Annotated in this window: 57 protein-coding genes (2 of these 57 running past the window's edge); 16 read left to right on the forward strand and 41 right to left on the reverse strand. The window is 63.9% G+C overall.

Annotated features, from left to right (window positions below; all coding sequences use genetic code 11):
• From AWB79_RS12555 to AWB79_RS12565, 3 genes are all read left to right on the forward strand, one after another.
• Positions 1-482, forward strand: the 3' portion of a protein-coding gene (locus AWB79_RS12555) for a class I SAM-dependent methyltransferase (protein WP_061167746.1). Its footprint begins 310 nt before the window's first position; 482 of the gene's 792 nt are visible here — the last part of the coding sequence; its start codon lies off the left edge, out of view; its stop codon occupies positions 480-482.
• Between the two features lie 104 nt (positions 483-586).
• Complete coding sequence (locus AWB79_RS12560; protein WP_061167747.1) at positions 587-1261, forward strand: H-NS histone family protein; 675 nt, start codon at positions 587-589, stop codon at positions 1259-1261.
• A gap of 223 nt (positions 1262-1484) precedes the next feature.
• Positions 1485-1751, forward strand: a complete 267-nt coding sequence (locus AWB79_RS12565; RefSeq protein ID WP_061167748.1) for a hypothetical protein — start codon at positions 1485-1487, stop codon at positions 1749-1751.
• A 46-nt stretch (positions 1752-1797) separates the two neighbouring features.
• On the opposite strand, the gene AWB79_RS12570 is transcribed toward AWB79_RS12565, so the two are convergent.
• Positions 1798-3213, reverse strand: coding sequence for an aminotransferase-like domain-containing protein (locus AWB79_RS12570; protein WP_061167749.1), 1416 nt, complete (start codon positions 3211-3213; stop codon positions 1798-1800).
• Positions 3214-3361: 148 nt separating this feature from the next.
• Here AWB79_RS12570 and aptA point away from each other — a divergent pair, with 148 nt between their 5' ends.
• The gene (aptA, locus tag AWB79_RS12575; RefSeq protein ID WP_061167750.1) at positions 3362-4690 is read left to right on the forward strand and encodes an omega-aminotransferase AptA; all 1329 of its coding nucleotides are present in this window, start codon (positions 3362-3364) and stop codon (positions 4688-4690) included.
• A 60-nt stretch (positions 4691-4750) separates the two neighbouring features.
• Here the strand turns inward: aptA and AWB79_RS12580 are convergent, their stop codons facing one another.
• The 5 genes from AWB79_RS12580 to AWB79_RS12600 form a co-directional block, all read right to left on the reverse strand.
• The gene (locus AWB79_RS12580; protein WP_061167751.1) at positions 4751-5206 is read right to left on the reverse strand and encodes a PaaI family thioesterase; all 456 of its coding nucleotides are present in this window, start codon (positions 5204-5206) and stop codon (positions 4751-4753) included.
• On the reverse strand, positions 5203-6657 hold the full coding sequence (locus tag AWB79_RS12585) for an efflux transporter outer membrane subunit (RefSeq protein WP_061167752.1): 1455 nt from the start codon (positions 6655-6657) through the stop codon (positions 5203-5205). Before AWB79_RS12585 ends, AWB79_RS12580 begins: the two co-directional genes overlap by 4 nt.
• A 27-nt stretch (positions 6658-6684) precedes the next feature.
• Entirely contained in the window at positions 6685-8259 is a 1575-nt protein-coding gene (locus AWB79_RS12590; RefSeq protein ID WP_061167753.1) for a DHA2 family efflux MFS transporter permease subunit, read from the reverse strand.
• Positions 8260-8269: 10 nt separating this feature from the next.
• Complete coding sequence (locus AWB79_RS12595) at positions 8270-9361, reverse strand: HlyD family secretion protein (protein ID WP_061167754.1); 1092 nt, start codon at positions 9359-9361, stop codon at positions 8270-8272.
• A 173-nt stretch (positions 9362-9534) separates the two neighbouring features.
• Positions 9535-10476, reverse strand: coding sequence for a LysR family transcriptional regulator (locus tag AWB79_RS12600; RefSeq protein WP_061167755.1), 942 nt, complete (start codon positions 10474-10476; stop codon positions 9535-9537).
• A gap of 176 nt (positions 10477-10652) precedes the next feature.
• Here AWB79_RS12600 and AWB79_RS12605 point away from each other — a divergent pair, with 176 nt between their 5' ends.
• On the forward strand, positions 10653-11189 hold the full coding sequence (locus AWB79_RS12605; protein ID WP_061167756.1) for a carboxymuconolactone decarboxylase family protein: 537 nt from the start codon (positions 10653-10655) through the stop codon (positions 11187-11189).
• Here AWB79_RS12605 and AWB79_RS12610 read toward each other — a convergent pair.
• The 4 genes from AWB79_RS12610 to AWB79_RS12620 all read right to left on the reverse strand — a co-directional run bounded on the left by AWB79_RS12610 (position 11186) and on the right by AWB79_RS12620 (position 14037).
• Entirely contained in the window at positions 11186-11959 is a 774-nt protein-coding gene (locus tag AWB79_RS12610) for a slipin family protein (protein ID WP_061167757.1), read from the reverse strand. The genes AWB79_RS12605 and AWB79_RS12610 overlap by 4 nt on opposite strands.
• Before the next feature lie 3 nt (positions 11960-11962).
• Positions 11963-12121, reverse strand: a complete 159-nt coding sequence (locus AWB79_RS39465) for a hypothetical protein (RefSeq protein WP_157695758.1) — start codon at positions 12119-12121, stop codon at positions 11963-11965.
• On the reverse strand, positions 12093-13490 hold the full coding sequence (locus tag AWB79_RS12615) for an NfeD family protein (protein WP_061167758.1): 1398 nt from the start codon (positions 13488-13490) through the stop codon (positions 12093-12095). Before AWB79_RS12615 ends, AWB79_RS39465 begins: the two co-directional genes overlap by 29 nt.
• Before the next feature lie 88 nt (positions 13491-13578).
• Entirely contained in the window at positions 13579-14037 is a 459-nt protein-coding gene (locus tag AWB79_RS12620; protein ID WP_061167759.1) for a hypothetical protein, read from the reverse strand.
• 158 nt (positions 14038-14195) lie between these two features.
• Here AWB79_RS12620 and AWB79_RS12625 point away from each other — a divergent pair, with 158 nt between their 5' ends.
• The 3 genes from AWB79_RS12625 to AWB79_RS12635 all read left to right on the forward strand — a co-directional run bounded on the left by AWB79_RS12625 (position 14196) and on the right by AWB79_RS12635 (position 16365).
• Positions 14196-14615, forward strand: coding sequence for a secondary thiamine-phosphate synthase enzyme YjbQ (locus AWB79_RS12625; RefSeq protein WP_061167760.1), 420 nt, complete (start codon positions 14196-14198; stop codon positions 14613-14615).
• A gap of 81 nt (positions 14616-14696) precedes the next feature.
• Positions 14697-15938 carry an aspartate carbamoyltransferase gene (locus AWB79_RS12630; protein ID WP_061167761.1) on the forward strand — a complete coding sequence of 414 codons (1242 nt, stop codon included), beginning with the start codon at positions 14697-14699 and terminating at the stop codon, positions 15936-15938.
• A gap of 94 nt (positions 15939-16032) precedes the next feature.
• Complete coding sequence (locus AWB79_RS12635; RefSeq protein WP_061167762.1) at positions 16033-16365, forward strand: hypothetical protein; 333 nt, start codon at positions 16033-16035, stop codon at positions 16363-16365.
• A 167-nt stretch (positions 16366-16532) separates the two neighbouring features.
• Here AWB79_RS12635 and AWB79_RS12640 read toward each other — a convergent pair whose 3' ends face one another.
• The 7 genes from AWB79_RS12640 to AWB79_RS12670 form a co-directional block, all read right to left on the reverse strand.
• Positions 16533-16808 (reverse strand): BrnT family toxin, encoded by a 276-nt coding sequence (locus tag AWB79_RS12640; RefSeq protein WP_061167763.1) that lies wholly within the window; start codon positions 16806-16808, stop codon positions 16533-16535.
• Positions 16809-16914: 106 nt separating this feature from the next.
• Positions 16915-17679 (reverse strand): CDP-diacylglycerol diphosphatase, encoded by a 765-nt coding sequence (locus tag AWB79_RS12645; RefSeq protein WP_232470888.1) that lies wholly within the window; start codon positions 17677-17679, stop codon positions 16915-16917.
• Between the two features lie 129 nt (positions 17680-17808).
• On the reverse strand, positions 17809-19272 hold the full coding sequence (gene hydA, locus AWB79_RS12650; RefSeq protein ID WP_061167764.1) for a dihydropyrimidinase: 1464 nt from the start codon (positions 19270-19272) through the stop codon (positions 17809-17811).
• A gap of 20 nt (positions 19273-19292) precedes the next feature.
• Positions 19293-20780, reverse strand: a complete 1488-nt coding sequence (locus AWB79_RS12655; protein ID WP_061167765.1) for an NCS1 family nucleobase:cation symporter-1 — start codon at positions 20778-20780, stop codon at positions 19293-19295.
• A gap of 93 nt (positions 20781-20873) precedes the next feature.
• A complete protein-coding gene (preA, locus tag AWB79_RS12660; protein WP_061167766.1) occupies positions 20874-22160 on the reverse strand; it encodes an NAD-dependent dihydropyrimidine dehydrogenase subunit PreA in 1287 nt (428 codons plus the stop codon).
• Between the two features lie 21 nt (positions 22161-22181).
• Positions 22182-23516: an NAD(P)-dependent oxidoreductase gene (locus AWB79_RS12665; RefSeq protein ID WP_061167767.1), complete on the reverse strand. Its 1335-nt coding sequence runs from the start codon at positions 23514-23516 to the stop codon at positions 22182-22184.
• An 86-nt stretch (positions 23517-23602) separates the two neighbouring features.
• Positions 23603-24883 carry a Zn-dependent hydrolase gene (locus AWB79_RS12670; RefSeq protein WP_061167768.1) on the reverse strand — a complete coding sequence of 427 codons (1281 nt, stop codon included), beginning with the start codon at positions 24881-24883 and terminating at the stop codon, positions 23603-23605.
• A gap of 376 nt (positions 24884-25259) precedes the next feature.
• Between AWB79_RS12670 and AWB79_RS12675 the strand changes: the two genes are divergently transcribed.
• Entirely contained in the window at positions 25260-25952 is a 693-nt protein-coding gene (locus AWB79_RS12675; protein ID WP_061167769.1) for a TetR/AcrR family transcriptional regulator, read from the forward strand.
• Positions 25953-26170: 218 nt separating this feature from the next.
• Here AWB79_RS12675 and AWB79_RS12680 read toward each other — a convergent pair whose 3' ends face one another.
• The 17 genes from AWB79_RS12680 to AWB79_RS12760 form a co-directional block, all read right to left on the reverse strand.
• The gene (locus AWB79_RS12680; RefSeq protein ID WP_061167837.1) at positions 26171-26494 is read right to left on the reverse strand and encodes a DUF4148 domain-containing protein; all 324 of its coding nucleotides are present in this window, start codon (positions 26492-26494) and stop codon (positions 26171-26173) included.
• A gap of 335 nt (positions 26495-26829) precedes the next feature.
• Positions 26830-27633 (reverse strand): N-formylglutamate deformylase, encoded by an 804-nt coding sequence (gene hutG / locus AWB79_RS12685; protein ID WP_061167770.1) that lies wholly within the window; start codon positions 27631-27633, stop codon positions 26830-26832.
• Positions 27634-27642: 9 nt separating this feature from the next.
• Positions 27643-29034: a formimidoylglutamate deiminase gene (locus tag AWB79_RS12690; protein ID WP_061167771.1), complete on the reverse strand. Its 1392-nt coding sequence runs from the start codon at positions 29032-29034 to the stop codon at positions 27643-27645.
• Between the two features lie 61 nt (positions 29035-29095).
• Entirely contained in the window at positions 29096-29665 is a 570-nt protein-coding gene (locus tag AWB79_RS12695; protein ID WP_082862349.1) for a HutD/Ves family protein, read from the reverse strand.
• Positions 29666-29670: 5 nt separating this feature from the next.
• A complete protein-coding gene (gene hutC, locus AWB79_RS12700) occupies positions 29671-30366 on the reverse strand; it encodes a histidine utilization transcriptional repressor HutC (RefSeq protein WP_061167772.1) in 696 nt (231 codons plus the stop codon).
• On the reverse strand, positions 30363-31892 hold the full coding sequence (hutH, locus tag AWB79_RS12705; protein WP_061167773.1) for a histidine ammonia-lyase: 1530 nt from the start codon (positions 31890-31892) through the stop codon (positions 30363-30365). Before hutH ends, hutC begins: the two co-directional genes overlap by 4 nt.
• 128 nt (positions 31893-32020) lie before the next feature.
• Positions 32021-32494 (reverse strand): GNAT family N-acetyltransferase, encoded by a 474-nt coding sequence (locus tag AWB79_RS12710; protein WP_061167774.1) that lies wholly within the window; start codon positions 32492-32494, stop codon positions 32021-32023.
• A gap of 166 nt (positions 32495-32660) precedes the next feature.
• Positions 32661-33038, reverse strand: a complete 378-nt coding sequence (gene crcB / locus AWB79_RS12715; RefSeq protein WP_061167775.1) for a fluoride efflux transporter CrcB — start codon at positions 33036-33038, stop codon at positions 32661-32663.
• 33 nt (positions 33039-33071) lie between these two features.
• Entirely contained in the window at positions 33072-33290 is a 219-nt protein-coding gene (locus AWB79_RS12720; protein WP_232470889.1) for a hypothetical protein, read from the reverse strand.
• Positions 33291-33380: 90 nt separating this feature from the next.
• Positions 33381-34202, reverse strand: a complete 822-nt coding sequence (locus AWB79_RS12725) for a M55 family metallopeptidase (RefSeq protein ID WP_061167777.1) — start codon at positions 34200-34202, stop codon at positions 33381-33383.
• Complete coding sequence (locus tag AWB79_RS12730; protein ID WP_061167778.1) at positions 34199-35221, reverse strand: DmpA family aminopeptidase; 1023 nt, start codon at positions 35219-35221, stop codon at positions 34199-34201. Before AWB79_RS12730 ends, AWB79_RS12725 begins: the two co-directional genes overlap by 4 nt.
• A complete protein-coding gene (gene gsiD, locus AWB79_RS12735; RefSeq protein WP_061167779.1) occupies positions 35218-36117 on the reverse strand; it encodes a glutathione ABC transporter permease GsiD in 900 nt (299 codons plus the stop codon). Before gsiD ends, AWB79_RS12730 begins: the two co-directional genes overlap by 4 nt.
• A gap of 7 nt (positions 36118-36124) precedes the next feature.
• Positions 36125-37045, reverse strand: coding sequence for a glutathione ABC transporter permease GsiC (gsiC, locus tag AWB79_RS12740; protein ID WP_061167780.1), 921 nt, complete (start codon positions 37043-37045; stop codon positions 36125-36127).
• 48 nt (positions 37046-37093) lie between these two features.
• Entirely contained in the window at positions 37094-38644 is a 1551-nt protein-coding gene (gene gsiB, locus AWB79_RS12745; RefSeq protein ID WP_061167781.1) for a glutathione ABC transporter substrate-binding protein GsiB, read from the reverse strand.
• A gap of 36 nt (positions 38645-38680) precedes the next feature.
• The gene (locus AWB79_RS12750; protein ID WP_061167782.1) at positions 38681-40588 is read right to left on the reverse strand and encodes a dipeptide ABC transporter ATP-binding protein; all 1908 of its coding nucleotides are present in this window, start codon (positions 40586-40588) and stop codon (positions 38681-38683) included.
• Positions 40585-41568 carry an isoaspartyl peptidase/L-asparaginase family protein gene (locus AWB79_RS12755; RefSeq protein ID WP_061167783.1) on the reverse strand — a complete coding sequence of 328 codons (984 nt, stop codon included), beginning with the start codon at positions 41566-41568 and terminating at the stop codon, positions 40585-40587. Before AWB79_RS12755 ends, AWB79_RS12750 begins: the two co-directional genes overlap by 4 nt.
• Entirely contained in the window at positions 41565-42539 is a 975-nt protein-coding gene (locus AWB79_RS12760) for a MurR/RpiR family transcriptional regulator (protein WP_061167839.1), read from the reverse strand. Before AWB79_RS12760 ends, AWB79_RS12755 begins: the two co-directional genes overlap by 4 nt.
• A 195-nt stretch (positions 42540-42734) precedes the next feature.
• On the opposite strand from AWB79_RS12760, the gene AWB79_RS12765 reads away from it, so the two are divergent.
• Both AWB79_RS12765 and AWB79_RS12770 read left to right on the forward strand, forming a co-directional pair.
• On the forward strand, positions 42735-44000 hold the full coding sequence (locus tag AWB79_RS12765) for a mechanosensitive ion channel family protein (RefSeq protein WP_061167840.1): 1266 nt from the start codon (positions 42735-42737) through the stop codon (positions 43998-44000).
• A 177-nt stretch (positions 44001-44177) separates the two neighbouring features.
• Entirely contained in the window at positions 44178-45170 is a 993-nt protein-coding gene (locus AWB79_RS12770) for a LysR family transcriptional regulator (protein WP_061167841.1), read from the forward strand.
• Positions 45171-45190: 20 nt separating this feature from the next.
• Here the strand turns inward: AWB79_RS12770 and AWB79_RS12775 are convergent, their stop codons facing one another.
• Positions 45191-45487 carry a YciI-like protein gene (locus AWB79_RS12775; protein WP_061167784.1) on the reverse strand — a complete coding sequence of 99 codons (297 nt, stop codon included), beginning with the start codon at positions 45485-45487 and terminating at the stop codon, positions 45191-45193.
• 149 nt (positions 45488-45636) lie between these two features.
• On the opposite strand from AWB79_RS12775, the gene AWB79_RS12780 reads away from it, so the two are divergent.
• Positions 45637-45873, forward strand: a complete 237-nt coding sequence (locus AWB79_RS12780; RefSeq protein WP_061167785.1) for a hypothetical protein — start codon at positions 45637-45639, stop codon at positions 45871-45873.
• Positions 45874-46012: 139 nt separating this feature from the next.
• Positions 46013-47848 carry an OmpA family protein gene (locus AWB79_RS12785; RefSeq protein WP_061167786.1) on the forward strand — a complete coding sequence of 612 codons (1836 nt, stop codon included), beginning with the start codon at positions 46013-46015 and terminating at the stop codon, positions 47846-47848.
• Positions 47849-47942: 94 nt separating this feature from the next.
• On the opposite strand, the gene AWB79_RS12790 is transcribed toward AWB79_RS12785, so the two are convergent.
• Positions 47943-48431, reverse strand: coding sequence for a hypothetical protein (locus AWB79_RS12790; protein WP_061167787.1), 489 nt, complete (start codon positions 48429-48431; stop codon positions 47943-47945).
• Between the two features lie 231 nt (positions 48432-48662).
• Here AWB79_RS12790 and AWB79_RS12795 point away from each other — a divergent pair, with 231 nt between their 5' ends.
• Positions 48663-48917, forward strand: a complete 255-nt coding sequence (locus tag AWB79_RS12795; protein ID WP_061167788.1) for a GlsB/YeaQ/YmgE family stress response membrane protein — start codon at positions 48663-48665, stop codon at positions 48915-48917.
• Between the two features lie 70 nt (positions 48918-48987).
• Here the strand turns inward: AWB79_RS12795 and hutI are convergent, their stop codons facing one another.
• From hutI to AWB79_RS12810, 3 genes are all read right to left on the reverse strand, one after another.
• The gene (gene hutI, locus AWB79_RS12800; protein WP_061167789.1) at positions 48988-50208 is read right to left on the reverse strand and encodes an imidazolonepropionase; all 1221 of its coding nucleotides are present in this window, start codon (positions 50206-50208) and stop codon (positions 48988-48990) included.
• Positions 50205-51881, reverse strand: coding sequence for a urocanate hydratase (gene hutU / locus AWB79_RS12805; protein ID WP_061167790.1), 1677 nt, complete (start codon positions 51879-51881; stop codon positions 50205-50207). Before hutU ends, hutI begins: the two co-directional genes overlap by 4 nt.
• 159 nt (positions 51882-52040) lie before the next feature.
• Positions 52041-52505 (reverse strand): Lrp/AsnC family transcriptional regulator, encoded by a 465-nt coding sequence (locus AWB79_RS12810; RefSeq protein WP_061167791.1) that lies wholly within the window; start codon positions 52503-52505, stop codon positions 52041-52043.
• A 129-nt stretch (positions 52506-52634) separates the two neighbouring features.
• On the opposite strand from AWB79_RS12810, the gene AWB79_RS12815 reads away from it, so the two are divergent.
• The gene (locus AWB79_RS12815; RefSeq protein WP_061167842.1) at positions 52635-53261 is read left to right on the forward strand and encodes a LysE family translocator; all 627 of its coding nucleotides are present in this window, start codon (positions 52635-52637) and stop codon (positions 53259-53261) included.
• A 2-nt stretch (positions 53262-53263) separates the two neighbouring features.
• On the opposite strand, the gene AWB79_RS12820 is transcribed toward AWB79_RS12815, so the two are convergent.
• Positions 53264-54487, reverse strand: coding sequence for an ROK family transcriptional regulator (locus AWB79_RS12820; RefSeq protein WP_061167792.1), 1224 nt, complete (start codon positions 54485-54487; stop codon positions 53264-53266).
• A 212-nt stretch (positions 54488-54699) separates the two neighbouring features.
• Here AWB79_RS12820 and AWB79_RS12825 point away from each other — a divergent pair, with 212 nt between their 5' ends.
• Positions 54700-54909, forward strand: coding sequence for a hypothetical protein (locus AWB79_RS12825; RefSeq protein ID WP_061167793.1), 210 nt, complete (start codon positions 54700-54702; stop codon positions 54907-54909).
• 25 nt (positions 54910-54934) lie between these two features.
• On the opposite strand, the gene AWB79_RS12830 is transcribed toward AWB79_RS12825, so the two are convergent.
• Positions 54935-56054, reverse strand: the 3' end of a protein-coding gene (locus AWB79_RS12830; protein WP_061167794.1) for a putative bifunctional diguanylate cyclase/phosphodiesterase. It continues 1850 nt past the right edge of the window; only the last 1120 of its 2970 coding nucleotides appear in the window; its start codon lies off the right edge, out of view; its stop codon occupies positions 54935-54937.

Here is a 56054-nt window from a genome sequence, read left to right on the forward strand (position 1 = left end):
CGATACCGCTCGCCGATGCATCGATCGATGCCGTGGTGTGCGCGCAATCGTTTCACTGGTTCGCAAGCCGCGCGGCGCTCGATGAAATCCATCGCGTGCTGAAGCCGGGCGGCAGGCTCGGCCTCGTGTGGAACGTGCGCGATGCGCGCGTGCCGTGGGTCGCGAAGCTGGATGCGATCGTCAATCGATACGAAGGCGATGCCCCGCGCTATTACACCGGCGCGTGGCGCAATGCGTTCCCGCATGAAGGCTTCGGCGCGCTCGTCGAGTCGCATTTTTCGCTGAGCCACACGGGCTCGCCGGAAGACGTCATCGTGCATCGCGTGCGCTCGACCAGCTTCATCGCAGCCTTGCCCGAGGCCACGCGCGCCGAAATCGACGTGGCGGTGCGCGCGCTGATCGAGGCCGAACCCGAGTTGAGCGGCAGGCGCGAGGTCACCGTGCCTTACGAGACCGCGGCGTTCGTCACGATCCGGCAATAAGGGCGCACCGCAAAGTTGCGAAGCAATATAGTGTCATCTGCAATCAAACAGTCCCAGCCAGTCCATCATCGATCACGCGACACAAACGAAACCAGGAGACCGCAATGGCGACACTCAAGCAGATTCAAGCGAAACTCAAGAAGTTGCAGGCGCAGGCCGAAACCCTGATCGCGGATCGCGCGCAGGCCGTGCTCGACGACATCCGCGCCATGATGGAACGGCACGGTTTGACAACCGCGGATATCGACCGTCACGGCAAGGCGGCCAAACGCGCCGCGAAGAAACCGGGCGTCGCGTATCCCGCGCCCGCCGGCCGTCATGAAGCCATGACGAAGCTGGCGAAGAAAGGCAAGCTGCCGGCCAAATATCGCAATCCGAAGACTGGCGAAACGTGGAGCGGCTGGGCGCGGCCGCCTGCATGGATCGCGAACGTGAAGGATCGCAGCAAATTTCTGATCGATGCCGAAGGCGTCGAAAACGCGGCCAAGCCGAAGGCGGCCGCGAAGAAAGCGGCGGCGAAAAAGACTTCGACTGCGAAAACCGCAGTGAAAACCGCGACGAAGACAGCAGCAAAGAAAGCCAAGACGACGCAAACGCGCGCGCCCGCCGCGAAAAAGGCCGCTGCGCCGGCCGCGAAGAAAACCGGCGCCGCGAAACCGGCCGTCAAACGCACGGCGCGCAAACAGGCGGCGACGAACGCGGCCACCACGACTTCGACCGCTCCGGACGATGCCGTCGCACAACCGCAAACCACCGATTCGTCCACGCCTCAGACGTGACTGCATATGGAAAGCGCCGCGTTGATTCGCGGCGTTTTCCCATTGTTTGAGATCGACGAAAACTCAATTGGCATTTGGGCAGATTAAAAGTTTGCCCGGTCCTTCTACACTGCGTTCACAAGTCGGGGCGTTTCGTATTTCACAGCAAACGAAGCGCTTTTCCGATTGCAGTTGCCGTGTCTGGAACAACTGCATCTCCTCAATTTTCCGTTGGAGCATTCTCGTGAACAAGCGATTTGTAGTCGGCCTCGCCATTGCCCTGAGTTCTGTTTTCGCCGCTCCCGCTTTTGCCAGCGGCTATGGCCCCGCGCCGCATTATCGTCCCGATGTCGGCGCTCCGGCTTCGCAGCATGGCGTAAGCGCACAAACCTTCGCCGCCGAAGAATCGGCGCAGGGCGGTGATTTCGATAACTTCAGGAACACGCAGCACGCCGCGCAGAATCAACGCGGACAAGTTTCGGCTTCCGCTTCCTCGCAAGTCGCGCAATAAATCAATATCGAGCGGATATGGCGAATCGATTCGCCGTATCCGTTTTTTAATTTCCCTTTATCGACCGCTCCAGAAAAATCCAGAGGGCGTCGTCGACTGAATAGGGAACGTTGAATCGAAAGCACGCGCTCTCGGCATCGCCCGGACGAAAGTACGAACCCGGCGCGAGCCATATGCCGTGTTGCAATGCGCGCGTCGCGACGGCGCTGCCCTGCGCCGGATCGATCGGCAGTTCGCCCCAGAGAAACAAGCCCGCGCGCGGACGCCGGAACAGCCCGACACCCAGCGCATCCATGCGCTCCTCGACGAGCGCATGCGCGTCTTTCAGCTTCTCAACGACGAATTCGACGTGGCGCGCATAGCGCCCTTCCGTCAGCACTTTCTCGACGATGCGCTCCGTCGCCTCCGACGAAGTCAGCCCCACCGCCATTTTCGTACGCGCGAGTTCGCGCAGCACGTCGCGCTCGCCGACGACATAGCCGCAACGCAGCGCAGGCGTGATGGTTTTCGCGAAGCCACCGACATAGAGCACGCGGCTGAGCCCTTCCATGGCCGCGAGCAGGGGCGCGCCGGGTGGCGCGAGTTCGCGGGTCACATCGTCCTCGACGACCCAAAGTCCGTGGCGTTCCGCGATCTGCATCAGCCGGAAAGCCGATGCCATGCTGAAGGTCGCGCCCGTCGGATTCTGCAGCGTCGTGTTGAGAAACACCGCTTTCGGCCGATGTTCGATGACGATACGTTCGAACACGTCGGTGTCGATGCCCGCGACCGTGCGCGGCACGCCATGCACCGTGAGCCCCGCGAGCTGAAGAATCTGCAGCAGATTGCAGTAGCCAGGATCCTCGACTACGACGGCGTCGCCCGGACGCAAAAGCGTGCGGACAATGAGATCGAGCGCCTGAGTCGCGCCCGCGGTCAGAAGCACGTTCGAAGCGGCGTCGACCGGCAGGCCATGACGATCCAGTTGCTCTGCGATGCGCGCGCGCAGCGGCGCGAAGCCGTATGGATGACCGTAATCGGCAATGCGCGCGGCCGGCACGCGGCTCACCGCGCGCAACGCATGCTGCAGGCCGCTTTCGTTGACCCATTCATTCGGCAGCCAGCCGCAGCCTGATTTGATCGGCACCGAATGGTCCGCGAATACATCCGACAGAAGCCAGGTCGCGGTAAGGCTCGGCGGCTGCCAGACGACTTCGCGCGGACGCTCGCTGTGTCCGCGCACCGCCACGCGATAACCCGAGCCGCGCCGCGCGGTGACGAGACCCATCGACACGAGCCTGCCATACGCCTCCGTCACCGTGAAGGTGCTGAGCCCTTCCGCCTCGGCCAGACGTCGCACCGACGGCAGCAGCGCGCCCGCGCGCAGCGTCTGCTCCTCGATGGCCGAGGAGAACGCGCGCACCAGTTGTTCGACGAGCGTCGGGGTCTGCCGCGAGCCGCGCTCCAGCTTGAGTTCGATCATGGGATCCGAGCATAGCGCGCGATGGGCGCACGAGCCAATACAGTTCACAGCATTTTGCCAGCACAGTTAGCAACGCAGTGAAGCGACTGTCTATGCCGTGCAATTTTGCCGAGGAATACAGTGGGCGTACTTCTTCAGGAGACACGTTATGAATGCTCGCCCGGTCATCGATGACCTCTCGTCGTTCTGGATGCCCTTCACCGCCAATCGCCAGTTCAAGGGCGCGCCGCGCCTGCTCGAGAGCGCGAAAGGCATGTACTACCGCTCGACGGATGGCCGCGAGGTGCTCGACGGTACGGCGGGTCTCTGGTGCGTGAATGCGGGCCATTGCCGGGAAGAGATCGTCGATGCGGTGCAGAAGACGCTCACGACGCTGGACTTCGCGCCGACCTTCCAGATGGGCCACCCGATCGCCTTTGAAGCCGCCACCAAGGTCGCCAATCTGATGCCCGAAGGGCTCGATCGCATCTTCTTCACGAACTCGGGCTCGGAGTCGGTCGATACGGCGCTGAAGATCGCACTCGCCTATCACCGCGCACGCGGCGAAGGCCAGCGCACGCGTCTGATCGGCCGCGAGCGCGGCTATCATGGCGTCGGCTTCGGCGGGATTTCGGTCGGCGGCATCGCGCCGAATCGCAAGACCTTCTCGGGCGCGCTGCTGCCCTCCGTCGATCATCTGCCCCATACGCACGACCTCGCGCACAACGCGTTCACGAAGGGCCAGCCCTCGTGGGGCGATCATCTCGCCGATGACCTGGAGCGCATCGTCGCGCTGCACGATCCGTCCACTATTGCGGCGGTCATCGTCGAGCCGCTCGCGGGCTCCACCGGCGTGCTCGTGCCGCCGAAGGGCTATCTGCAGAAGCTGCGCGAAATCTGCACGAAGTACGGCATCCTGCTGATCTTCGACGAAGTGATCACCGGTTTCGGGCGTCTGGGCAAGGCCACGGCGAGCGAATACTTCGGCGTCACGCCCGATCTCATCACGATGGCCAAGGCCATCAACAACGCGACCATTCCGATGGGCGCCGTCGCCGCGCATCGCAAGGTGCACGACACGGTCGTCAATGCGGGCGCGGAGAACGCCATCGAGCTGTTTCACGGCTACACGTATTCCGCGCATCCGGTCGCGACCGCCGCGGCCATTGCCACGCTCGATCTGTATCAGCGCGACAAGCTGTTCGAGCGCGCGGCGTCGAAGGCGGAGAAGTTCGAAAGCGCGGCCCACGCATTGCGCGATGCGCCGTACGTGAAGGACATCCGCAATCTCGGCCTCGTGGCGGGCATCGAGCTCGAATCGCGCGAAGGTGCGCCGGGCGCGCGTGCGTATGAAGTGTTCGTCAAGTGCTTCGAGGCGGGCGTGCTCGTGCGCTATACGGGCGATATCCTCGCGTTCTCGCCGCCGCTCATCATCGAAGACGATCAGATCGATCAGATCTTCGGCACGGTGCGCCGTGCATTGGAGAGCGTGAAGTAAGTTTCGCTTCAACAGCTCGATGAGCCCGGCTCCTTGTCGCGAGGAGCCGGGCTTTTTTCTTCACCGCTCCATGACGAGCAAGGTCGAGGTCGCCGACGCGAACAATCTGCCGCTCGCGTCCTTGAGCGTGGCTTCGGCAAACGCGGCGCGGCGTCCGATCGACAACACGCGCCCTTCCGCGCGCAGCAAGCCCGAATCGCGCGTCACCGCCTTGTGATATGCGATCTTCAGTTCGAGCGTCGTGTAAGCCTGCGATGCCGTCAGACACGAATGCACCGCGCAACCGCACGCGGAATCGAGCAGGGTCGCGGCATAGCCGCCGTGCACGGTGCCGATCGGGTTATACGCGTGATCGCCGGGCACGCCCGCGAACACCGCCCTGCCCGCCTCCACTTCGATGAACTCGAAGTTCAGCGATTCGAGTATTCCCGGCTTGCGCGCGCACGCCATCAGCATGCGCATTTGCGTGAGGCCGTCGTGGCCGGCGGCCGTTTCTTCGATCAGGCTCGTGCTCATTTCGTCTCCTTGACTTGGGCGTTCGCGGTCTTGATCACGTCGTCGTCGCCGGTTACGCTCCAGCCGCCGCCCAGCGACCGGTACAGCGCCACCGCCGCGAGCGCGTGTTCACGTTTCGATTGATTGAGTGCGTCGGCATCGCGCAGATACGATTCCTGGGCGTCGAGCACATCGAGAAAGCTCGCCGCGCCGCCCTTGTAAAGCTGCGTCGAGAGCGTGAGCGATTGGTCGGATGCGCTGAGCGCTTCGGTCAGGCGCGCGGTCGATTCGGTCGTGCTGACGAGATCGCTGCGCGTATCCTCGACGTCCTTCAGGGCTTCGAGCATCGTCTGCCGCAGATGCAGCTCCGACTCGCGCATCTTGCTCTCGTTCTGCTCGATCTCCGCCGTGATGCGGCCCGCGTTGAAGATCGGGCTGGTCGCGTTGAGCGCGGCGGAGAAGAGGTTGTCGGTGAGCGTCGGCAAGCCGAGATACGACGACGCCAGGAGGCCGTCCGAGAGCCGCAACGAAAACTTCGGATAGCGCTCCGCGCGCGCGACGCCTACTTCCGCCGCGCGCTGCTGCACGCTCGCGTAGGCGACGAGCACATCGGGACGGCGCAACAACGCTTCGGACGGAAGCATTTGCGGCGCGCCGGTTGCGGGCACGGGAATCACAGGGGCGTCGCCGGCATCTGCGAGCATCAGCTTGTCGATGGATTCCGGCGCGCGTCCCGAATACACCGCGATCAGGCTGAGTTGATGCTGGATCGTCGCTTGCGTGCGCGGGATGCGCGACTGCAGGTCGCTCAGCTGATTCTGCGCCCGCGCGACATCGAGCTTCGTCGACAGACCATATTGCAGGCGGCGTTGCGTGAGCCTGAGCCCGCGTTCGCGGATCGCCTGATTGTCCTGCAGGATCTTGAGCTCGGATTGCGCCCAGCGCAGATCGACGTAAGCGGCCGCCGTATCCGCCGCGAGCGCGAGCCGCACCTGATCCGCCGCATGCTCGCGGCCGACGAGCCGCGCCTGCGACGCCAGCAACTCCAGGCGCTCGCCGCCGAACACATCGGGCGTCCAGCTGAGCGTGAGACCGACGCCCGCCTGCTTCACATAGCCGAGCGGCGGCGGCGTGTTCTGGCGCGAGTACGAACCGGTCGCGCCCGCATCGAGTTGCGGCAGCAGCGCGGCGCGGCGTTGCGTCGTGATCGCCTGCGCCTGCTTCACGCGCTCGATTGCCGCTTGCAGATCGAGGTTGTCGTTCAGCACCGACGCGACCAGTTCATGCATCACGGGATCGTTGAACTGATTCCACCATGCAGTGGGATCGATGACCTGTTTCGGCACATCGACGTTCCAGTCGGCGGGCGCAGTCGCGTTGACGGTCGCGGGAAGATCGGCGTGCGTCGCGGGCTGCACGGCGCAGGCGGCCAGTGCAAGACTCGCGATGATTTCAGCGACAAGTTTCTTCATGATCGGAATATCCGGATAAAGCGTGATTCAATGCGCATCGGACGAAGGCGGCGCGCTCGTGATCGGCTTCGAAAACATCACCGACACGATGCCGACGAGAAAGCACAGCGCAAGCACGTAGAAGCAATCGGCGAACGTCAGCACGAGCGCTTCGCGCATGACGAGCGCATGCAATGACGCGAGGCCCGCCTGCGAGGCATCGAGCGCATCGCCGGCCGCGGCGGAAAGATGCGCGGAACTGCGCGAGAGCAAATCGTCGATGACGGGCCGACCGATCGTCACGTTTTCGTTCAGACGCAGGTAGTGCAGATTGAGGCGATCGTTGAGCATCGTCGCGCTCACCGCGATGCCGATCGCGCCGCCGAGATTGCGCATCAGATTGAAGAGACCGCTTGCCGACTTGAGACGCGACGGCGGCAGCGAACCGAGCGCCATCGTCACGATGGGCGGCACCGCGAACTGCTGGCCGATGCCGCGCAACGCCTGCGGCAGCAGGAATTGCTGCCAGCCCCAGTCGTGCGTGAGCGGCGTATAGAAGTAGCACCCCGCGCCGAAGCAGACGAGGCCGAACGCGAGCAGCACGCGCATGTCGATGAAGCGCGACGCGAAGCCATATACGCCGATGCTCAACAACTGAAAGCATCCGACGGAAAGCAGCGCGAGACCCGTATGCAGCGAATCGAACCCGCGCACGCGCGCGAGGAACACCGGCGTCAGAAACACCGACACGAAAATGCCGATGCCCGTCACGAACGACAGCAGACTGCCGATCGCGAAGTTGCGCACCGCGAGCGCCCGCAGATCGACGATCGGGTCTTTCGCGGTGAACGCGTGCACGAGAAAGAGAAAGCCGCAGATCGCGGAAATCCACGCACACGCGACGATCACGTCATCGCCGAACCAGTTCTTGCGCGGCCCTTCCTCCAGCAGATATTCGAGGCAGCCGAGAAAGCCCGACATCAGCAAGATGCCGAGATAATCGCCCTTCCTGAGCAGCGGCAGATTGGGTTCGTCGACATGCACGTACTTCGGCACGAGCAGCGCGACGACCAGTCCCGGCACCACATTCAGATAGAACAGCCAGTGCCACGACCATTGATCCGTGATCCAGCCGCCGATGACCGGTCCGACCGCCGGCGCAAGCGAGGCCAATGCGCCGATCGTCGTCGATGCGATCAGGCGCTGCTTGCCGGGGAACAGCACGAAGGCTGTCGTGAACACGGTCGGGATCATCGCGGCGCCGAGCGCGCCTTGCAGGCCGCGAAACAGGATCATCGAATTGATATCCCACGCCATGCCGCACAGCATGCTCGTGATCGTGAAGCCGACCGCCGACGCGACGAACAGCCAGCGCGTCGAGAACACCTTCGAGAGCCAGCCCGACATGGGGATGACGAGGATTTCCGCGATCAGGTACGAGGTCTGCACCCACGACAACTCGTCCTGACTCGCGGACAGTCCACCGCCGATATCCTTCAGCGATGACGCGACGATCTGGATATCGAGTGTCGCCATGAAGAAGCCGAGGCACATCAGCGCGAAGGCGAACACGCGCTGTCTGATCGGCTGACTCGCGGGATCGTTGGGAATGGTGTGCGTCATGGCGCGCTCCTCAGCCGTTCGCCTGCTTGCGGACATGCACCTTCACGGTCGCGGAAAGACCGGGGCGCAGCACCGCTTCCATGCCCTTCGGCACGTCGAGGCGAATGCGCACGGGCACGCGCTGCACGATCTTCGTGAAGTTGCCGGTCGCGTTCTCGGCGGGCAGCACGCTGAAGGTCGCGCCGGTCGCGGGCGCGAGGCTTTCCACGTGACCCGTGATCGGCGCGCTAGACGCATCGAGCTCGACATCGGCCTCGTCGCCCGCGCGCATCTTCTTCAACTGATCTTCCTTGAAGTTCGCATCGATCCAGAGACCCGCCGACGGCACGATGGTCAGCAGCGATGTGCCGACGTTCGCGAGCACGCCTACGCGCGCCGTGCGATTGCCGACGTAACCATCGACCGGCGAGCGGATCGTCGTGTATTCAACGTTCAGCTCCGCGACGCGCCGCGCTGCTTCCGCCGTCGCGACGCGCGCCTGCGCATCCGCGATCTGCGCTTCGATCACGCTCAACTGGCGCTTCGCCGCGAGCAGCGACGCGCCGCTGCGGTCCACCGCCGCCTGCGCCTTCGTGAAGTCCGCATCCGCGCGCTCGACGATCTGGTTCGACACCGCATCGTCCTTCACCAACTCGCGATAGCGCGAACGGTCCTGACCGCTGCGCGTCAGTTCAGCCGACGACGCGCGCACTTCGGCCTGCTGCTGGTTGATGACGGCCGCCTGCAGCGCGTCCCTCGCCTGCAACTCCGCGACCGCCGCGCGCGCGCTCGATACCTCCGCACTGGCCTGCGCGAGGCGCGCGTCGTAGTCGCGCGCATCGAGCCGGACCAGCACCTGACCCGCCTTCACGGGCTGGTTGTCCTGCACGAGCACATCGGTGACGAAGCCGTTCACCTTCGGCGCGAGCACGGTCACGTCGCCGCCGACATAGGCGTCGTCGGTCGTCTGGATGAAACGCAGCACCAGCGCCCAGTAAGCGGCGGCCGCGATCAGCACGAGGCCGACCAGCCCGAGCGCGAGCAGCATCCAGGGAATCCGCCGCGCCGGCCGCGCCAGAGCGGGCGCCGCGACCGAAGCGATATTCGTCGTAGGAGTCGTCATTTGTGATTAATGTGCATATGCACAACTGGATTGGGAAAATGGGCCCGTCAGCGGCCCGTCTTAGCCCGGAAGACTAATTGTGCATATGCACGCAGTCAAGCGTCATCGCGCACACGAGTCAATAACGCTGGCGGAAAGAATCGCGCGGAGGCTTTGCTGGCAAGGCGTCGCGGTTAGCGCTGCGGCGCTGCGGCGAGCTGTGGCGTGTCGAGCAGGCGGCCTTCGTCGGCGCAAAACCGCGCCGCATGCTCGACAAAAGTGCGCACCTTGGCCGGCAACAGCGTGCGCGTGCTGTAGGCAAGGCGGATTTCGATGGCGGATTCGACGCGTTCATAGGCATCGAGCAAGGTGACGAGCCGTCCCTGGGCGATTTCGTTCGCGACGAGCGCCGTAGGCAAAGAGCCAATGCCGAATCCCTCCAGCACCATGTCGCGATTGAACACCGCGTTGTTCGACGCGATATCGTGATTGAGCGGCACGCGCAGTTCCTCGCTGCCGATGCGAAATGTCAGCTCCGGCTTGCGGATCGACGGCGACATCGGCACGAACACGTGATCGGCGAGTTCCGACGGATGGCGCGGCGCCGGATGCTGCGCGAGATACGCCGGACTCGCGACCAGTACGAGCGGAATTCTTTCGAGAAGGCGCGTGACGGCGGTATCCGTGGACAGCATGAAGGGCAAAACGATCGCAAGGTCGTAGCCTTCGCCGACGAGATCGACAGGCCGCTCGGTCAGCGAGATATCCAGACGCACTTGCGGATGCGCGCGTCTGAAGCTCGCGACCAGCGGCGCATAGCGGCTGATCATCGCGGTCGTGTGCGCGACGAGGCGCAACAGACCCGTCGCTTCGCTCGCGCGGTTCGACGCGCGCTCTTCCATCGCCTGAAGTTCGTCGAGCAGCCGAGAACAGTCGGCGAAAACGCGCTCGGCGGTTTCGGTGAGCGAAATTTGCCGCGTCGTGCGATTGAAGAGGCGGCTGCCGAGCCGCTCCTCCAGCCCGGAAATCGCGCGCGACACGACCGGCGGCGACAGGCCGAGTATGTCGGCGGCACGTGCGAAGCTCTTGGCTTCCACCACCGTGCAAAACACCTTCAGGCTCGTCAGATAGTCCATGTGCCGGTTCGCGACGCGTGCGGGAAGTCACGATGATGGCATGAAGCGCCTGCATCCGCACGTTGAGACGATCGCGCGGCTTTACGAGCCGCCCGAGCATTCACGCGAAAGACGCCCGCGCCTAAAGTTCATCCCATGCCATGCAGATGGCCAACCACTGAACGAAGGAGCACATCATGTCACGTCTTTCGCAAATCAACGTCAACGAAGCCACGGGCGTCACCGCCGAACTTTTCGCCGCGATCAAAAAGGCAGCGGGCAAGGTGCCGAACGCTTATGCGACCATCGGCACGCATAGCCCCGCCGCGCTCGGCGCCGCGCTCAACGGCGATGCGATCCTCGCGAAGAGCAGCCTCGAAAAAGCCGATGTCGAAGCCATCAAGCTCGCCGTCAGCGAACTGGCGGGTTGTGACTACTGTGCCGCCGCGCACACGGTCGTCGGCAAGATGGTCGGGCTCACGCAACTGGAAACGCAGCAGATCCGCGCGGGTGAAGCCACCGGCAATGCGAAGCGCGATGCACTCGTGCGCTTCGTGAGGCATGTCGCGGGCACGAGCGGCACCGTCGACGCCGCGCGTCTCGCAGAGGTGCGCGAAGCGGGCTACTCGGAGGCGCAAGTGGTCGACGCGCTGTTCGCGATGAGCGTCATCAACTTCACGAATCTCGTGAACCGCGTGAACGACACGACGCTCGACTTCCCGAAGCTCGTCTAAGTCTGCGTCGGACCTTTGGTGAAGCGGTCGATGACGGTTGAAACGATATCGACCGGAACCGGAAAGACGATCGTCGAGTTCTTGTCGCCCGCGATCGTCGTCAGGGTTTGCAGATAGCGAAGCTGCATGGCCTGCGGCTGCTGCGAAAGCATCTGCGCCGCCTGCAGCAGCTTCTCGGACGCCTGCAACTCGCCTTCGGCATGAATGATCTTCGCGCGGCGCTCGCGTTCGGCTTCGGCCTGGCGGGCGATCGCGCGGATCATCGTCTCGTTGATGTCGACGTCCTTGATCTCCACGTTCAATACCTTGATGCCCCACGCTTCCGTTTGCGAATCGAGCACGCGCTGAATGTCGCTGTTGAGGCGCTCGCGTTCGGAGAGCAGTTCGTCGAGTTCGTGCTTGCCGAGAATCGCTCGCAGGGTGGTTTGCGAAAGCTGGCTCGTCGCTTCGAGAAAGCGCGCGACCTGAATCACCGCCTTCTCCGGATCGACCACACGAAAGTACACCACGGCATTCACCTTGACCGAGACGTTGTCGCGTGTGATCACGTCTTGCGGCGGCACGTCGAACACGACGGTGCGCAGGTCCATGCGCACGACCTGCTGCACGATTGGAATGATGAGCACGAGCCCCGGCCCCTTCACTTTCCAGAAGCGCCCGAGCATGAATACGACGCCGCGCTCGTACTCACGGAAAATGCGCACCGCCGACGCCACGATGAAAATGACGAGCGCGATCAGAATGCCGCTGAAACCGAAGGTAAGCCCCATTTTTCAAGCCTCGTTGTCGATGTGTTCGATGTGTTCGATGTGTTCGATGTGTTCGATGTGTTCGATGTGTTCGATGTGTTCGATGTGTTCGATGTGTTCGATGTGTTCGATGTGTTCGATGTGTTCGATGTGTTCAGGAACGGCCGATGTCGCGATCGACATCGAGTGGTTCGACCGTCAGCGTGAGGCCGTGACGCGAGATCACACGCACGCGCACGCCTTCGACCGGCAGCGCATCCGGTCGCGCGGGCCGCACGCGCCAGCGCTCGCCCTGCACGCGCGCCCAGCCGCTCGCGGGATCATGTGCCGCGTCATCGCGCGTCAGCATCACGCCGACGCTGCCGAGCATCGCCTCGCCGCCGCTCACGACGGGCCGCCGGCGCGCCTTCAACGCCACGCCCGACACGGTGAAAACGAACAGCGCGGTAAACAGCGCCAGCCCGACGACGACGCCGATCGGTACGCCGAAACCAGGCACGTCGGTGTCGATCAGCATGAGCGCGCCGATCGCGAACGCAATCACCCCGCCGATGCCGAGCGAGCCGAACGTCGGCAGGAACATCTCCGCGACCAGAAAGCCGAGTCCGAGCACGATCAGTCCCAGTCCGACGAAATTGATCGGCAGGAGTTGCAGCGCGAACAAGCCGACCAGCAGGCAGATCGCGCCCGCAACGCCCGGCAGCACCATGCCGGGATTGGCGAACTCGAAAAACAGCCCGTACATGCCGATCATCATCAGGATGAGCGCGACGCTCGGGTCGGTGATCGTCGCGAGAAAGCGGCTGCGCCAGTCGGGTTGCAGGACCACGAGCGGCGCGTTTTTGGTTGCGAGCACGTGCGCGCCGCTGGCGGTGGTCACGTGGCGGCCATCGAGTTTGGCGAGCAGGTCGGGGATATCGGCGGCGGTCAGGTCGATGACTTTCTGCTCCAGCGCCTCCGTCGCCGACAGCGCCACCGCTTCGCGCACCGCGCGCTCGCCCCACTGGACATTGCGCCCGCGCAGTTGCGCGAGGCCGCGGATGTAGGCGGCGGCGTCCTGCATCTGCTTTCTCGTTTCAGTGGATTGCGCCTCGGCGCCGGACGCGGACTTGCTCGCGCCCGTAGGCTCGCGCTCCGGCCCGCCCATGCCGAGTTGCACCGGCGAAGCCGCGCCGATGTTCGTGCCGGGCGCCATCGCCGCGATGTGGCTCGCGTAGGTGATGTAGGTCCCCGCGCTCGCGGCGCGCGCCCCGCTCGGCGCGATGAACGTGGCCACCGGCACCGGCGACGCCAGAATCGCCTGGATGATGGAGCGCATCGAGAGATCGAGGCCGCCGGGCGTGTCGAGTTCGAGCACGGCCAGTTGCGCGTGCTCGTCGGCGGCACGAGCAAGGGATCGCACGACGAAATCAGCGCTCGCCGGACCGATCGCGCCTTTCAGCGGAATCACGACGACCGGCGGCGTCGCGGCATGAGCGGACGTCACAAGAAGCAACGCGGCCAGCAGCGCGCGGGCACAGTTCCACAACCAGTCTGCGAGGTTCGTTCTCATCGGCGACGCCGGACGCGCATGCGCGCGGCAGTTCCTCGTTTCGGTCTCCCTTCTAGCTTAGGCCAATTGAACGATCACGGCCCCACGATCACGGCCGGCGCGCGGTCCGGTCGATGACCTTCTCGACATCGGCGGTTTCGCCGAGCGCGGACACGAAGCCGGTCTTGTCGAAATCGCGCGCGACGCAGCCATCCAGATAGATGAAGCGGCGCTGGATGGTGAGCCACAGGCTGGTTTTCTCGCGCCACTGCATCGACTCGTTCAGCGAATTCAGGCGTCGCGTCACGCTTTCAGCGATGTCGCGGTCGTAGTCGTAGCTGTTCGAGAGACGGCAGCGGCCAGCGATCCAGCAGCTATTGCCGCGCTCGATGCGGTAATGCGCTTCGTCGAGCCATTCCTGCTCGGTCTCGAAGGGACCGAGGGGCGCGGCGCAACCGGCGATCGCGCTCGATATGTGCAGGAAAGGATCGTTGCCGCGGTTTTCGCGGTTCGCGCGCTTGTCGTTCGCGTCGTCCGCGTGGGCCGCGAGCGCATACGCGAGAAGCATCGCAATAAACGTTGTTCCTTTCGACCGTCTTACGGACACAGCGCGCCTCCGCCGAACTATCGTGCAGACAGCATAGTTCATCGATCGGAACGAATCCGCGGACAAAGAAGCCGATAAACTCATTGCGTGGCGCCAATTTTCCTCGCAGGGAGACCGACATGAAACAGGCACTCCACCATCTGACAGTCGCGACAGGCTCGCGCGGCCTGCACGAAGTCACCCGCGACATCGATCACTGGATCGATCTCCAGGACGTCCGCACCGGTTTGCTCACCCTGTTCTGCCGCCATACTTCGGCGTCGCTGCTGATCCAGGAGAACGCCGACCCCGACGTGCGCGCCGATCTCGAACGCTATTTCGAGTCCGTCGCGCCGGAAGCGCCGGGCCGCTACGTGCACGACACCGAGGGCCCGGACGACATGCCCGCCCATCTGCGCACCGCGCTGACCACCGTGCAGCTTTCGATTCCGGTCGAAGCGGGCCGCATGGTGCTCGGCACGTGGCAAGGGATCTACGTGTTCGAGCATCGCACGGCGCAGCATCAGCGCGAACTCGTCTTGCATCTGATCGGCGAGTGACCTAATATACGCACCGCGTATATTTCGGGAGCGGTGACGGTGACTCAAGAACTTCAGCAGCAGCCAGTCCTTCGCGACGCCATGCGGCGTCTGAACATGACCCGCGACGCTTTCGCGGCGCGCATTGGCGTTTCGCGCCGGGCGCTCGACACCTGGTTGCTGCCGGACGAGTCGCCGGAATCGCGGGCAATGCCGGAAATCGCCGCGCGTTACGTCGCCGAGATTCTCGCTGGCATCCCGGAAAACGGCGCATATACGCAAAGCGCATATTCGACGATCGAGTTCGAAGGTCGCCCGCAACTCCTGTCGATCGACCAGTTCTCACGCGAATCGGCGGAAGCGCTGTTCCGCACGGCGGACATGATGCAGCCCATCGCGCGGCGCAGAAAGATCACGCGCGTGCTCGAAGGCGCCGTGCTCGCCAATCTGTTCTTCGAAGCGAGCACGCGCACCCGCGTGAGTTTCGGCGCGGCGTTCGCGCGGCTCGGCGGCTCGGTGTGCGACACGACCGGCTTCACGTTCTCGTCGATGGCCAAGGGCGAGTCGATCTACGACACGAGCCGCGTGATCAGCGGCTATGCCGACGCTATCGTCGTGCGCCATCCGGAACAGGGCTCGGTCGCGGAATTCGCGCGCGCGACGAACATTCCCGTCATCAACGCGGGCGACGGCCCGGGCGAGCATCCGAGCCAGGCGCTGCTCGATCTCTATACGATCCAGCGCGAGTTCTCAAGGCTCGGGAAGATCGTCGACGGCGCGCATATCGCGATGGTCGGCGACCTGAAATACGGCCGCACTGTGCATTCGCTCGCAAAACTGCTTTCGCTCTACAAAGGCCTGAAATTCACGCTCGTTTCGCCGCGCTCGCTGGAAATGCCGGCGCATATCGTGGAGCGCATTGCGCGCGGCGATCATGTGATCGAGCAGACCAGCGATCTGCACGCGGGCCTGACCGGCGCGGACGTGGTGTACGCGACGCGCATCCAGAAAGAGCGTTTCGCCGATGAGTCGATCGAAGGCTATACGCCGGATTTTCAGATCAATCAGGCGCTGGTTGACAACGTATGCGGACGCGACACGCTCATCATGCATCCGCTGCCCCGCGACAGCCGTCCGGGCGCGAACGATCTCGCGACCGATCTGAACCACGACTCGCGCCTCGCGATCTTTCGCCAGACTGACAATGGCATCGCAGTTCGCATGGCGATTTTCGCGGTGCTGCTGGGCGTCGAGCATCAGGTGCGGCATTCGATGCGCGATGCGACGTGGAAGTCGCCGGCTTCAATCGGCCCGGACGATGCTGTTTTCCAGGGCTTCGATTGATGCTTTCTTTACACGACAGGCGCATGTCTTTGCATGACGTTGACGCCGGGCCGTCTATGCTTCTATACAAGAACAGCATAACGGAGCAACGGTCATGGACATGTCGCTTGCGTGGGTTGCCAGCCGCAAAACATTACACGATGAAGGCTTGGGCGCGTGCCAGCGCGTCCGTATCTTGGCGCTGGCCCATTTCACCGATAACGATGCTTCACGGGAACGCATTCGTGCGCTGTTTCATTCGCCGCTTGGCATTTATGTGAGTGCGGCCCAACGGGAAGGTTGTGAGCTGCGACTCGAACTGGATGCTGCCAGCGAAGATCTCGCGTTCACGCTCCGCACGCTTAAGCGTGTGCTGCCGGAAGCGCGCATCGAGTGTATTGCGCCGCGCGTGTTTGCACGCAGAATATGCACGCGCGACGCGGGATGACAGTCCATGTTATTTATCGATATCCCCTTTCCGCCATCTCACGTTCATGGACGGCAAATGGCTTTAGGCGCTTGAAATCTTCGTCGCTAAGCTCCCAGGTGTCCGGGTCCAGTGCGATACCTCGATTGATCTCCGCCTCCTCCTCGTCTGTGGGGAGGATGAAGCCTTTATATGTTTGATGCATACTGTTTTACCTCTCTCTTATTCGCGCGGCGCAGGCTAATAATGCGACGTGCGCTGTTTCTCCGCGTAAGCACCACGCAGAATATACGACCGCGAATAGGCATGTAGCCAATTTCGCGAACTTTTCCGTAATCGCGACGACCGTCTACTTCCCGCACGACATCGTTCCACGCAATCTCTCTTGCGAGGTCCAGCGATACGCCGTGCTGACTCCGATTGATCGCGTCCTTCAATGGATCAAACGTAATGTCGAAGTACATGCATTGTGGTTTCCCGAAGTTGAAGTGACAAGGCGCGAAATTCCGAATTACCGTCTTATTAATCCGAACTCCGAATCAATCGCGTAACTTCATTCTTCCGTGAACCTCAAGGCTTTTCTATAGACCGATCGGCCAACGCGCAGGTGTGGTCCTGAAGCTCTTCCGCCCATGCGAAATTTCCCGGCCCGACGTGATCGTTGAGCAGATAGAACGCGGGCGCGCCATCGCTGCGCACGGCGCCGGCGAGCAGGAGCGTCTGCTCGCCCATCGACTGGCCGCGGCTCGCCGCGTACGGCGCGAGCAGCTTGAACGGATCGGTGTGCGCGAGGTCGGCGTCGTCGATCCGCATCGCGCTATAAACATGTCCCCGCAACCGCACAGGCAGCGGCGCCCATTCCGTGCCGATGCGCGGCCCCACTTCGCGCAGCGTCTGCGCAACGTCGGCGGCGAGGCAATCGATGTGGATGTGCAACTGCTCTTGCGAACGTGCTTTCGCCGAATTGATCGCAAGCGAAACCTGATCGCGCGGCAGCGTGCGACCCAGCGCGCGATTCAGATACACCCGCGCGATCCACGCGTCGCGAAAGTAGTTGGGAGAATCGGGCGCGAGCAGCTCGGGACTTTCGATACCCGTGACGCGCGCCGTCGGAATCAACAGGTATTGCGCGACGCCGACGATATCCTTGAGCACCGCATAGCCGCCTGCGAGGCTCACATCCGCGCATTTCTGCCGAACGTGGGCGCCCTCGGCGGCCGGCTCGCAGTAATCGTGAACGATCTCCCACAGCGCGTTCGGGTTGGCCTGGCATGCGAGCGGCAGGAACGCGCAGCACAGCGCGGCTAGCAGACGGATATTGTTGATTCGTTTCATCGGCAGGATCTCGGCGGCACACAAAAGGAACCAGCCTGCCGGATTATGCTTGCAAGCACGTGACGACGCCCGACAAACGCAAAAAAGCCCCGCGCAATGTACGCGGGGCTCCGTCATTGAAGAGGCGCGTCACGCAGTTTCGGCGCGATTCACGGGATGCGGCTCCTTCAGCTTGTTCGCGACCCGCGCCGCTTCGAAATACGACGCGTTCGGCGGACGCTTCAGATACTGCCCCGCGCCGCGCTCCGCACGCAGATCGCCGTTCGCCCATGCGAGCGCGCCGCGCGTGAGCGTATGCGTCGCGACGCCCTGCACCGTCATGCCCTCGAAGACGTTGAAGTCCACCTTCTGATGATGGGTCTTCACCGAAATCGTGCGCGTCGCGTTCGGATCCCATACGACGATATCCGCGTCCGCGCCCACCTGCACCGCGCCCTTGCGCGGATAGAGATTGAAGATCTGCGCCGCATTGGTCGAGGTCACGCGCACGAACTCGTTCGGCGTGAGCCGCCCCATGTTCACGCCGTGATGCCACAGCACCGCCATGCGATCCTCCACGCCGCCGCAGCCGTTCGGGATCTTCGTGAAGTCCTCGCGGCCCATCGCTTTTTGCGACGCGCAGAACACGCAGTGATCGGTTGCCGTCGTGTGCAGTTGCCCCGATTGCAGGCCGCGCCACAACGCCTCGCGATGCTCGCTGGTGCGAAACGGCGGGCTCATCACGTGGGCGGCGGCGCGCGTCCAGTCAGGATCGCGATACACAGATTCGTCGATCACGAGATGGCCCGGCAGCACTTCGCCGAACACGCGCAGCCCGTCGTTGCGCGCCTTCGCGATGACATCGACCGCATCTTTCGCTGATACATGCACGATGTAGAGCGGCACGCCGAGCACCTGTGCAATGCGGATCGCGCGATTCGCCGCTTCGCCTTCGACTTCCGGCGGACGCGACAGCGGATGCGCCTCCGGTCCCCTGAAGCCCTTCGCAAGCAACTGCTTCTGCAACTGAAACACGAGCTCGCCGTTTTCCGCGTGCACGGTCGGCAGCGCGCCGAGTTCGAGCGAGCGCGTGAAACTGTTCACGAGCACCTCGTCGTCGGCCATGATCGCGTTCTTGTAGGCCATGAAGTGCTTGAAGCTCGACACGCCGTGCTCATGCACGAGCAGACCCATATCGCGGTGCACCGACTCGTCCCACCACGTCACGGCGACGTGAAAACCATAGTCAGCCGATGCCTTTTCCGCCCACCCGCGCCACTCCTTGAACGCATCCATGAGAGGCTGCTTCGGGCTAGGAATCACGAAGTCGATGATGCTTGTCGTGCCGCCCGACAAGCCCGCAGCGGTGCCGGTGTAGAAGTCGTCGCTGGCGGTCGTGCCCATGAAGGGCAGCTCCATGTGCGTGTGCGGATCGATGCCGCCGGGCATCACGTACTGGCCGCCCGCATCGACGATCTGCGTATTGGCCGGTGCTTCGAGATCCTGGCCGATGGCGAGTATCGTTCCACCGTTTTGCGGGTCAGCGCACAGCACATCGGCGCGATAAGTGCGGTCTGCATCGATGACGGTGCCGCCGCGAATCAGGATAGGCATGAGTCGTCCTCCGGTTATTTTCAAGCGCTCAACATGTCGGCACGCGCGCGGCCGCCCAGCTTCATCCACGATCCATACACGATGGCCGCGAGCACGAGGCCCACGAACCATGCATACGTGTAGAGCGTGTTGAAGAACGCGGGCACGTTGGGAAACGAAGCGGGAAACGCGGTATGCAGGAAGCCCGGCAGATTGGGCAGCACGCCGATCAGAAGCGCCACGACGGCGGCGATATTCCAGCCGCCGTTATATGAGTACTCGCCCTCTTCCTCGAACAGTTCGCGATGATTGAGCCGCGTGCCGCGAATGAAGAAGTAATCGACCATCATGATGCCCGCGACCGGTCCGAGCAACGCCGAATAACCGACGAGCCACGTGAAGATATAACCCTGTGTGGTCGCGAGAATCTTCCACGGCATCATGACGATGGCGATGGTCGCCGTGATCATGCCGCCCGCGCGATACGAAATGCCCTTTGGCCAGAGGCTCGAAAAGTCATACGCGGGCCCGACGAGATTGGCCGCGAGATTGCAGCACATCGTATCGAGCGTGAGAATGATGAGCGCAACGCCCACGCCGATGCCCGTCATGCGGCTCGTCAGATCGATCGGGTCCCAGATCGCCTTGCCGTAGATCACGACCGTCGCCGAGGTCACGACGACCGAAATCACGGAGAGCAGCGCCATCGGCAGCGGCAGGCCGATCGACTGTCCGATCATCTGATCGCGCTGGGTACGCGCGAAACGCGTGAAGTCGGGAATGTTGAGCGCGAGCGTTGCCCAGAAGCCGACCATCGCGGTGAGACCCGGCCAGAAGGTCGCCCAGAAGAGCCCTTCCTTCTTGCCGCCCGCGACGAATTGCGACGGCGCCGAAAGCATCGAGCCGATGCCGCCCGCCTTCGAAGTCGCCCACCACACGAGCGCCACGCACATCACGACCTTGATCGGCGCGGACCAGCTTTCGAGCCAGCGGATCGAATCGGTGCCGTGCCAGATGAAATAGAGCTGCAGCGCCCAGAACAGCAGAAAGCAGCCGAGCTGGCCGAGCGAAATGTCCATCAGCGGCAGCGCCGCGCCGTGCAGCGCATTGCCCGTGAGGATATTCAAAAGTGTATAGATGGCGCTTCCACCCAACCACGTTTGAATACCGTACCAGCCACATGCGACGATCGCGCGCAACAAGGCCGGCAGCTTCGCGCCCTGCGTGCCGAACGAAGATCGCACGAGCACCGCATACGGAATGCCGTGCTTCGCGCCCGCATGACCGATGAGCAGCATTGGCACGAGCACGATCACATTGCCGAGCAGCACGGTCATCACCGCCTGCCACGGCGACATGCCCTGATCGGTGAGACCCGCCGCCAGCATGTACGACGCGATGTTCATCACCATGCCGACCCACAACGCCGCGAAATGATACCACTTCCAGGTGCGCTGCGCGGGGCCGGTCGGCGCGAGATCGTCGTTATACAGACTGCTCGTTTCGACGTTATGCGCTGTCTGATTCATCGGATGCACTCCGCTTGAGTGTGTTCGCCGCGTCATCGCATCTCTGTGCGATGTGCGCGGCGTGGGGTTTCAGTGACGAGCGCTGCTGGTTAATCAGGCCGCTTTCGCGGGTTCTTCGGCGTCGACGCGACTCGGATTGTTCGGATGCGTGGTCCAGTTCGCGTATTCGCCCGCATCGACGCGCTCCATCGTGATGCATTGCTCGACCGGGCACACATGCATGCACAGATTGCAGCCGACGCATTCCGAATCCACCACTTCGAAATGGCGCTTGCCGTCCTTCTCCTTCAGGATCGCCTGATGCGACGTGTCCTCGCACGCGATATGACACAGCCCGCACTGGATGCACTTGTCCTGATCGATGCGCGCCTTGATGTCGTACTTGAGATTGAGGTACTTCCAGTCGGTGACGTTCGGCACCGCGCGGCCGCGAATGTCGTCGAGCGTCGCGTAGCCTTTTTCGTCCATCCAGTTCGAGAGGCCATCGGCGAGATCGGACACGATGCGAAAACCGTAGTGCATCGCCGCCGTGCAAACCTGCACGCTGCCCGCGCCGAGCACCATGAATTCAGCGGCATCGCGCCAAGAAGAAATACCGCCTATTCCCGAGATCGGCAGATTCGGCGTCTCTGGATCGCGCGCGATCTCAGCGACCATGTTGAGCGCGATCGGCTTGACCGCCGGTCCGCAATAACCGCCGTGCGTGCCCTTGCCATCGACGGTCGGCATCGGCGCCATCTGATCGAGATCGACGGCGACGATCGAGTTGATCGTGTTGATCAGCGACACGCCATCCGCGCCGCCCTTGAACGCCGCGCGCGAACCCATGCGAATGTCGCTGATGTTCGGCGTGAGCTTCACGAGGCACGGCAGCTTCGTCCCCTCCTTCACCCAGCGCGTGACCATCTCCACGTACTCGGGCACTTGCCCCACGGCCGCGCCCATGCCGCGCTCGCTCATGCCGTGCGGACAGCCGAAGTTGAGTTCGACCGCATCCGCGCCGGTGTCCTCCACTTGCGTGAGAATCCACTTCCAGTCCTTTTCATTGCATGGAACCATCAGCGAAACGATCAATGCGCGATCCGGCCAGTCGCGCTTGACCTGTTCGATTTCGCGCAGGTTCACGTCGAGCGGCCGGTCCGTGATCAGTTCGATGTTGTTCAGACCCGCGATGCGCTGTCCGTTCCATTGCACCGCGCCGTAACGCGAACTCACGTTGACGACGTGCGGATCGAGCCCGAGCGTCTTCCACACGACGCCGCCCCAGCCCGCTTCGAACGCGCGATTGACGTTATAGGCTTTATCGGTCGGCGGCGCGGATGCGAGCCAGAAAGGATTCGGCGAGGAGATGCCGGCGATGTTGCAGCGAAGATCGGCCATGTTGTTCGGCTCCTTTTGATGTCAGGCGGCTTTGATCGCAGTCAGCTCGAACGAAGCGTCGATGGACGCCGCCGCGAGCTTGCCGTCCTGCACGGCCTGCACGGTGAGATCGAGTCCTTCGTGGGTTGCGCAGTCACCGCCGGCCCACACTTTCGCAAGCGTCGTCTGGCGGTTTTCGTCGGTGACGATGCGCCCGCCATCGAGCGTCAGCAGTTCGCGCTCGATACCGACCGGAACCAGCGTCTGACCGATCGCCTTCAACACCATGTCGGCCTCGATCACGAAGCGCTCCGCGCCACGCTCGAATTCGACGCCGGTCACCTGACCGTTCTCCCCGATCAGACGAACCGGCTTCGCATGCGTGACGATGCGAACGCCATTGGTCTGCGCGAACTCGCGTTCGGCCCATGTCGCGCTCATGTTTTCGACGCCGCGCCGATACGCCATCGTCACGCTCGCGGCGCCGAGCTTGGCCGACTGCACGCATGCATCGACAGCGGTGTTGCCGCCGCCGATCACGACCACGCGACGCCCCACCGGCACGCCCGCGAGATCATCGGCCTGACGCACCTGCTCGATAAAATCGACCGCGTTCATCACGCCATCGAGCGCTTCGCCTTCGAGCGCCAGTTCACGCACGCCCGCAAGACCGAACGCGATGAACACCGCGTCGTACTGCTTGCGCAATTCATCGAGCGTGAAGTCGCGACCGAGCGCTTGCCCGGTCCTGATTTCGATGCCGCCGATCGAATACAGCCATTCGACTTCGCGCTGCGCGTAGTCCTCGACCGTCTTGTATGCCGCGATACCGTATTCGTTGAGGCCGCCCGGCTTCGCGCGCGCATCGAAGATCACAGCACCGTGGCCCGCGAGCGCAAGACGATAAGCACACGCAAGCCCCGCCGGTCCCGCGCCGACGATCGCGATGCGTCGTCCGGTTTCCGGCGCGCGCTCGAACAACGGGACGCCCTTTTCCATCGCCCAGTCGGTGGCATGACGCTGCAGGGCGCCGATCTTCACGGGTTCATCGCCCGGATGATTGCGCACGCAACTTCCTTCGCAAAGAATCTCGGTCGGACACACGCGCGCGCACATGCCGCCGAGCGGATTGGCCGAAAGAATGTCGGAGGCCGCGCCCTTCAGATTGCCGTTGCCGATCTTGCGGATGAAGCCGGGAATGTCGATGCTCGTCGGACACGCTTGCACGCACGGCGCGTCGTAGCAGTAGTGACAGCGGCTCGATGCAGCGGCCGCCGCGGTGGCATCGAGCAGCGGCGCGACATCCGTGAATTCGCACGCGAGCTGCTCCTGCGTCTGGCGATGGCTCGCGATATCGCCGATTATCTTTATGGTCATGCGCGTTCCTTGTGAGGACGTACGAGTGCCCGCCGTCCGCGTGCGACGACGCGGACGGTGCTGAGTCGCAAAGAGAAATGCGAGCGTTACGAAGCCGGTTCCTGCGCGCGCTCCAGCATTGCGTGCAGAAGCACGTTCGCGCCCGCCTCGATCCACTCCTGCGTGGCGTCTTCGATCTCGTTGTGACTGATGCCGTCGACGCACGGCACGAACACCATCGATGTCGGCGCGACCTGCGCGAGATAGCACGCATCGTGGCCGGCGCCCGACACCATGTCGCGATGCGAATAGCCGAAGCGCTGCGCCGCCGCGCGCACGGACGCGACGCACGCGGCATCGAACTTGACGGGCTCGTAGTAGAAGATCTGTTCGAGCTCCGTCTGCAGGCCGATCTCGCCCGCAATGCGCGCGACGCCCTCTCGCAGCGCGGCGTCCATGCGCGCGAGCACGGCGTCGTCGGGATGACGGAAATCGACCGTGAAGAACACGCGGCCCGGAATCACGTTGCGCGAGTTCGGATGCACCTGCATCATGCCGACCGTCGCGCATGCGAGCGGCGCATGGTCGAGGCCGATGCGGTTCACGAGATCGACCACGCGCGAGGCGCCGAGCAACGCGTCCTTGCGGCGCGGCATCGGCGTCGGGCCTGCGTGCGCTTCCTGGCCCGTCAGCGTGATTTCATACCAGCGCTGCCCTTGCGCATCGGTGACGACGCCAATCGTCTTGTCTTCGGCTTCGAGAATCGGACCTTGTTCGATATGCAGCTCGAACGCCGCATGCAGCTTGCGCCCGCCGCACGGCACATCGCCCGCATAGCCGATGCGCTGCAGTTCCTCGCCGATCGTCTTGCCATCGACATCCTTGCGCGAGAGGCCGTAGTCGAGCGAGAACACGCCCGCGAACACGCCCGACGCGACCATCGCCGGCGCGAAGCGCGAGCCTTCCTCGTTGGTCCAGATGACGACTTCGATCGGGTGCTCGGTTTCGATACCGCGATCGTTCAGCGAACGAATCACTTCGAGCCCGCCGAGCACGCCGTAAATGCCGTCGAAGCGGCCGCCGGTCGGCTGCGAATCGGCGTGCGAGCCGGTCACGACCGGCAGCGCCTCGAGATTGCGGCCCGCGCGCCGCATGAACACATTGCCCATCTGATCGACGCTCACCGTGCAGCCCGCCTCCTTCGCCCAACTGACGATGAGATCGCGCCCTTCGCGGTCGAGATCGGTCAGCGCCAGACGGCATACACCGCCCTTTTGTGTCGCGCCGATCTTCGCCATGGTCATGAGGCTGTCCCACAACCGCTCGCCGTTGACCTTGATGGACGTATCGAGACCAGCCTCTCTGATTGCATCCGTTACCACGTTCATGCGCCTCGCTCCTTACGATCGGACTTCGTATGTGAGTGACCTGGGTTCGCGCATGCCGGGCGCTTGTGGTGCAATGAGCGGCGCACGCGGTGCACGAGTTCTGTTCTGCGATGAATATTGCCAACGATGCGCTTCTTCGCTGCCGCGAGCGCTTTTCAAATCCTGTCCGGTTGGACAGGTTGTAGCCGATTAAAATAAGCAAATCAACGTCTTTCGTGTGCGGACAAACACGGAGCGGACAAAGCGATTAGCGTGCCATTGCAACGCAGCATCGACCGGTATTGGCTCGGCAGGCGCTTTCGACGCGATGCAGCGCGGCGTGCACGAACGCCGCGATTGAGGCACGATGCGGCACACACGGCAGAAGAATTCGACGATGAGACACGACGACACGGCGAACGGCATCACCGCAAACGAAGAAGCAGCACCGCCCTTGCGGCGGCGCCGCGCACAGATTCGCGAGAGCAACGAGGCGCAACTGCTTGCCTGCGCGGAGGAAGTTTTCGCGGAGAAAGGACTGGAAGGTGCGAGCACGGCGATGATCGCCGAGCGCGCCGGCTTGCCCAAGGCCAATCTGCATTACTACTTCCCGACGAAGCTCGCGCTCTATCGCCGGGTGCTGGAGGATCTGTTCGAGGACTGGCACCGTGCTGCGGACACGTTCGAATGCAGCGACGATCCGGTGGAAGCAATCGGCGGGTACGTGCGCGCGAAAATGGAGTTGTCGAGGCGCAGACCGCTTGGCTCGAAAGTGTGGGCGAGCGAGATCATCCACGGCGCGCATCACATGCAGGACATCCTCAACGAGCGTGTGAAGCCCTGGCTCGATACACGCGTCACGGTGATCGAAGGCTGGATCGCGCGCGGGCTGCTCGCGCAGGTCGAACCGGACACGTTCATGTTCATGATCTGGGCGATCACGCAGCACTACGCCGACTTCGATGCGCAAATCCGCGCGCTCAAGGGCAAGCGCGCGCTCACGCGCCGTGCCTTCGACGAGCAGACGGAAGAAGTCGTGCGTCTTGTGATTCGCGCGTGCGGCGCGGTTTCGCCGCGCTGCGGGCAATAAGCACCCGCTCAATAAAAACGCCGGCCGCTCGATAGCGGCCGGCGTTCGTTCTACTGCATTGCTGCTGACTTCGATACTGCAAACCACGGTCTTGCAACTGCATTGCTACTTGCTGCATTTCTCGCATTAACTGCACTTTCTGATGCTTGCTGCCACTTCAACTGCTACTGCTCACTACCTCTGTTGCCTAGCCTCTCGAAGCGTGAAGCAGGCTTCGATTAATGACCGAAGTAGACCGAGTTCGGATTCGACATCGACACGTTGGCGCGCGCCGCCGGAGCCGCTACGCCCGATTGCGAAGTGCCGGCCGTCGACGGACCGTAGGCTGCATCACCGTTCTCGGCGTTCACGCGCGCCTGGGCGGCCTGAATGTTTTGCGGATAGTTCACGCGATCGGTCGACGGGTTGTAGCCGGCCTTTTCCAGTTGAACCAGTTCAGCGCGGACTTGAGCGCGGGTCACCGGTGCATTGCTCTGTGCGAACGCGAAAGTCGGAGCGGCCAGAGCGGTGGCGATGACGAGTGCGGGAACGAATGCCTTGATCATGATGAACCTCCAGTAGTCTTGTTTTGAAATCGAAACTAAATCGGAAGCTTTTTAAGTAGTTTCTGATTTCGTTTCGCTTGAAGACAGTGTAGGAGGCGGGCGACCTAGGGGAAACCCCAATTTCAACGAAACATAATTGTCCGGTTCGCAACAATACATTTCGCTCTGGGAATCGGGCGAGTGCTACGCGCAGTGGGCCGATCCGGCAATAAGAATCTGATTTTAATGGTATTTTTAACGCCTCACCTCGTCTTTTGTGTGCTCGCGCAATCGATTCCACCCGCAGCGTCATTACGAGTTTGCCAGTCAATCGTCATCTGACGGACAGCTTTTCAGGACCCGGTTACATAAGCCAGCGCGGCCGTCACCAGGTTGCGCAGCAGAGGCTGCACGCGATCCGCGAGCGTCTCTTCGTAATTAAACGGAGCTGATTCATTCATGTAAGTGCCCTGCGTCAGCTCGAGCTGAATCGCGTGGATGCCGTCCGACGGACGCCCATAGTGGCGCGTGATATAGCCGCCCTTGAAGCGTCCGTTGGCCACCGTCGAATAGCGTCCGTCGTCCTCGACGATCCGAGCCAGATGCTCCGCCAGCCCTGGCGTTGCCGACGCGTCATCCGCCGTGCCGAAGTTGAAATCCGGCAGGCGGCCATCGAAGAAGCGCGGCACGACCGAGCGGATCGAATGCGCTTCCCACAGCAACACGCGGTCATGCGCGCGTCGCAGCGCATCGAGCTCGCCGACTAGCGCATCGTGATAGGGCTGCCAGTACATCACGCGGCGCGCCTCGATCTGCTCGCGCGACGGCGCGTGCCCCGGCTTGTAGAGCGGCGCCTTGTCGAAGGTATCGACTGGACACAGGCCGGTCGTGTCGCGGCCGGGATAGAGATTCTCGTCGTCGGGCGGACGGTTCAGATCGATCACATAGCGCGCGTACTGCGGCGTCAGAATCGACGCGCCCAGCTCGCGCGCAAAAGCATAAAGCCGTTCCAGATGCCAGTCGCAATCCTCGGTGCGCTTTGCGACGGGCGTCATTTCGTCAGCGAGCGCGCAGGGAATCTGTGTGCCCCGGTGCGGGATCGAGATCAGTAGCGGCGCGTTGCCGCGTTCCAGCGTGAAGATCGAAGAGTCGTTCATTTGATGACCTCAACCCAGCAAGCCGCGCAACGCGGCGCGATAGCGTGCGAGCGCCTCGTCTTCATCGGCGTGACGGCGCGCGTCGATTACCTTGCGGCCCGCAACGAAGACATCGCGGATCGGCGTCTCGCCGTGCTCGCAGAACACCGCGCTCGACAGCCACGTGTCCGGCGCATGCCCGCCGATGCCCGGATTCGCATCGTCCAGGACGAGCCAGTCCGCGCGCCTGTTTGGCGCGAGCTCGCCGACCGGCCTGCCGGTCGCGTGCGCGCCACCGTCGAGCGCGGCGTCGAAGAGACGATCGGCGGGACGGCTCTGCGTGGCCGACGACAGCACGTTGCGCTGGCGTCGGCACAGCCGCTGCCCGTATTCGAGCAGACGCAGCTCCGAGCGCCAGTCGACGCCGATATGACTGTCCGAGCCTAAGCCGATGCGCCCGCCTGCAGCGAGATAATCGTGCGACGGAAACACGCCGTCGCCGAGATTCGCCTCGGTCGTGAGACACAGGCCCGCGACCGCGCCGTTCGCCGCGAGGCGCGCGCATTCGCTGGCGTCGACGTGCGTCGCATGCACGAGGCACCAGCGCTCGTCGACGTTGAAGCGTTCGAGCAGCCATTCGACCGGCCGATGCCCCGTCGCCGCGATGCACGCCTCGACTTCGGCGACCTGCTCGGCGATATGGATATGGACAGGCGCATGCCCGAAGCGCGCATCGAGCCCTTCGAGCACGGCTGCGAGCGCTTCACCCGACACCGCCCGCAGCGAATGCGGCGCGACGCCGTAACGCCGGTCGCCGTTCTCGGGCCGCGCGCGCGCGAGCGTCTCGATCAGCTCGAGCAGCGCGTCGGGCGTGTTCAGAAAGCGCCGCTGATCGTCGCGCGGCGCGCTCTTGTTGAAGCCGCTGTATTCGTACAGCACCGGCAGCATCGTGATGCCGATGCCCGCGCGCCCCGCCGCATCGACGACACGCTCGGCGAGCTCCGCGCGATTCGCGTAAGGCGCGCCGTCGGGTGCGTGATGAATGTAGTGAAACTCGCACACCGAGGTGTAGCCCGCCTTCAGCATCTCGATGTAGAGCCAGTGCGCGATATCCGCGAGCGACTCCGGACCGATGCGCGCGGCGAAGCGATACATCAGGTCGCGCCAGCTCCAGAACGTGTCCGTGGCGCTCGCGCGATATTCGGTGAGCCCGGCCATCGCGCGCTGGAACGCGTGCGAATGCAGGTTCGGCATGCCGGGCACGACCGGCCCCTTCGCGCGTTCGACGCCCGCGGGCGCGGCGCTGTCCGGCGTGACGCGCACGAGCGCGCCGTCATCGTTCCATTCGAGCAGCACGTCGCGCCGCCAGCCATCGGCCAGGCGCGCGTGGTCCGCGAAAAATGCGCGAGGCACAGCGTCCATGTCCTGTCTCCCGTTGTTTGTTCATATCGATGCGCGGCCACTCGCGAGCCGTTCGCATTCTTTACAACATGTCGATGCCGACATGCAGCCACGATGCCCCTTCCGACGCCTCGCATTGCAGCGCGGACGCGCGCTCCAGTTGCAGCGTGTCGCCTGTTTCGAGCGTATGACGCGCGCCGTCGGCGGTTTTGATGTCGATCCGGCCATGCGCGCAGTGGATGAAGGTCAGGTCGTGCTCACCCGCAATCGAGCATGAAGCGCGCCGGACGTCCGCGCTCGCGCGCGCGCGATCGCGCCGCACCATGACATTGAAATCGCGCGTCGGACCATCGATGAGCACCGCGTCGATCGGCGTTTCGCCCGCGAAGCGCGCGAGCGCGAGCGGCGCATCGAGCACATGCGCGCGGCCATCCGCTTCGGTCAGACGCATGCCCGCGCCGTCGAGCAGCACCAGCACGCGATCGACGCCCGCGAAGCGCGAAAACGCGCCATTCGAAGCCACGTCCGCGATGGACAGACGCCAGGCAAACGCATCGAGCGAAGCGTCCGGCGGACCCGCCGCGATCTCGCGCGTGATCCCTCCGCCGTTCTTCCAGGGTTTCGCAATGAGTGAATCGGCGCGAATGATCATGCTGTTCAGAAATGCCCGGTGAACTGATAACGATCGCCCGGATGCCAGAGGTTCGCGACCGAGGCCACCACATCGCGCGACCACGTGCGCCGATGCAGCAGCAGACACGGCTCGTGCTCGGCCATCGCGAGCGAGTGACGAATCTCGGCCGACGGCACCGACGCCTCGATCCGGTACTCGACGCGCTGCAGCGGCGCCGCCGCCATCAGGTATTGATTCGGCGTGATCGTCGTGAAGTCCTGGCGCGCGTACTCGGGTGCGAGCGCGGGATTCACGTAGCGCTCTTCCAGCTGCACCGGCTCGTCGTTCTCGAAGTGCAGCACGCGCGAATGGAACACCGGGCTGCCGAGCGCGAGATGCATTTCGTCGGCGAGCGCGTCATCGACGATCGACGCGCCCAGATGCAGCACATCCGCGCGATAAGCATGGCCGCGCGCGACGATTTCATCGGAAATACTGCGGATTTCGACGAGCGTCGACGCGTATTTCGGCTGCGCCACGAAGGTGCCCGCGCCCTGCACGCGCGTGAGCACCTGTTCGGCGGTGAGCTCGCGCAGCGCGCGGTTCACCGTCATGCGCGCAACCTTGAACTCCCGCGCGAGCTCGTTCTCGGAGGGCACCTGATCGCCCTCCTTCCACTCGCCTACGTGAATGCGCTGGAGAATATAGTCCTTGATCTCCTGATACGCGGGCGTGTTCATGCAGGCTGTTCCGACGCGAACGCGAACGGGCTGTGCCTCGCAACCTCGCCTTCCTGCACGAGCGTCGCGATCGCGGCGATGTCGGGCGCAAAGTAGCGATCGAGGTCGTAGTGCGGGACCTTCGCGCGCAGCGTCTTCATGACTTCCGCGAGCGGCGCGCTGGTCTGATGCGGCGCACGAAGGTCGACGCCCTGCGCCGCGGCGAGCAGCTCGATCGCGAGAATGTTGGCCGTGTTGCTGGCGATGTCGCCGAGCTTGCGGGCGGCGAACGTCGCCATGGAAACGTGGTCTTCCTGATTCGCCGAGGTAGGCAGCGAATCGACCGATGCCGGATGCGCGAGCGTCTTGTTCTCGGAGGCGAGCGCGGCCGCCGTCACGTGGGCGATCATGAAACCGGAATTCACGCCGCCGTCGCGCACGAGGAACGGCGGCAGGCCCGAAAGCGTCTGGTCGATCAGAAGCGCGATGCGGCGTTCGGCGAGGGCACCGATTTCGGCGGCGGCAAGCGCGAGATTGTCCGCGGCGAACGCGACCGGCTCCGCGTGGAAATTGCCGCCCGAGAGCACCTCACCGGTGTCGGGGAAAATCAGCGGATTGTCGGAGACGGCGTTCGATTCGACCAGCAGCACCTCGGCCGCATGGCGCATCTGGTCGAGGCACGCGCCCATTACCTGCGGCTGGCAGCGCAGGCTGTACGGGTCCTGAACCTTCTCGCAGTGCGCGTGCGACAGGTTGATGCCCGAGCCCTTCAGCAGCGTGCGATAAGCCGCCGCCGCCTCCATCTGCCCGCGATGACCGCGCAGTTCATGGATGCGCGCATCGAACGGCACGACGGAACCCATCGCGGCATCGACCGACAGCGCGCCCGCGACCAGCCCGGTGCGGAACAGATCTTCGATGGCGAACAGGTTGAAGAGCGCGAGCGCCGCCGATGCCTGCGTACCGTTCAGGAGCGCGAGACCTTCCTTCGCCTGCAACGTGAGCGGCTTCAGGCCCGCGACCGTCAGACCGTCGACGGCGCTTGCGCGTTCGCCGCGAATCGTGACCTCGCCGATGCCGAGCAGCACCGAGGACATATGCGCGAGCGGCGCTAGATCGCCCGACGCGCCGACCGAGCCCTTGATCGGGATGATCGGCAGCACGTCGGCGTTGAACAGCGTGATGAGCGCCTCGATGACTTCGCGGCGAATGCCGGAGTGCCCGCGCCCGAGGCTCGACAGCTTGAGCGCCATCAGCAAGCGCACGACCGGCCGCGACATCGGCTCGCCGACGCCCACTGCGTGCGAGAGCACCAGATTCTTCTGCAGCAATTCGAGCTGATCGGCGGGGATGTGCGTATTGGCGAGCCGCCCGAAGCCCGTATTGATGCCGTAAGCGGGATCGCCCTTCGCGGCGATCGCGGCGACCGCGCGGGCGCTCGCGTCAATGGCGTCAAAGCTGGCCGGATCGAGCTTGAGCGGGTCCGAGCCGCGCGCGATGCGGCGCAGTTGCGGCAGAGTCAGTTTTCCGGGCGTGAGCGTGATCATGGTTCGTCCTGTCTATACAAGTCAGACTCAAGTCTAAACGCGCGACGAGGACGAAACAAGAGGATATCCGGGAATTCACTAAGGTCACCCGGACAGAAAGGCACGAGTTGTCTATACAGATTTAGCGACTACAGTACCTTTTCCATCACGAACTGAATGAAGCGCTGCTCACGCACGACGACCGCGCGCGCGAGCAACATGGTGAAACCGCAATATTCGAAGAACGGCCGTGCGGTGACGCTCGAATACGTGTGCAGCGCAGTCAGACCCGCTTCCTCCGCCTCCGCCTCGATGCGCGCGAGGAGCGAGGTCGCCACACTTTTGCGCTGATGCGTCGGATCGACGAACATCATGTCGATCAGACCGTTCTTTTCCATATCCGCGAAGCCGGCGATTTTGCCGTCCACGAGCCCGACGAAGGTCGGACGGCTCGCGCGGGCGAGTTCCCACTCGTCGCGATCGGCTTGCGCCCAGACTTCAATCTGCTCCGGCTTGTAATCGGCCGAGGCGGTTTCGCGCACCGCGCGTTGGAACAGGTCGATCAAGGCGTCGAGATCGCTCGCACGATACGGTCTGACTTCGATGAGCGGCAGGCCTGGCATTTCATCACCTTCATTACTTTCAAAGAGAAAACGCCGCGGAAAGCGGCGCAGGTCATGCGTTGAATCAACGCGGGAAATTTATGGGAATCGACTCGGACCGCAAGCGTGCAAACGTTTGATCGAAGGTGAACCGGATTCACGGCCCACTCGGACGAAGCGCATTCCTTCAGGACATCACGACGACCGTTGCGATGCCGAGCGCGGTCATCAGGAGCGACGCGCAGACATGGATCGCGATTTCGGCGAGCGCCCAGCCGAGACGCCCCTGCTGCAAATGCGCGACGACTTCAGCCGAAAAAGTGGAGAACGTGGAGAGCCCGCCCATCAGACCGGTGATGATGAACAGCCGCCATTCCACGGGGATGTCGGGAAAGCGCGCGAAGAACGCCACAGCCACGCCGATGATGTAGCCCGCGATGACGTTCGCCGCGAAGGTGCCGAGCGGCAGATTCGGGAAGATCGCGTTCAAACGCAAACCGAGGACCCATCTGAGCAGCGAGCCCAGACCGCCGCCGAGCCCTACGGCAATGATCGACAGATACATGAAATGTGTGAAAACGGTTCGAAATTAACTGCGTTATGACTCACGGGCGAGTCGCTCGATCAGTGCGCCACGGCTTCCCTCGACGATCCAGCCTTGCCTGTGACGCAGATGCGCCGCCCATGTGCCGTCGCGGCGCGCTTCCCAGCAACCGGCCTCGTGACCGTCGATGAAAAGCGAACCGCGCACAACCAGTTGCGGATCGGCGGGGTCGAGCACTTCATCGTCGTTGTGTTCCAGCTTCACCGTATGCATGCGCGCCATCTGCAAAAACATGTCAAAAACAAAGTCATTCTCGCGAGCCGCTCCATTCTAACGATAGTCCCCGCCCGTTGTTTCAACCGCTCACCGTAACATGAAGGACATTGCCGACAGGCAATTGAGTGTGCGCACGACGTGCTCGACCGAGGGTGCATCGAAGCCGAGGGTTACGGCGTCGATGCGCTCGAGCGTCGGCCACTGGCAGAAGAGATCGGCGAAGGCGCTGGTTTGCGTGCGCAGTTCGCAATGATGTTCGCCAGGCGGCGTGCGCGGCGCACGCTCGGCCGATGCCGCTTCGAGCGTTTCGCGCGCCGCCAGCCGGATCGCCTCGCACGCTGCGGTGGGCGTTTCGGTCACGCCGCTCGAATAGCCGTGCGCGGTCTTCACGCAGAGAAAGCGCGCGCCGGGAAAGGCCGGCAGCGTTTCGGCGCCGAACACGTCGTCGCCGGTCAGCAGTGCGACGCGCGCACCGTGCTCCTGCGCGACCTGGCCGTAGAGCGCGGCTTCACCGGCCTCGACGCCGTCGAGCGTCACGCGCGCGAATGCGGCGCTGTTGATCGTGTGCGCCAGGATGCCGCGCGTTTGCGCGCGCGCGTGATAGCCGATCATGAACACGAGTTCCGGCGCTGCCTCCAGCCCCGCCATCATGCCGAGCGTGCGCGGCTTGCCGAGCACGAGGCGCGCGCGTGGGTCGAGCAGATCCGGCATCAGGTTGCGAAAGCCGCCGTGCGAATCGTTGATCCACACTTGCGACGCGCCGCCTTCGAACGCGCCCAGCGCGGCCGCGTTCGCCTCGCGCGTCATCCAGCGGCGCGCCTGCTCGTATTCCGCGTTTCCCGCACGGGTCTGCTCCGGATGGAACACGCCCGCGATGCCTTCGATATCCACCGAGATGAGCACTTTCATGGTCGCGATTTCAATGCTTCGTTGAGCGAGATGCGCCGATGACCGTCGCGCCCGGCGACCGTCTCCGCGCTAAAAAGCGCATCGAGGATCGCCTGCTCGACGCTGTCGGCGGCGGCCTGGAACAGCGGATCGAGCCGCGCATCGGCGAGAAGCGGCGGGACGGCGATGAAGTCCGCGTCGTGCGGCGCCGTGTAAGCGGTCGAAAAGGCCAGCGCGATGTCGCCGCTGCCGTGACCGTAGGCCGAACCGGTGCGCGCAAGGCCGGCGGCCGCGCGCATCGCGACGCGGCGCAATTGGCGTGCATCGAGCGGCGCATTGGTCGCGATCAGCATGATGATCGAGCCTTGCTCGGGCTTGTGCGTGGCGTCGCCCTTGACGTGCAGCGTGCGGCCGACTGCATCGCCCGCGATCGTCAGTTGCGGCAGGCGGCCGAAGTTCGCGAGCACGAGCGCGCCCAGCGTGTACGCCTGCCCGGCGACGTGCACGATGCGCGAGGCCGAACCAATGCCGCCCTTCAGCCCGAAGCACGACATGCCGCGCCCCGCGCCCACCGCGCCGCGTTCGAAATCGGCGCTGCACGCGTCGAGCGCGCTCGCGTAGTGCGCCTCGTCGATGGCGAGCGCCTGAATGTCGTTGAGATAGCCGTCGTTGCATTCGAGCACGAGCGGATTCACGCTCGGCTCTTCGCGTCCGATGCGCGGATTCGCCCTGATGGCCGCGCGAATCTGCGCGTTCGCCACCGTGCCGACGCCGAAGGTATTGGTCAATGCAATCGGCGTTTCCAGCACGCCGAGCTCTTCGATCTGCACGAGCCCGATGCTCTTGCCGAAACCGTTGATCACGCACGCGGCGGCGGGCGCCTTGTTGCGATACACGTCGCCGGCATGCGGACGGATCACCGTGACGCCGGTCTGAATCGCGCCATCGGACAAGGTGCAATGACCGACCGTCACGCCCGCGACATCCGTGATTCCGCCAAGCGGCCCCGCTTCGAGCAAACCGATATGCGGCGTCCTCATGGCCGGTCGAGCTTCGGATCGAGCGCGTCGCGCAGGCCGTCGCCGAGCAGGTTGAACGCCAGCACCGTGAAGAAGATCGCGAGGCTCGGGAAGATCGCGACGTGCGGCGCCATCGCCATGTCGGCGCGCGCTTCGTTGAGCATGGCGCCCCATTCGGGCGTGGGCGGCTGCGCGCCGAGTCCGAGGAACGACAGGCTCGCCGCCGTGATGATCGACGTGCCGATACGCATCGTGAAGTACACGACCACCGATGAAATCGTGCCCGGCAGAATGTGTCGCGCGAGGATCGTCCAGTCCGACGCGCCGATGCTTTTCGCCGCTTCGATATATGTCAGATGCTTGAGCGCGAGCGTGTTGCCGCGCACGAGCCGCGCGAACGCCGGAATGCTGAAGATCGCGACCGCGCACACCACGTTCACCATGCCGTTGCCGAGAATCGCGACGACGCCGATCGCGAGCAGGATGCCTGGAAACGCGAACAGGACATCGGCGATGCGCATGACGACGCGATCCCACCAGCCTTCGTAATAGCCCGCTAGCAGGCCGAAGAACGTGCCGATCACGGCGCCCAGCACGACCGAAAGCAAACCCGCCGTCAGCGAAATGCGGCTGCCGACGAGTATGCGGCTCAGGATATCGCGCCCCAGCGAATCGACGCCGAACCAGTGCGCGGCCGAAGGACCGGCGTTGAGCGCGTCGTAGTCGAAGTAGTTCTCCGGATCGTAGGGCGCGATGTACGGCGCGATGATCGCGATCACGACCAGCAGCACGACGAACACCGCCGCCGCCATCGCCACCGGTTGCTGTTTGAACTTGCGCCAGAACTCCGTCCACGGCGTGCGGACTTCATGCCCCGTGGCGACGGCGGTTTTCGCACTATCGGCGGTCGCGCTCATGCGGTCCTCACTTGAAGCGGATGGTCGGATTGATGATGGCGTAAAGCACATCGACGACCAGATTGATGACGATGAACTCCAGCGAGAACAGCAGCACTTCCGCCTGGATGACGGGATAGTCGCGCATCTCGACCGCATCGACGAGCAGGCGTCCGAGACCCGGCCAGTTGAACACCTTCTCCACGACGATCGAGCCGCCGAGCAGAAAGCCGAACTGCAGGCCCATCATCGTGACGACGGGGATCATCGCGTTGCGCAGGCAGTGCTTGACGATGACCATCGGCTCGCGCACGCCCTTCGCGCGCGCGGTGCGCACGAAGTCCTCGCCCAGCACCTCGACGAACGACGCCCGCGTGAAGCGCGCCATCACCGCCGCGACCGCCGCGCCCAGCGTGATCGATGGCAGCACATAGCCCTTCCATGTGCCGTCATCGACGATAGGCAGCCAGCCGAGCTTGACCGAGAAGATTTCCATCAGCAGCATGCCGAGCGCGAAGGCCGGAAACGAAATGCCCGACACCGCGAGCGTCATGCCCAATCGATCCGGCCAGCGATTGCGCCACACCGCCGACACGATGCCGATTCCCATGCCGAAGATCACGGCCCACGCCATGCTCGCGAGCGTGAGCCACAAGGTCGGCATGAAGCGTTCGGCGATCTCCGTCGATACGGGACGCTTGCTGCGCGTCGACATGCCGAAGTCGAAATGCACGACCTTGCCGAAGAAACTCACGAGCTGCTGCGGCAAGGGCTTGTCGAGGCCGAGATCGGCGCGCACGAGCGCGACCGTCGCCTCGTCGGCTTCGGCGCCCGCCGCGAGACGCGCGGGATCGCCCGGCAGCATGTGCACGAAGAAGAACACCAGCACCGCGACGATGAAGAGCGTCGGCAGCAGGCCCAGCAGCCGTTTGGCGATGAAATTGAGCATCGTATGAAACTCGAAAAGGCCGGGCCGCGCGGGCCCGGCCAGCGTCCATCACTTGATCGCGATCTCGTCGAAGCTGAACGAGCCGTCGGGCATCACGTACGCGCCGGACAGGCGCTTGCTGCGCGCATACACGACCTTTTCCGTGACGAGGAAGATCCACGGCGCGTCGGCCCAGATGCGTTTTTGCGCATCGGCGTAGAGCTTGGACTTCTCGCCGCGATCGGTCGTGGCGAGCGCCTTCGCGAGATCGTCATTGACCTGATCGTTGTTGTAGTACGCCGTGTTGAAGAGCTTCGGCGGGAACGAGTTCGTGCCGCCGAGCAGCGGGGAGATGGCCCAGTCCGCCTCGCCCGTCGACGACGACCAGCCGATATAGAGCATACGCACCGGCGCGGTCTTCGGATCCGGCGCGCTCTCGACGCGCTGCACGCGCTGACCCGCTTCGAGCGCTTCGACCGATGCCTTCACGCCCACTTGCGCGAGCTGCTGCTGCACGAACTGGATGATCTTCTGCGCGGTCGTGTGGTTATAACCCGACCACAACACGGTCTCGAAGCCGTTCGGATAGCCCGCTTCCTTCAACAACTCGCGCGCCTTCGCCGGATCGTATTTCCAGGGCCCGAGCTTGGTCGCGTAGTCGACGCCCGGCGGCACCACGCCTTCTGCCGGCACTGCGTAACCCGCGAATGCGACCTTCACCAGCGCGTCCTTGTTGATCGCGTAGTTCAGCGCCTCGCGCACCTTCGGATTGTCGAAGGGCTTCTGCTGCACGTTCATGCTGATGTAGCGCTGGATGATCGACGGCGCCGCGATCAGATCGACCTTCGGGCTCGACTTGAGCGCGGCGGCCTGCTCGAACGGAATCGAGAACGCGAAGTCCGCCTCGCCCGTCTGCATCAGCGCGGCGCGCGTGTTGTTATCGACCACGGGCTTCCAGTCGATCATGTCGATCTTCGGCAGACCCTTTTGCCAGTAGCCCGCGAATTTCTTCACCTTCAGGTCGTCGGTCTGCTTCCATTCGACGAATTCGAACGGACCCGTGCCCACAGGATGAAACGCGATGTCCTTGCCGTACTTCTTGAGCGCAGTCGGCGAGATCATCACCGCCGACGGATGCGCCAGCACGTTGATGAACGCCGAGAACGGAATCTTCAGTGTGATCTTCACCGTGTACGGATCGACCACTTCGGTCTTCTCGATCTTGTTGAAGAGGTTATAACGCTTGAGCTTGTTGTCCGGATTCGTCACGCGGTCGAACACGGCCTTCACGGCGTCGGCATTGAAGTCGGTGCCGTCCTGGAACTTCACGTCCTTGCGCAGATGGATCGTGTAGACCTTCGCGTCGGGGCTCGCCTCGTAGCTCGTCGCGAGCACGTTGCGAATCTTCATGTCCTTGTCGAAGCCGAAGAGCCCTTCGTAGAACGACTTCGCCACCGCCTGCGAGAGCGTGTCGTTGGCGTCGTACGGATCCATCGTCGTGAAGGTCGAGGCGACGGCCATCACGGCGGTGCTTTGCGCATGCGCTGCAACGGGCGCGAGTGCGGTGAGCGCGGCGAATGCACTTGCAGCGAGAATCGTGCGCAACTGAGAGGACGGCATCGTTGGACTCCTTGGCTTGACGTTATGGTTTATCAATCAGTACGCGCCGCCGACATGATGTTCGGCAACGTAATGATCCGGTCCTACGGCTACGAGTTTCGCGACGACGGGTTCGTCGCCGAGCTTGCGTATCGGGCTCGGAATCTCGTCGGCGGCCAGCATTCGTTTCGCGTGACGGCGCGACGGATCGGCGACCGGCACCGCGCTCATCAGCTTGCGCGTGTAGGGATGACGCGGCGCTTCGAACACCGCCGCGCGCGGCCCGATTTCGACGATCTGCCCGAGATACATGACCGCCACGCGATGACTCACGCGTTCGACCACGGCCATGTCGTGCGAGATGAAGAGATACGCGACCCCGAGTTCGCGCTGCAGATCGAGCATCAGATTGACGATCTGCGCGCGCACGGAGACATCGAGCGCGGAGACGGATTCGTCCGCGATCACGACCTTCGGATTCAAGGCGAGCGCGCGCGCAATCGCAATGCGCTGGCGTTGCCCACCCGAGAATTCATGCGGATAACGCTGCGCGGCCTCGGGCGGCAGGCCGACTTTCTCCAGCAGCCAGTCGACGCGCGCCTGCGCTTCTTTCCCGCTCGCGACGCCATGCACGAGCAATGGCTCCATCACGGAAAAGCCCACGGTCAGACGCGGATTGAGCGACGCGAACGGGTCCTGGAAGATGAACTGGATATTGCGCCTGAGCGTCTGCAATTCCTGGCCCGCGAGCTTGCTGATATCGCGTCCGTCGAATTCGATGGAACCGCTCTGGCTCTCGACGAGCCGCAGCAGCGAGCGCCCCGTCGTCGACTTGCCGCAGCCCGATTCGCCGACGAGCGCAAGCGTCTCGCCCGGACGCAGATCGAAGCTCACGCGCTCGACCGCATGCACGGCGGCCGTCGTACGCCCGAACAGACCGGTCTTCACCGGAAAGCGCGTAACGAGATCATGCACGCGCAGAATCGGCTGCACGGTTTCATCGACGGCGGGTTGCGCTTCTTTTTCCACCGCTTCCGATGGCCGCAACGCGCTCGCATCGTCCGGCGCGATATCGACCGGTTCCACTTCGAGAATCGGGAATTTCGCGGGGCGATCGGTGCCGCGCATCGCGCCGAGCGTTGGCACGGCGGCGAGCAGCGCCTTCGTGTAAGCGTGCATCGGCGCGTGGAACAGCGTGTCCGACGCAGCCTCCTCCACCTTCTCGCCGCGATACATGACGAGCACGCGATCCGCCACTTCGGCGACCACGCCCATGTCGTGCGTGATGAAGATCACGCCCATGTTCATCTCGTCCTGCAGGCCGCGCACGAGTTGCAGGATCTGCGCCTGAATGGTCACGTCGAGCGCGGTCGTCGGCTCGTCGGCGATCAGCAACGCGGGCTTGCACGACAGCGCCATTGCGATCATCACGCGCTGGCGCATGCCGCCCGACAACTGATGCGGATAGCGCGCGAACACGCGACGCGCTTCCGGAATGCGCACGAGATCGAGCAGACGCAACGCCTCGGCGCGCGCCTCCGAGCGGCTCTTGCCCTGATGCAATGCGATGGCCTCCGCGATCTGGTCGCCCACGGTAAAGACGGGATTGAGCGAGGTCATCGGCTCCTGAAAGATCATCGCGATGTCGGCGCCGCGCACGCTGCGCATCGTTGCCGACGACGCCCGCGCGAGATCGAGCACCTGCCCGTTGCGCCGGCGAAACACGATGTCGCCCGCGACGATGCGCCCGCCGCCATGCTCGACCAGCCGCATGAGCGCGAGCGACGTGACCGACTTGCCCGAGCCCGATTCGCCGACAATCGCGAGCGTCTCGCCGCGCTCCACCGTAAACGAGATATTGCGCACGGCCTCGACGGTGCGCGAGCGCGAACGGAATGACACCGACAGATCGCGCACGTCGATCACGCGCGATTCGGGAAGAGTCGTCGCGGCCGCGTTCATCATCGGTAGATCGCGGTGACGGGCGCTTCGCCCACGCGCGCATAGCCGCGATACATGCCTTCCGTGTTGAACGGAAGCACGACGTTGCCCTTCGCATCGACGGCGACGAGACCGCCGCGTCCCTCGATGCGCGGCAGCTTGTTCATGACGACATCGTTCGATGCCTGTTCCAGCGACACGCCGCAATACTCCATTTGCGCCGATACGTCATAAGCCGCCAGCATGCGGATGAACATCTCGCCGGTGCCGGTGGTCGAGACGGCGCAGGTGGCGTCGTTCGCATAGCAGCCCGCGCCGATCAGCGGGGCATCGCCGACACGGCCCGCCTGCTTGTTGGTGATGCCGCCCGTCGACGTGGCCGCGGCGAGATGGCCGTGTGCATCGAGCGCGACCGCGCCGACCGTGCCGAACTTCTTGATCGGATCGATCGGATCGTCTTCCGACGGTGCATTCGATGACGCGAACGCGAAAGTCGCCGCATCGTGATCGAGCATGGTGCGCGAGGTGCCGCGCGCCTTGAGCCATTGCTCGTAGCGCGCTTCGGTGTAGTAGTAGGACGGCTCGACGAATTCGAGCCCCTGCTCTCGCGCGAACGCTTCCGCGCCCGCCGCCGTGAACATCACGTGATCGCTCACGTCGAGCACGCGGCGCGCGGCGAGCACCGGGTTCTTCACGCGCGTGACGCAACTGATCGCGCCGGCGTCGAGCGTGGCGCCGTCCATTACCGAGGCGTCGAGTTCGTGCGTGCCCGCCGCCGTGAACACCGCGCCGTGGCCCGCGTTGAAGAGCGGGCAGTCTTCGAGCAGACGCACAGCTTCGGTCACGGCGTCGAGCGCGCTGCCGCCTTCGGCGAGCACGCGCTCACCGGCGCTCAGTATCTCCGCGAGCGCCGCGTGATAGCGGGCTTCGACGTCGGTGTTCATCGCGTGGCGCACGATCGTGCCCGCGCCGCCGTGAATGGCGATGACTGGTTTGACGTTCATGATTCACGCGGCTCCGTGTGGATGGATCGTTTTGCGGACGTGCGGCGTCTGTGCTGTACCGCCTGCGTCTCGCGAGGAATGGATGGCGCGACGAGCCACGGCAGGACGAATTCGGTGAGTCCCGAGGCCGCTTCGACCGAACGCTTCGCCCGATGCGCGACCGCGTCGCACAGTGCTTCGATGACGGCGAGCACCGCCGTGTCGCAATTCGCGGCGAGCCTTCGTTCGGCGCGTATTTCGAGCACCAGGTCCGCCACTTGCGCAAGCGGCGACGCAGCGCTGTCGGTGAGCGCGACGACGCGCAGGCCATGATCGCGCGCGAGACGCGCGAGCGTGATGGTGTCGTCGACATAACGCGGGAACGCGATCGCGATCAGCACATCGCCGCGCGACGCCGTGAACAGCCGGCGCGCCGCGTGCGATGGGCCGCCCGTCAAGGCGAGCGACTGCACGTTCGCGCAATACGGCGTCAGGCCGTGCTCCATCAGGCCCGCAAGAAACGCGCTCGCGCCGTAGCCGATCACGAACACGCGCGGCGCGGCCAGAATCATGTCGACGACCGCGCAGGCGTTCGCGCCATCGACGGATGTTTGTGTGAGACGCAGATTCGCGGCCGCCTGCGCAAGCGACGCACCGAAGACTTCCGCGCCGCTCGTGGGCGTTTCGAGCGCGGAACGCAGCCGCTCGACCGGCGCGATGGTCGCCTCGAAACCGCGCACGAGCGCTTCGCGAAACGCCGGATAGCCGGAGAAGCCAAGCGCGCGCGCAAACCGGTTCGCGGTGGCCACAGAAGCGCCCACCGCACCGGCCAGCTCGTCGATGCGCATGGTCGCCGAGCGGAACAGGTTGGCCAGCACGAACGCCCCCATGCGCCGATGAATCGGCGTAAGCGTGGGCATGGCCGCCGCGATGCGCGCCGAGATCAGATCATCGGTGCTCGCCGGCGCACGAACCGAAAGGGAACGGGACATGAAATGCGCTGCGCCCTCGATGCGATCAAACTCGATGAAAGTATATTTACTCGAAAAGCGCGCCAAAAAAAATTCATTTTCACCGACTTCGGGTTTTCGATGACACCCGCGCGCCGGGCGCGTCCCGTGCAGCGGGCGCGGACGATCATGCACAATACGGCACGCACGCGCCTTGACCGACACAACCAGAAACGTATGAATTTCGACTTCCTTCCCGATCCGCTGCCGCAGCAACTCGCCGCACATCCGTGGGCGCAACTGGTCGCGGGGTTCATTGCGCTCGCGCTGATCGCGCTGTTCCTGCAATGGGTCGTGGCGCGCATCGTGCTGGGTTTCGCGCACCGGCTGCTGGTGCTCGCCGGGCATGTGAAATGGGACCGCGCGTTCATCAAGCATCGCGCTTATCACCGCCTGTGGTACGCGGTGCCGTTCGCGACCGTCGCTCTCGGCATCGACGATGTGCCGCGCGTCGGTCATTGGGCCACGATCATCGGGCGCGTCGCGCACGCCGGCGCGTGGATTTGCGTGTTTTTCGCGGCCGGCAGCGCGCTGTCGGCGTGGCAGGACGTCTACGCGGAAAGCAAGGAAGCGCAGACGCGCTCGATCAAGGGCTATATCCAGATCGGCAAGCTCGCGCTCGCGCTCGTGTGCGGCGTGCTCGTGCTGTCGATTCTCATCGACCGTTCGCCGCTCTGGATGCTCTCCGGTCTCGGCGCGCTGTCCGCCGTGCTGCTGCTCGTGTTCAAGGACACGCTGCTGTCGCTCGTTGCCAGCACGCAGCTGACGTCGAACGACATGCTACGCATCGGCGACTGGATCGAAATGCCGCAAGCCGCCGCCGACGGCTTCGTGAAGGACATCGCGCTGCACACGGTCAAGGTGCAGAACTGGGACAACACCGTGACCACGGTGCCCACGTACAAGCTCTTTTCGGAGAGCTATCGCAATTACCGGCACATGTTCGAATCGGGCGGGCGGCGCATCAAGCGCACGTTGCGCATCGACGCGCAATGCGTGCGCTTTCTCACCGGGGAAGAAACCGCGCGCCTGAAGCGCGTTCGCTTCCTGCACGATTATCTGGAACAGAAGCAGACGGAAGTCGAGCAGGCGAACCGCAATCTCGGCGAACTGGCGAATGAACCGGCGAATCGCCGTCGGCTGACCAATATCGGCACGTTTCGCGCATATGGTCTGGCCTATTTGCAGCGTCATCCGGAAATCCGTCAGGACATGGCGATGATGGTGCGCATGCTGGAACCCGAATCGCAGGGCATTCCGATCGAAGTCTATTGTTTCACCGCGACGACCGCGTGGACGCAATACGAGCGCATTCAGGGCGACGTATTCGATCATCTGCTTTCCATACTTCCCGAGATGGGACTGCGGCTTTATCAGGCGCCGTCGGGCAGCGATTTCTCCGGCGTCGCAGGCCGTCTGCGCGGCGAAATGCCGATGCTTTGATTCTCGCGCCGAAGAAAATCAGGCAAGAATCCTCCATTTTTGTGTATTCACGTTGACGTCTCCCGTCCGTACGATCTAACCATCGCCGATGCGCCGATTTTTCGCGGTTTCCGAATCGCGATGGAGTCGCTTTTTCGCGCGCATCGCCACTCAATCGTCATCAAAGGAAAACTCAACGTGATCGATCGCGTCCATGCCATGCGTGTCTTTACGCGTGTCGTCGATACGAACAGCTTCACGCGTGCGGCCGAGTCACTCGGCATGCCGCGCGCGAGTGTTTCGACGACCGTGCAACAACTCGAAGCGCTGGTCGGCGTGCAATTGCTCGCACGCACGACACGACGCCTGAATCTCACCGTCGACGGCGCCGCGTATTACGAGCGCTGCGCGCAGATCCTCGCCGATATCGACGAACTCGAATCCGGTTTCGGCGCGGGCGAGGAGCGCCTGCGGGGGCGGCTGCGCGTCGAAATGCCGGATACGGTCGCGACGTCCATTGTCGTGCCCGCGCTGCCGGAATTTCACGCCCGCTATCCGCAGATCGAATTGTCGATCGGGATCGGCAATCGCAATGTGGATCTCGTCGGCGAAGGTGTCGATTGCAGCGTGCAGCTCGGCGAATTGCCCGATTCCGGGCTGATCGCCCGGCGCCTCGGGCTGCTCGAACAGGTAACGTGCGCGAGTCCCGCGTATCTGGAACGGCACGGCATGCCGCAGACACTCGACGAGCTCGCGCAGCATGTGGCGGTGAATTGTCTGTCGGAGAAAAGCGGACGCCCGGCCGATTTCGATTTCGACGTCGAAGGCGAACCCGTCACGATGAAGATGCGCGGCTTCGTGCAGGTCGCCGACGAGCACGCTTACCTAGCATGCGGCGTGCAGGGCCTCGGGCTGATCCAGCCGCTGCGGATCGCGGCGCAACCTTACCTGCGCTCGGGGCAACTGCTCGAAGTGCTGCCGCAGTGGAAGGCGCCGCCGCTCAAGGTGTCGGTGGCGTTTCTGAAGAGCCGGCAGGCGACGCCGCGCGTGTCCGTGTTCGTCGACTGGCTCGCGGCGCTGTTCGAGCGCTCGCAGCAGATCGACGACACGCTCACGAGCCTTTATCGCGCGGCGCGGCGTCGCGGTCCCGAGAGCCGCGACCGTCCGAAGGAAGAAACCGCCGACGTCTGAGCACGCGCGTGCTTGAGGGTCTAGCGCACGGGCGTCGCCGCGCTCGCGCCGACGACGGTGTTCCATTTGCGCACTTGCCAGCGCTCGACCAGCCCGTTCGTCACGTAAGGATCATTTTTCGCGAAGTTTTCCGCGACGGCGGGCGAATCGCTGTGAAACAGCAGCATCGCGCGGTCGGCGGGGTTGTCGAGCGCGCCGGCGAGCACGATCTCGCCTCGCTCGACCGCCGCCCACGCGAGGGCCAGATGCGCGTCGCGAAACTCCGCGCGACGCTCCAGATAATCGGAACAAAGATCGTAGATCAACAGATAGTGCATCGCCGTCTCCCTGGTGAATGAATGCCAGACTTCATGAAACGATTCCGTCCTATTTTCGAGACCGAAACTAAGAGTTCAATCGGAAGGATCTGATCGCTTAACGATAGCGTATCGAAGATCATGTGCGGGTACTCGTTAAGGACTCTGCCATGAATCGCGATCAGCCTCCCTGCAACACGTGCTCGAAGCACGATTGCCGTACCTGCGCGTGGACGTCGCCGCTCGACGCATCGTATCGCACGCTCATTCGTTCCCATTCCATGATGTCGCTCATCGCGGTCACCGTGAACAATCAGGACGCCGCCCCCGCGGAGCCGTCCTGGCTCGGCATCGCATGCAAGCGCATTCTCAAATTCTTCTCGCAACTGACTCCGCGCGCACGCTGAAGAAGCATCGCAAGTCGCATTCACGCCTCTTATTCGTAAAGAAGTTTGCACGATTCTTTTTAGGATAACTGCGCATATAGAATGCGCCGCACGCTTGGCACTTGCTTCGGGCGTTCATGTAAGAAAGGAAAGTCAGTCGATGAGCATCAATCTGGTCCAGGCGGTCAATGCCGCGATTTCGGACAGCATCGCGGAGCAACTGTCGCAACAGTTCGGCATCCCCGCGTCGATCGTCCGGCAACTGGCGGGACGCATCACGCCCGGGCTGGTCGCGTCGCTGATGGACCGGGCGACGCTCGCCCCGGGTGCGCAATCGGCGTTCTCCGTGATCATGCAGCAAGAGAACAACGCGCACATCGTCGAGCAGTTGCCGAAGCTGATCTCCACCACCGGCGGTCTCAAGCAACTCGAAGCCACCGGCCATTTGCTCGCCGCGCTCGCCACCGGCCAGCGCATCGATGCCCTCACCGACGCCGTCTCCGCCGAAACCGGCGTACCCACGCAGGCCACGTCGGCGCTTGCCGGCATCATCTCCGCCGTCCTGCTCGGCGTGACCAAGCGGCACTTCCTGCTTGCGCAATGGAACCTCGCTCACCTGCCGAAACTCCTGCGTGAACAGGTCACCGAGATCAATGCGACGATGTCGAACGCGGTCGCCGGGGGCATTGGCGTCGGCAATACCGAAGGATTCACGAGCGGCATCGTGGCTCGACTCGACGCCGTCGCATCGAGCCTCGAGCGACACGTGGACGGCGATGCAGTCATGGCAGTGGCGGACGCACCCGAGCCCGTCGTGAAAGCCGCCGCGCAACCGGCCCAGCCCGTCGCGAAACCCGAGCCGCCACCTGCCGCACGCGCGACCATGCGCGCGCCCGCGCCGAAACCGCACGCGGCGAGACGTTCGAACAAGTGGATCTGGCTGCTCTTCGCCGTGCTGGCGATCATTCTCGGACTGGTCTACTACCGAGGCTTCACAAGCGCCGGAACGGTCGACCTCAGCGCCGCGCCGCCCGCGCAACCGGTCGAGAGCATCGCCCCGCCTGCTTCCGAAGCGGCGCTGCCAGACGCGCAAGCGGACACGCAAGCGGTGGCCGCGTCCGACGTGGCTGCATCGGATGCGACGGCGGCATCGGCGCAGGTGGCATCCGGGGCAGACAGCGCACCTGCCGTCGCGCCAGAATCCTGGGCAGACGCCCGGTTGCTGTTCAACGTGAACGAGGCCGGCACGCCGTCGATCGAAGCCACCGTCGGCACCGAGGCGGAGAAGAAGCAACTGCTCGACGCGCTCTCCGGTCGTTTCGGCAAGGCGTATGCCGCGAACGTCGCGGTTGTTCCTGAAACGCGTCCAGCCACGTGGCTTTCCCGCGTGAACGACTTCTTCGCGCTCATGGCCGTGCCTGGCGCGGAAGCGAAGGTCCGGGGCTCGAAAGTGGAACTGAGCGGAACTGCGGCCGAAACCAGACTCGGCTGGGCGAATCGTTTGCAAAACGCGCTCGGCGGCATGTTCCAGATCACCACGTTCAATCTCGATGGCGCCGTCGCGAGCGCCGCGCAGTCGTTTCGCACCGGGATGAAGAAACTGCTCGCCACGAATGCGCCCTGCTCCGGCGACGAACTCACTCGCGTGCTCGACCTGCAAGTGGTCAACTTCGCGCGCTCCAGCGTGCAGGTACCGGAAAGCGCCCGTGCGACGCTCGGCGAGACGGCGCAGTTGCTCAAAACCTGCGCGGCTAAGGGTTCGGCGGTGAAGCTGGAGATTGCAGGCTATTCGGACGCGCAGGGCGCGAAGGCGGCAAACCTGGAAGTGTCGAAGGAGCGCGCACAGGCGGTGCGTGGGTTCCTGGTGCGCAGCGGCGTGCCAGCACAGTCGCTCACGGCGGCGGGCTACGGTGACGCAAAGCCCGTTGCCGACAACGAAACCGAGAGCGGACGTTTCGCCAATCGCCGTATCGAGTTCGTGGTCAAGAAAGGCTGAAAACCGAACCGACGCTCACTGTCATTTCAAACGCCGTCGCGCCGTAATGCGACGGCGTTTTGCTTTGCGCGCCCATCCATTGCGGCCGGGCGCTTCAGTTCGGCTTGGCGAAATCGTTCTCTGCCCAACGCTCGGCGCTTGCCTTGTTGAGCTTGAACGCAGGCGAGACGCGCACATGGGCCAGTTGCGTTCCGAGGGCGTCGAAGGCCTTGAGGTTGGCGTAGGGATCGTCTTCATCAGGAACGATCTCCAGCGCGACGGTGATGTCCTCGCCGTTCACCTCAATGGCGACGTTCTTGTGCAGCATCGCGTGGCGTTGCTGCTCATGCCGGCGCAAAACCTCCGACGCCGTCTTGACCAGCGTGCGAAACGCGTTCGCATCGAGCGGTTTGGGATTTTTCTTGTCGCGGCCCATCGTCCACGGGCCGACGAGCGCGGGCTCGGCCTCGCCCGCCTGAATCATTTCGACGGCCCAGCCGTCGTCGTCCTCGTTCTTGATAACACGTGCGGTCCAGCCGTCGTCGCGCCAGAGGCGGTCTTCGTGGATGGCTTCGTCAGTTTGGGGCAATTCGGAATCGGTCATAGGGTTGCGATACGCGCATGCAGTGAGGCAATGCGCGGCATTTTACCTTGCCCCATGCGCGCGACATCGATCGTGGTCCGAGCATTGGCCGAATGGCCTACCCCGCTTTCGACGCGGCGCGTGTCATACCCAAACGCATGGCGCCGTGCTACTTTGAGCGCACCGGGGCTCGTCCGGAATCCATCTGCACCGCAGCCGAAAAGTCGTAACACTCAGTCAAGGAGCAACCGCATGTTCGCATTCATCGGTACTTTGATCGTCGGACTGGTCGTCGGTCTCATCGCGCGCGCGCTCAAGCCCGGCGACGACAGCATGGGCTGGATCATGACCATCGTGCTCGGCATCGCCGGCTCGCTGATCGCGGGTTATGTGGGCCGGGCGCTCGGCTGGTATCAACCGGGGCAGCCGGCTGGCTGGATCGCCTCGGTGATCGGCGCGATTGTCCTGCTCGTCATCTGGGGGATGATCCGCAAACGCAGCACGTAACGCGCCGCGCGGGCGTTTCTCCTTCTTGAGCAATCGCCAAACGCCTCGCCCGGATCGGACGAGGCGTTTTTTATCGGTCGATGCGCCCGAAGTCGATCTCCGCGCCGCCGCGCACGACGCGATTCGGCGGCGCGCCGCCGAGCCAGTACGAAAGTTCGGCCGGCCGCGCGATTGTCCACGCGACGAAATCGGCCGCCTTGCCCGCTTCGAGCGAGCCGTGCGTCGCCTGCAGACCGAGCGCCTTTGCCGCATGCATCGTCACGCCGGCAAGCGACTCCTCCGGTGTCAGGCGAAACAGCGTGCAGCCCATGTTGAGCATCATGCGCAGCGACAACACCGGCGACGTGCCCGGATTCAGATCGCTCGCCAGCGCGATCGGCACCCCATGCCGCCGCAATGCGTCGACGGGCGGCAACTGCGTTTCGCGCAACATGTAGAACGCGCCCGGCAACAGCACGGCGACCGTGCCGGATTGCGCCATTGCAATGGCATCGTCTTCGGTCATGTATTCGAGATGATCCGCCGACAACGCCCGATAGCGCGCCGCCAGCGACGAGCCATGCAAGGACGACAACTGCTCCGCGTGCAGCTTGACGGGCACGCCCAGCTCGCGCGCGCGGCGGAACACGCGCTCGACCTGTTGCGTGGAGAACGCGATGTGCTCGCAGAACGCATCGACTGCGTCGACAAGACCATCGCCAGCGAGCGCCGGCAGCATCTCGTCGCAGATATAGCCGATGTAGTCATCCGCGCGATTCGCGTATTCGGGCGGCAACGCGTGCGCGGCGAGGCAGGTCGCGCGCACGGTGAGCGGCAGTGCTTCGCCGAGACGCCGCGCCACCGTCAGCATCTTGCGTTCGTTCGCGAGATCGAGCCCGTAGCCGGATTTCACTTCGAGCGCCGTCACGCCTTCGCGCATCAGACCGAGCGCGCGCGCCTTCGCCGCGGCGAACAACGCGTCCTCGCTGGCCTCGCGCGTCGCGCGCACCGTGCTCGCGATGCCGCCGCCGCGCGCCGCGATTTCCGCGTAGCTCACGCCTTCGAGCCGCTCTTCGAACTCGCCGCTGCGATCGCCGCCGAACACGAGATGCGTATGACAGTCGATCAGACCCGGCGTCACCCACGCGCCCGCGAGATCCACGCGCTCGCCTTCGCCCATATCCGGCGCCGCCGCACGCGGCCCGATCCATTCGATGCGAGCTCCGTCGGTGACGATCGCCGCGTCTTCGATGATCGAATACTTGCCGCCGGCCATCGTCGCGGCGTGGCAGTGTTGCCAGAGCTTTTTCATCGCGTGGTGATCATCGGCAGGTCGAGACCCTGTTCGCGCGCGCAATCGATCGCGATGTCGTAGCCCGCGTCGGCGTGCCGCATGACGCCGGTGGCCGGATCGTTGTGCAGCACGCGCGCGATGCGTTCATCGGCTTCGCGGCTGCCGTCGCAAACGATCACGACGCCCGCATGCTGCGAGAAGCCCATGCCGACGCCGCCGCCGTGGTGAATCGACACCCACGTCGCGCCGCTCGCCGTGTTCAAAAGCGCGTTGAGCAGCGGCCAGTCGGACACGGCGTCGGAGCCGTCGCGCATGGCTTCGGTTTCGCGGTTCGGGCTCGCGACCGAGCCGGAGTCGAGATGATCGCGGCCGATCACGACCGGCGCCGACAACTCGCCGTTGCGCACCATCTCGTTGAACGCGAGGCCGAGCTTCGCGCGCTGGCCGAGTCCGACCCAGCAGATGCGCGCCGGCAAGCCCTGGAAGCTGATGCGCTCGCGCGCCATGTCGAGCCAGCGATGCAGATGCGCATCGTCGGCGATCAGCTCCTTCACTTTCGCGTCGGTCTTGTAGATATCCTCGGGGTTGCCCGAGAGCGCCGCCCAGCGGAACGGCCCGACGCCGCGGCAGAACAGCGGCCGGATATACGCGGGCACGAAGCCCGGAAAGTCAAACGCGTTCTCGACGCCCTCTTCTTTGGCCATCTGGCGGATGTTGTTGCCGTAGTCGAAAGTCGGCACGCCCTGTTCGCGGAACGCGAGCATCGCGCGCACGTGCTCGGCCATCGATTGCTTCGCGGCCTTCACCGTGCCCGCCGCGTCGCTCTGCGCACGGTCGCGGTATTGCGCCCAGGTCCAGCCTTTCGGCAGATAGCCGTTGAGCGGATCGTGCGCGCTGGTCTGGTCGGTGACCATGTCCGGGCGCACGCCGCGCTTCACGAGTTCGGGCAGCACGTCGGCCGCGTTCGCGCACAACGCGATCGAGATCACGCGGCCTTCGGACGTATAGCGCCGGATACGCGCGAGGGCGTCGTCGAGATCGGTCGCCTGTTCATCGACGTAACGCGTCTTCAAACGGAAGTCGATGCGGCTCTGCTGGCACTCGATGTTCAGCGAGCACGCGCCCGCGAGCGTCGCCGCCAGCGGCTGTGCGCCGCCCATGCCGCCGAGACCGGCGGTGAGCACCCAGCGGCCCTTCAGGTCGCCGCCGTAATGCTGCCGTCCGGCTTCGACGAACGTCTCGTAAGTGCCCTGCACGATGCCCTGGCTGCCGATGTAGATCCAGCTGCCCGCTGTCATCTGGCCGTACATGGCCAGGCCCTTGGCGTCGAGTTCGTTGAAATGCGCCCAGTTGGCCCAGTGCGGCACGAGATTCGAATTGGCGATCAGCACGCGCGGCGCATTCGCGTGCGTCTTGAACACGCCGACCGGCTTGCCCGACTGCACCAGCAGCGTCTCGTCGGCTTCGAGGCGCTTGAGCGTCTCGACGATCTTGTCGTAACACGCCCAGTCGCGCGCCGCCCGGCCGATGCCGCCGTACACGACCAGTTCATTCGGATTCTCGGCCACTTCGGGGTCGAGATTGTTCATCAGCATGCGCAGCGGCGCTTCGGTCAGCCAGCTTTTGGCGTTGAGCGTGGTGCCGCGCGGCGCGCGGATTTCGGTGTCGCGAAAACGGTTCGATGAAGTCACGTCGTGCTCCTGCGCATCAAGAAAACGGGATAGTCGACGAACGCGAGCCAAAACCCGCGTCGAGTTGGCTTCATAATCTTGTATATACAACTTTGCTTGTATTAGGGGAATCCCGAGGCCAGTCTGTCCGTGATCCTCGCTCCGTTGTATAGACAGCCTTCAAGGCAGCGGCAGACCGCTGTCGCGCTTGATTTCGCGCAGCGACAGCATTGATTCGACGGCGGTCACGCCCGGCAGGGTCCGCAAGACGTCGCGCATGAAAATGCCGTATTCATCCAGATCACGCGCGACGATCTGGAGCAGATAATCCGCCGTGCCCGAAATGTTGTGACACGAGACGATGCGCGGAATGCCCTGAATCTCGCGCTCGAAACGGTCGGACAGCGACCGGTCGTGCACGCTGAAACGCACCTGCGCGAACGCGACCACGCCCAGTTCGAGCGCGCGACGCGAGAGCATCGCGCGATAGCCGTCGATATAACCTTCGCTTTCGAGACGCTTGAGGCGGCGCGCGCAGGGCGTTTCGCTCAAGCCCACTCGCTCGGCAAGCTTCGCAATGGGCATGCGCCCGTCCAGCTGAATGGCGGCGAGAATTGAGCGGTCAGTGCGATCGAGTTCGGTCATGGTGTTTTCCTCTTCGTTTTAGATGAAGTTTAGTGGAAAGCATCGAAAACATCATTCACGAAAACGAAAAAGGCTAGAAAGCGCTCCGTTCACGGTGGCACCATGAACGCCTCGAAACAGGAGTTCATCATGGTCTCGGCACACTTGCTGTGGGTTTTCGTCGGCGCGCTCGCGGTCGTCTATGCACTGCCGGGACCCGACATGGCGCTCGTGCTCCAGACAAGCGCGACGCGCGGCTGGCGCCATGGTTTCGTCGTGGCGGCGGGGCTCGCCACGGCGCGCGCGACGCACGTGACGCTTTCTGCGCTTGGCGTCGCGGCGCTGTTGCGCAGCGCGCCGTGGCTCTATGAACTGGTGCGCATCGCGGGCGGCCTGTATCTCGCCTATGTGGCGATCCAGATTTTCCGTTCGCCCGCGTTCGGACTCGATTCGCCCGCGGGTCAGTCCGCCACGTCCACGCTGCGTTCCGCATACGCGAAGGGCATTCTGAGCAGCATTCTCAATCCGAAGGCCCTGCTGTTCTGTTCCGTGCTGCTGCCGCAGTTCGTGCGGCCGGAAGCGGGTCCGGTCTGGTCGCAAGTGCTGGAACTGGGCGTGGTGCTGGTCGCGGTCGGCGTCATGTTCGACCTCACGCTCGCCGGCGGCGCGGTGCGGATCTCCGGCTGGCTGCGCCGCCATCCGAAAGCGCAGACGGTGCAGCGCTGGAGTTTTTCCGCTGCGCTGCTGGCGTTCGCCGTGCGGCTTTCGCTCGACTGAACTCAGGATTCCAGCGGCTTCAGAAACAGCTCGTGCTTCGGCGCGAAATGCGCATAGAGCGGCAGGATCGCGCCGCCCATCGCGCGGGCGTCGGGGCCGATCTGGCCTTCGACGAGACGCGGTCGCGTCATGCCTTGCCAGTCGAACGCGGCGAGAGCGTCGTCCGTGCGGCGGATCACTTCGCGCAACAACGCGCGGTCGATCTCGCCATCGATCACGATCGCCTCGAGATCGAGCAGCGCCGACGACGACGCCACACTCATCGCGAGCGCCGGGCACGTCTCACGCATCCACGCCTCCGATAGCGCGCGCCATTGTGGCGACCACGCGCGCTCGTCGTGCGCGGCGTCGGGAGACGCGCCCGCCGCCGCGAACGCCTTCTCGAGCACGTACACCGACGCCGTGTTGAGCAGTTGCCCCGCGCGCGCCTGGCCGTTCGCGCCGGAGAGCGGCAGCGAACCGATCGCGCCCGCGTTGCCGCCCGGTCCCGCATGCAGTCGACCGTCGATCACAAGCCCGCCACCGATGAACGTGCCGATGAATACGTACAGAAAATTGCGCAGCCCGCGCCCCTGGCCCATCACGAGTTCGGCGGCGCATGCAGCGGTCGTGTCCTTGGCGAACTCGACGGGCAGATCGGTCATCGCCTGAATGCGTGCGCGGATGTCGATCTCGTTCCACGCGGTCAGCGCATCGGGCGGCGTATCGAAGAAATCGCGCCAGCCGCCCAGCCACAGCGGCGCGGCGACGCCGATGCCCGCGATCTTCGCGGCGCCCTCGCCCAGCGCGTCGATCGCCCGCGCGAGCCGCTCCTCGAGCGCAGGAAATAGCGTATGCGGATCGGGATACGGGTATTCCAGCGTCTCGCGCGTACGCACCTTGCCGGCGAAGTCCATCGAGAGGACGTCCAGACTGCGCCGCCCCACTTTCACGCCGATGGAATACGCGCCGTCCGCGCGCAGCGAAATCGGCACCGAAGGCTGCCCTATGCGCCCGCGCACGCGCGAACGCGGCTCCTTGACGAGCAGCCCGTCCTCGATCAGATGATCGACGATCAGCGAGACAGTCTGCATCGACAGACGCGTGACGCGGGCGACGTCGGCTTTGGGCAGCGCGCCGTTCAGCCGGATCGCCTGCAGCACGATGCGCTCGTTGAACTGGCGCATGCCGAGCTGATTCGAGCCGACGGAATGCATCGAGGCTTTGCGCGCGGGCCGCTCAGACATCGGTCGCGGCCTCGAGGCGCGGGCATGCGCGCCTGTCGTGATTCATCTGCGGATCCCCGTTCGATTAAATCCAATCGTTTTATTTAGTAAATACTTCCGGCTCGATTTTAGCAAGCGCCTGAATCCGGCCTGCGGGGGACGCGAAGCGCGGATTATTTTCCCGAATTCTGGCCGGTTATGTTTAGCGACGCATAACCAGCCAATCTCAAAACATGAGCACACTCGAAGCACTCCACGCGATCGTCAACGACAGAAACGCGCCGCAAATCATTCGCGATCACATCGTGGATTCGTTGCAGTTCGCGCTGCGCAATCACCCCGGCTATTTCACGCGCAAGGAGATTCAATGGCTCGCGCAATGGGACGACACGCGCATTCCCATCGCGGCGACGAAGATATTGAACGAGATGAAGCCGGACTGAGACGCCGCCGGCCCGGCGCGGGGTTTCAGTGCGTGCCCGAGGCGCGCAGGTGCCATTCGTAGTCGAACACGGTGGCCTGCGCCGGTTCCGACAGGCTATCGACGAAACTCACGACTTCCGGATCTTTCACGAAGCTCGCGGCCGAACTGGCCGTGAGAATCGCCGTGCTTTCCTGCGGCCGCGCGACCAGAAAGCCCTGCACGTAATCCACGCCGATTTCCTGCAACGCGCGCAAGGTGTCGATGTCTTCGACCCACTCCGCGACGCTGCGCATGCCCAGATTGCGCGCCAGCGCGACGATCGCCTCGACGATCGCGATATCCGCCGGATGCGCGCACATCGAGCGCACGAATTCGCCGTCGATCTTGAGCGCATCGGCGGACAGCGCCTTCAGATACTTGAACGACGTATAGCCCGCGCCGAAGTCGTCGAGGGCGATCTTGCCGCCCATGTCGTGCACGCGCGTGATGAAGCGCTGCGTGTTCTCGAGATCGTGCAGCGCCACGCTCTCGGTGATCTCCAGGCACAGGTAATGGACGATCGACTGGTAGCGCGCGAAGAGCGCGAAGATGTCCTCCATGAACTGCTCGTCATTGAGCGAGCCGCCGGAGAGATTCACGCAAACGAACTGCGTGTTGGCGAGCTGGCGCTGATGCGTTTCGATCCAGTCGAGCAGCGTCGAGATGACCCAGCGGTCGATCGCGGCGATGTTGCCCGACTCCTCCGCCGCAACGATCACCTTGCCCGCGGGCAGCGTCGCGCCGTCGGGCGCGCGCATACGCAGCAGAACTTCGAAGTTGAGCGATTCGGTGGGCGCCGAGAGCGACATGATCGGCTGCATCACGAGGAAAAGTCCCGGCGGCAGGCGATTGCGCCCGAGCGTCTCGACGAGCTTCAGCTCTTCCGCGCGCTCTTCGAACGCGGCCGCGCCCTTGCGATACGTGACCAGATGCGTGTGCGCGACCTTCTTGGCTTCGCGGCACGCGCGATCCGCGTGCGACAGCGCGTCCTGCACCCGCACGCCGCGCGAACATTCGACCAGACCGATCGACGCCTTCACCTGGAACGCGCGATTGCCGACCTGATACGGCGCATCCGACAGAATGGCGATCAGCTCGCGGCACTGCGCGATGGCGTCCTCGATC

Source organism: Caballeronia hypogeia (genome assembly GCF_001544875.2).
Lineage (GTDB): Bacteria > Pseudomonadota > Gammaproteobacteria > Burkholderiales > Burkholderiaceae > Caballeronia > Caballeronia hypogeia.

Bases quoted from the DNA above. Each gene is read 5' to 3' on its own strand.
- AWB79_RS12810 (WP_061167791.1), bottom strand. From the start codon at position 52,505: ATGACCGAACTCGATCGCACTGACCGCTCAATTCTCGCCGCCATTCAG.
- aptA (WP_061167750.1), top strand. From the start codon at position 3,362: ATGAATGCTCGCCCGGTCATCGATGACCTCTCGTCGTTCTGGATGCCC.
- gsiB (WP_061167781.1), bottom strand. From the start codon at position 38,644: ATGCCGTCCTCTCAGTTGCGCACGATTCTCGCTGCAAGTGCATTCGCC.
- preA (WP_061167766.1), bottom strand. From the start codon at position 22,160: ATGGCCGATCTTCGCTGCAACATCGCCGGCATCTCCTCGCCGAATCCT.
- AWB79_RS12725 (WP_061167777.1), bottom strand. From the start codon at position 34,202: ATGAAAGTGCTCATCTCGGTGGATATCGAAGGCATCGCGGGCGTGTTC.
- AWB79_RS12790 (WP_061167787.1), bottom strand. From the start codon at position 48,431: ATGACCGATTCCGAATTGCCCCAAACTGACGAAGCCATCCACGAAGAC.
- AWB79_RS12580 (WP_061167751.1), bottom strand. From the start codon at position 5,206: ATGAGCACGAGCCTGATCGAAGAAACGGCCGCCGGCCACGACGGCCTC.
- AWB79_RS12820 (WP_061167792.1), bottom strand. From the start codon at position 54,487: ATGTCTGAGCGGCCCGCGCGCAAAGCCTCGATGCATTCCGTCGGCTCG.
- hutG (WP_061167770.1), bottom strand. From the start codon at position 27,633: ATGAACGACTCTTCGATCTTCACGCTGGAACGCGGCAACGCGCCGCTA.
- AWB79_RS12600 (WP_061167755.1), bottom strand. From the start codon at position 10,476: ATGGACTATCTGACGAGCCTGAAGGTGTTTTGCACGGTGGTGGAAGCC.
- hutI (WP_061167789.1), bottom strand. From the start codon at position 50,208: ATGAAAAAGCTCTGGCAACACTGCCACGCCGCGACGATGGCCGGCGGC.
- AWB79_RS12710 (WP_061167774.1), bottom strand. From the start codon at position 32,494: ATGCCAGGCCTGCCGCTCATCGAAGTCAGACCGTATCGTGCGAGCGAT.
- AWB79_RS12825 (WP_061167793.1), top strand. From the start codon at position 54,700: ATGAGCACACTCGAAGCACTCCACGCGATCGTCAACGACAGAAACGCG.
- AWB79_RS12615 (WP_061167758.1), bottom strand. From the start codon at position 13,490: ATGAGAACGAACCTCGCAGACTGGTTGTGGAACTGTGCCCGCGCGCTG.
- AWB79_RS12775 (WP_061167784.1), bottom strand. From the start codon at position 45,487: ATGCACTATCTGTTGATCTACGATCTTTGTTCCGATTATCTGGAGCGT.
- AWB79_RS12755 (WP_061167783.1), bottom strand. From the start codon at position 41,568: ATGAACGTCAAACCAGTCATCGCCATTCACGGCGGCGCGGGCACGATC.
- AWB79_RS12625 (WP_061167760.1), top strand. From the start codon at position 14,196: ATGAAACAGGCACTCCACCATCTGACAGTCGCGACAGGCTCGCGCGGC.
- AWB79_RS12695 (WP_082862349.1), bottom strand. From the start codon at position 29,665: ATGATCATTCGCGCCGATTCACTCATTGCGAAACCCTGGAAGAACGGC.
- AWB79_RS12665 (WP_061167767.1), bottom strand. From the start codon at position 23,516: ATGACCATAAAGATAATCGGCGATATCGCGAGCCATCGCCAGACGCAG.
- AWB79_RS39465 (WP_157695758.1), bottom strand. From the start codon at position 12,121: ATGTCGATCGCGACATCGGCCGTTCCTGAACACATCGAACACATCGAA.
- gsiC (WP_061167780.1), bottom strand. From the start codon at position 37,045: ATGCTCAATTTCATCGCCAAACGGCTGCTGGGCCTGCTGCCGACGCTC.
- AWB79_RS12760 (WP_061167839.1), bottom strand. From the start codon at position 42,539: ATGTCCCGTTCCCTTTCGGTTCGTGCGCCGGCGAGCACCGATGATCTG.
- AWB79_RS12595 (WP_061167754.1), bottom strand. From the start codon at position 9,361: ATGACGACTCCTACGACGAATATCGCTTCGGTCGCGGCGCCCGCTCTG.
- AWB79_RS12690 (WP_061167771.1), bottom strand. From the start codon at position 29,034: ATGGACGCTGTGCCTCGCGCATTTTTCGCGGACCACGCGCGCCTGGCC.
- AWB79_RS12670 (WP_061167768.1), bottom strand. From the start codon at position 24,883: ATGAACGTGGTAACGGATGCAATCAGAGAGGCTGGTCTCGATACGTCC.
- AWB79_RS12640 (WP_061167763.1), bottom strand. From the start codon at position 16,808: ATGTACTTCGACATTACGTTTGATCCATTGAAGGACGCGATCAATCGG.
- AWB79_RS12610 (WP_061167757.1), bottom strand. From the start codon at position 11,959: ATGGGGCTTACCTTCGGTTTCAGCGGCATTCTGATCGCGCTCGTCATT.
- AWB79_RS12570 (WP_061167749.1), bottom strand. From the start codon at position 3,213: ATGATCGAACTCAAGCTGGAGCGCGGCTCGCGGCAGACCCCGACGCTC.
- AWB79_RS12620 (WP_061167759.1), bottom strand. From the start codon at position 14,037: ATGCTTCTCGCGTATGCGCTCGCGGCCCACGCGGACGACGCGAACGAC.
- AWB79_RS12590 (WP_061167753.1), bottom strand. From the start codon at position 8,259: ATGACGCACACCATTCCCAACGATCCCGCGAGTCAGCCGATCAGACAG.
- AWB79_RS12655 (WP_061167765.1), bottom strand. From the start codon at position 20,780: ATGAATCAGACAGCGCATAACGTCGAAACGAGCAGTCTGTATAACGAC.
- AWB79_RS12645 (WP_232470888.1), bottom strand. From the start codon at position 17,679: ATGAAACGAATCAACAATATCCGTCTGCTAGCCGCGCTGTGCTGCGCG.
- AWB79_RS12765 (WP_061167840.1), top strand. From the start codon at position 42,735: ATGAATTTCGACTTCCTTCCCGATCCGCTGCCGCAGCAACTCGCCGCA.
- hydA (WP_061167764.1), bottom strand. From the start codon at position 19,272: ATGCCTATCCTGATTCGCGGCGGCACCGTCATCGATGCAGACCGCACT.
- AWB79_RS12730 (WP_061167778.1), bottom strand. From the start codon at position 35,221: ATGAGGACGCCGCATATCGGTTTGCTCGAAGCGGGGCCGCTTGGCGGA.
- AWB79_RS12795 (WP_061167788.1), top strand. From the start codon at position 48,663: ATGTTCGCATTCATCGGTACTTTGATCGTCGGACTGGTCGTCGGTCTC.
- AWB79_RS12630 (WP_061167761.1), top strand. From the start codon at position 14,697: ATGCGGCGTCTGAACATGACCCGCGACGCTTTCGCGGCGCGCATTGGC.
- AWB79_RS12605 (WP_061167756.1), top strand. From the start codon at position 10,653: ATGTCACGTCTTTCGCAAATCAACGTCAACGAAGCCACGGGCGTCACC.
- AWB79_RS12785 (WP_061167786.1), top strand. From the start codon at position 46,013: ATGAGCATCAATCTGGTCCAGGCGGTCAATGCCGCGATTTCGGACAGC.
- AWB79_RS12585 (WP_061167752.1), bottom strand. From the start codon at position 6,657: ATGAAGAAACTTGTCGCTGAAATCATCGCGAGTCTTGCACTGGCCGCC.
- AWB79_RS12815 (WP_061167842.1), top strand. From the start codon at position 52,635: ATGGTCTCGGCACACTTGCTGTGGGTTTTCGTCGGCGCGCTCGCGGTC.
- AWB79_RS12780 (WP_061167785.1), top strand. From the start codon at position 45,637: ATGAATCGCGATCAGCCTCCCTGCAACACGTGCTCGAAGCACGATTGC.
- AWB79_RS12560 (WP_061167747.1), top strand. From the start codon at position 587: ATGGCGACACTCAAGCAGATTCAAGCGAAACTCAAGAAGTTGCAGGCG.
- AWB79_RS12720 (WP_232470889.1), bottom strand. From the start codon at position 33,290: ATGCATACGGTGAAGCTGGAACACAACGACGATGAAGTGCTCGACCCC.
- AWB79_RS12635 (WP_061167762.1), top strand. From the start codon at position 16,033: ATGGACATGTCGCTTGCGTGGGTTGCCAGCCGCAAAACATTACACGAT.
- hutH (WP_061167773.1), bottom strand. From the start codon at position 31,892: ATGATCACGCTCACGCCCGGAAAACTGACTCTGCCGCAACTGCGCCGC.
- hutC (WP_061167772.1), bottom strand. From the start codon at position 30,366: ATGAACACGCCCGCGTATCAGGAGATCAAGGACTATATTCTCCAGCGC.
- AWB79_RS12750 (WP_061167782.1), bottom strand. From the start codon at position 40,588: ATGATGAACGCGGCCGCGACGACTCTTCCCGAATCGCGCGTGATCGAC.
- crcB (WP_061167775.1), bottom strand. From the start codon at position 33,038: ATGTATCTGTCGATCATTGCCGTAGGGCTCGGCGGCGGTCTGGGCTCG.
- AWB79_RS12675 (WP_061167769.1), top strand. From the start codon at position 25,260: ATGAGACACGACGACACGGCGAACGGCATCACCGCAAACGAAGAAGCA.
- gsiD (WP_061167779.1), bottom strand. From the start codon at position 36,117: ATGAGCGCGACCGCCGATAGTGCGAAAACCGCCGTCGCCACGGGGCAT.